The 41435-nt window shown below is 59.2% G+C and carries 36 protein-coding genes, 1 tRNA gene and 2 pseudogenes; 22 read left to right on the top strand and 17 right to left on the bottom strand.

The features are described from left to right. Window positions 1-39: 39 nt before the first annotated feature. The 3 genes from prmC to hemA are packed head-to-tail and all read right to left on the bottom strand — an operon-like array spanning window position 40 to window position 3250. Window positions 40-909, bottom strand: a complete 870-nt coding sequence (gene prmC, locus RIFP1SYM_RS04720; protein WP_005959986.1) for a peptide chain release factor N(5)-glutamine methyltransferase — start codon at window positions 907-909, stop codon at window positions 40-42. Then, window positions 906-1985 carry a peptide chain release factor 1 gene (prfA, locus tag RIFP1SYM_RS04715; RefSeq protein WP_005959985.1) on the bottom strand — a complete coding sequence of 360 codons (1080 nt, stop codon included), beginning with the start codon at window positions 1983-1985 and terminating at the stop codon, window positions 906-908. The genes prmC and prfA overlap by 4 nt, the downstream gene beginning before the upstream one ends. Beyond that, complete coding sequence (hemA, locus tag RIFP1SYM_RS04710; protein WP_006475120.1) at window positions 1982-3250, bottom strand: glutamyl-tRNA reductase; 1269 nt, start codon at window positions 3248-3250, stop codon at window positions 1982-1984. The genes prfA and hemA overlap by 4 nt, the downstream gene beginning before the upstream one ends. Window positions 3251-3508: 258 nt before the next feature. Between hemA and RIFP1SYM_RS04705 the strand changes: the two are divergent. The 4 genes and pseudogenes from RIFP1SYM_RS04705 (at window position 3509) to rsuA (ending at window position 12288) form a co-directional block, all read left to right on the top strand. Beyond that, window positions 3509-4844: pseudogene (locus tag RIFP1SYM_RS04705) on the top strand (UDP-glucose dehydrogenase family protein). A 243-nt stretch (window positions 4845-5087) separates the two neighbouring features. Continuing rightward, window positions 5088-6026 carry an outer membrane lipoprotein-sorting protein gene (locus RIFP1SYM_RS04700; protein WP_005959981.1) on the top strand — a complete coding sequence of 313 codons (939 nt, stop codon included), beginning with the start codon at window positions 5088-5090 and terminating at the stop codon, window positions 6024-6026. A 2344-nt stretch (window positions 6027-8370) separates the two neighbouring features. Continuing rightward, entirely contained in the window at window positions 8371-11127 is a 2757-nt protein-coding gene (locus RIFP1SYM_RS04690; RefSeq protein ID WP_005959979.1) for an efflux RND transporter permease subunit, read from the top strand. A 459-nt stretch (window positions 11128-11586) separates the two neighbouring features. Beyond that, window positions 11587-12288 carry a 16S rRNA pseudouridine(516) synthase RsuA gene (gene rsuA / locus RIFP1SYM_RS04685; protein ID WP_005959978.1) on the top strand — a complete coding sequence of 234 codons (702 nt, stop codon included), beginning with the start codon at window positions 11587-11589 and terminating at the stop codon, window positions 12286-12288. Window positions 12289-12386: 98 nt separating this feature from the next. Here the strand turns inward: rsuA and rapA are convergent, their stop codons facing one another. After that, the gene (rapA, locus tag RIFP1SYM_RS04680; protein ID WP_006475115.1) at window positions 12387-15269 is read right to left on the bottom strand and encodes an RNA polymerase-associated protein RapA; all 2883 of its coding nucleotides are present in this window, start codon (window positions 15267-15269) and stop codon (window positions 12387-12389) included. 171 nt (window positions 15270-15440) lie between these two features. Here rapA and RIFP1SYM_RS04675 point away from each other — a divergent pair, with 171 nt between their 5' ends. The 4 genes from RIFP1SYM_RS04675 (at window position 15441) to RIFP1SYM_RS04660 (ending at window position 18366) form a co-directional block, all read left to right on the top strand. Continuing rightward, window positions 15441-15965, top strand: a complete 525-nt coding sequence (locus RIFP1SYM_RS04675; protein ID WP_006475114.1) for a YqhA family protein — start codon at window positions 15441-15443, stop codon at window positions 15963-15965. Between the two features lie 166 nt (window positions 15966-16131). After that, the gene (locus tag RIFP1SYM_RS04670; protein WP_006475113.1) at window positions 16132-16452 is read left to right on the top strand and encodes a c-type cytochrome; all 321 of its coding nucleotides are present in this window, start codon (window positions 16132-16134) and stop codon (window positions 16450-16452) included. Window positions 16453-16766: 314 nt separating this feature from the next. After that, window positions 16767-17240 carry a copper chaperone PCu(A)C gene (locus tag RIFP1SYM_RS04665; protein ID WP_039959729.1) on the top strand — a complete coding sequence of 158 codons (474 nt, stop codon included), beginning with the start codon at window positions 16767-16769 and terminating at the stop codon, window positions 17238-17240. A 91-nt stretch (window positions 17241-17331) separates the two neighbouring features. Next, the gene (locus RIFP1SYM_RS04660) at window positions 17332-18366 is read left to right on the top strand and encodes a GDP-D-glucose phosphorylase 1 family protein (protein ID WP_039959727.1); all 1035 of its coding nucleotides are present in this window, start codon (window positions 17332-17334) and stop codon (window positions 18364-18366) included. Window positions 18367-18380: 14 nt separating this feature from the next. Here the strand turns inward: RIFP1SYM_RS04660 and RIFP1SYM_RS04655 are convergent, their stop codons facing one another. Next, a complete protein-coding gene (locus RIFP1SYM_RS04655) occupies window positions 18381-18620 on the bottom strand; it encodes a hypothetical protein (protein ID WP_039959725.1) in 240 nt (79 codons plus the stop codon). A gap of 226 nt (window positions 18621-18846) precedes the next feature. Here RIFP1SYM_RS04655 and RIFP1SYM_RS04650 point away from each other — a divergent pair, with 226 nt between their 5' ends. From RIFP1SYM_RS04650 to RIFP1SYM_RS16285, 3 genes are all read left to right on the top strand, one after another. Then, entirely contained in the window at window positions 18847-19455 is a 609-nt protein-coding gene (locus RIFP1SYM_RS04650) for a c-type cytochrome (protein ID WP_006475109.1), read from the top strand. A gap of 157 nt (window positions 19456-19612) precedes the next feature. Continuing rightward, on the top strand, window positions 19613-20416 hold the full coding sequence (locus RIFP1SYM_RS04645; RefSeq protein WP_050798707.1) for an endonuclease/exonuclease/phosphatase family protein: 804 nt from the start codon (window positions 19613-19615) through the stop codon (window positions 20414-20416). Window positions 20417-20505: 89 nt separating this feature from the next. Further along, a complete protein-coding gene (locus RIFP1SYM_RS16285; protein WP_005959970.1) occupies window positions 20506-22062 on the top strand; it encodes a GGDEF domain-containing protein in 1557 nt (518 codons plus the stop codon). Here RIFP1SYM_RS16285 and RIFP1SYM_RS04635 read toward each other — a convergent pair. Continuing rightward, complete coding sequence (locus RIFP1SYM_RS04635; protein WP_005959969.1) at window positions 22059-22619, bottom strand: hypothetical protein; 561 nt, start codon at window positions 22617-22619, stop codon at window positions 22059-22061. The genes RIFP1SYM_RS16285 and RIFP1SYM_RS04635 overlap by 4 nt on opposite strands. A 5-nt stretch (window positions 22620-22624) precedes the next feature. Beyond that, complete coding sequence (locus tag RIFP1SYM_RS04630; RefSeq protein WP_005959968.1) at window positions 22625-23110, bottom strand: CreA family protein; 486 nt, start codon at window positions 23108-23110, stop codon at window positions 22625-22627. A gap of 76 nt (window positions 23111-23186) precedes the next feature. Here RIFP1SYM_RS04630 and RIFP1SYM_RS04625 point away from each other — a divergent pair, with 76 nt between their 5' ends. Then, window positions 23187-24053 carry a DUF4405 domain-containing protein gene (locus RIFP1SYM_RS04625; protein ID WP_005959967.1) on the top strand — a complete coding sequence of 289 codons (867 nt, stop codon included), beginning with the start codon at window positions 23187-23189 and terminating at the stop codon, window positions 24051-24053. Between the two features lie 524 nt (window positions 24054-24577). Here the strand turns inward: RIFP1SYM_RS04625 and RIFP1SYM_RS04620 are convergent. Together RIFP1SYM_RS04620 and gloA2 are read right to left on the bottom strand one after the other, a co-directional pair. Next, window positions 24578-24967 (bottom strand): TusE/DsrC/DsvC family sulfur relay protein, encoded by a 390-nt coding sequence (locus tag RIFP1SYM_RS04620; RefSeq protein WP_006475103.1) that lies wholly within the window; start codon window positions 24965-24967, stop codon window positions 24578-24580. Between the two features lie 127 nt (window positions 24968-25094). After that, window positions 25095-25514: an SMU1112c/YaeR family gloxylase I-like metalloprotein gene (gene gloA2, locus RIFP1SYM_RS04615; RefSeq protein WP_039959724.1), complete on the bottom strand. Its 420-nt coding sequence runs from the start codon at window positions 25512-25514 to the stop codon at window positions 25095-25097. A 260-nt stretch (window positions 25515-25774) separates the two neighbouring features. On the opposite strand from gloA2, the gene RIFP1SYM_RS04610 reads away from it, so the two are divergent. Beyond that, window positions 25775-26425: a histidine phosphatase family protein gene (locus tag RIFP1SYM_RS04610; protein WP_240991670.1), complete on the top strand. Its 651-nt coding sequence runs from the start codon at window positions 25775-25777 to the stop codon at window positions 26423-26425. Between the two features lie 22 nt (window positions 26426-26447). Continuing rightward, a complete protein-coding gene (locus RIFP1SYM_RS04605) occupies window positions 26448-28559 on the top strand; it encodes a putative bifunctional diguanylate cyclase/phosphodiesterase (protein WP_005959964.1) in 2112 nt (703 codons plus the stop codon). Between the two features lie 40 nt (window positions 28560-28599). Here RIFP1SYM_RS04605 and RIFP1SYM_RS04600 read toward each other — a convergent pair. Further along, window positions 28600-28676, bottom strand: a tRNA-Arg gene (locus RIFP1SYM_RS04600). 164 nt (window positions 28677-28840) lie between these two features. On the opposite strand from RIFP1SYM_RS04600, the gene RIFP1SYM_RS18735 reads away from it, so the two are divergent. Further along, on the top strand, window positions 28841-29323 hold the full coding sequence (locus RIFP1SYM_RS18735) for a c-type cytochrome (protein ID WP_305790612.1): 483 nt from the start codon (window positions 28841-28843) through the stop codon (window positions 29321-29323). Window positions 29324-29387: 64 nt separating this feature from the next. On the opposite strand, the gene rep is transcribed toward RIFP1SYM_RS18735, so the two are convergent. Continuing rightward, complete coding sequence (gene rep, locus RIFP1SYM_RS04590) at window positions 29388-31394, bottom strand: DNA helicase Rep (protein WP_005959962.1); 2007 nt, start codon at window positions 31392-31394, stop codon at window positions 29388-29390. Continuing rightward, a complete protein-coding gene (locus RIFP1SYM_RS04585; RefSeq protein WP_005959961.1) occupies window positions 31387-32274 on the bottom strand; it encodes an NAD(P)-dependent oxidoreductase in 888 nt (295 codons plus the stop codon). Before RIFP1SYM_RS04585 ends, rep begins: the two co-directional genes overlap by 8 nt. A gap of 157 nt (window positions 32275-32431) precedes the next feature. Between RIFP1SYM_RS04585 and RIFP1SYM_RS04580 the strand changes: the two genes are divergently transcribed. From RIFP1SYM_RS04580 to RIFP1SYM_RS04565, 4 genes are read left to right on the top strand one after another with little or no spacing between them, the layout of a single operon-like run. Continuing rightward, window positions 32432-33151 (top strand): LOG family protein, encoded by a 720-nt coding sequence (locus RIFP1SYM_RS04580; protein WP_370443649.1) that lies wholly within the window; start codon window positions 32432-32434, stop codon window positions 33149-33151. Between the two features lie 23 nt (window positions 33152-33174). Beyond that, window positions 33175-33507, top strand: a complete 333-nt coding sequence (locus RIFP1SYM_RS04575; RefSeq protein ID WP_005959959.1) for a DUF2782 domain-containing protein — start codon at window positions 33175-33177, stop codon at window positions 33505-33507. A gap of 35 nt (window positions 33508-33542) precedes the next feature. Further along, on the top strand, window positions 33543-34058 hold the full coding sequence (locus RIFP1SYM_RS04570; protein ID WP_006475097.1) for a TRAP transporter small permease subunit: 516 nt from the start codon (window positions 33543-33545) through the stop codon (window positions 34056-34058). After that, on the top strand, window positions 34058-35440 hold the full coding sequence (locus RIFP1SYM_RS04565) for a TRAP transporter large permease (RefSeq protein ID WP_240991674.1): 1383 nt from the start codon (window positions 34058-34060) through the stop codon (window positions 35438-35440). The genes RIFP1SYM_RS04570 and RIFP1SYM_RS04565 overlap by 1 nt, the downstream gene beginning before the upstream one ends. Before the next feature lie 20 nt (window positions 35441-35460). Here RIFP1SYM_RS04565 and RIFP1SYM_RS04560 read toward each other — a convergent pair whose 3' ends face one another. From RIFP1SYM_RS04560 to RIFP1SYM_RS04540, 5 genes are all read right to left on the bottom strand, one after another. Then, window positions 35461-35799 carry a PilZ domain-containing protein gene (locus RIFP1SYM_RS04560; RefSeq protein WP_005959956.1) on the bottom strand — a complete coding sequence of 113 codons (339 nt, stop codon included), beginning with the start codon at window positions 35797-35799 and terminating at the stop codon, window positions 35461-35463. Between the two features lie 141 nt (window positions 35800-35940). Further along, complete coding sequence (locus RIFP1SYM_RS04555; protein ID WP_005959955.1) at window positions 35941-36549, bottom strand: XTP/dITP diphosphatase; 609 nt, start codon at window positions 36547-36549, stop codon at window positions 35941-35943. Window positions 36550-36571: 22 nt separating this feature from the next. Further along, window positions 36572-37291 carry a ribonuclease PH gene (rph, locus tag RIFP1SYM_RS04550; protein ID WP_006475096.1) on the bottom strand — a complete coding sequence of 240 codons (720 nt, stop codon included), beginning with the start codon at window positions 37289-37291 and terminating at the stop codon, window positions 36572-36574. Window positions 37292-37301: 10 nt separating this feature from the next. Further along, a complete protein-coding gene (locus RIFP1SYM_RS04545; RefSeq protein ID WP_005959953.1) occupies window positions 37302-38201 on the bottom strand; it encodes a PP2C family protein-serine/threonine phosphatase in 900 nt (299 codons plus the stop codon). Beyond that, on the bottom strand, window positions 38198-39151 hold the full coding sequence (locus tag RIFP1SYM_RS04540) for a serine/threonine protein kinase (RefSeq protein WP_006475095.1): 954 nt from the start codon (window positions 39149-39151) through the stop codon (window positions 38198-38200). Before RIFP1SYM_RS04540 ends, RIFP1SYM_RS04545 begins: the two co-directional genes overlap by 4 nt. A gap of 251 nt (window positions 39152-39402) precedes the next feature. Between RIFP1SYM_RS04540 and RIFP1SYM_RS04535 the strand changes: the two genes are divergently transcribed. From RIFP1SYM_RS04535 to RIFP1SYM_RS04525, 3 genes and pseudogenes are all read left to right on the top strand, one after another. Continuing rightward, window positions 39403-40272 (top strand): YicC/YloC family endoribonuclease, encoded by an 870-nt coding sequence (locus RIFP1SYM_RS04535; protein WP_006475094.1) that lies wholly within the window; start codon window positions 39403-39405, stop codon window positions 40270-40272. A gap of 40 nt (window positions 40273-40312) precedes the next feature. Next, window positions 40313-41131, top strand: coding sequence for a M48 family metallopeptidase (locus RIFP1SYM_RS04530; protein ID WP_006475093.1), 819 nt, complete (start codon window positions 40313-40315; stop codon window positions 41129-41131). A gap of 26 nt (window positions 41132-41157) precedes the next feature. Continuing rightward, window positions 41158-41435: pseudogene (locus RIFP1SYM_RS04525) on the top strand (guanylate kinase); the annotation flags it as partial.

Raw genomic sequence — 41435 nt, 5'->3', positions numbered from 1 at the left:
GTGAATATGCAAGCGTTACTGGTCGCATCTTGAGAATCCTCATTGACTCACCGCTTGGGCAGGCGCAGGCAGACATCCCTCAGTGACACGATCCAACCCGGCCAGATCCTGGTGGGTCTGGATCTCGACAAAGCCGGCCTGCTGCAGCAGTGAGCGGGCTGCAGCTCCCTGCTCGAAGCCGTGCTCGAAGATCAACCAGCCCCCCGCTTCGAGGTGGGCTGGGGCGTCGGCACAGAGCTGACGTATCGCCTGTAGGCCGTCTGGCCCTGAGGCCAGCGCGGCGCGGGGTTCGCGGGGCAGATCTCCCTGGCAGAGATGGGGGTCGTCATCGGCGATATAGGGTGGGTTGCTGAGCAGCAGTCGGTAGTGCGCACCGCGTGGCAGTGCGGAGTACCAGCTGCCGAGGTGGAACTCCAGATTGCCGATGCCGAGGCGCTGGGCATTGCTGCGCGCGGTCTGCAGCGTCTGCGGTTTGAGATCGGTGGCGTCGATGTGACAGTCGGGGCGCTCGCGGCCGATCGCCAGGGCGATGGCGCCGCTGCCGGTGCCGAGATCGGCGATGCGGCTGGCCTGGCTGTCGTCGAGATGGGTCAGTGCGATCTCCACCAGTAGCTCGGTCTCCGGGCGGGGGATCAGGGTATCTGGATTGACCTCGAGCTGCAGCGACCAGAATTCACGTAGGCCAAGGATGTAGGCTAGCGGCTCGCCGCTGAGGCGGCGTTCCAGCAGCTGTGAAAATTGCCGCATCTGGTTGGCTGTGAGCTCCTGCTCGGGCCAGGCGTAAAGGTGGCTGCGCGGCTTGTCGAGCAGATGGCAGAGCAGCAGCGCGGCCTCAAGTTCGGCCTCGGCGTGGGGTAGGGCGCGAAGCCGGGCGCCTGCCTGCTGCTGCGCCTCGCGCAGACTGGTCACGCCTCGCCCATCGCCGCCAGCTGTTCTGCCTGATACTCGCGCAGCAGCGGATCGATCACCTGCTCCAGGCCGCCGGCCATGATCTCATCGAGCTTGTAGAGGGTCAGATTGACGCGGTGATCGGTGAGGCGGTTCTGCGGGAAGTTGTAGGTGCGGATGCGCTCCGAGCGGTCGCCGCTGCCGACCTGCAGTTTGCGGTTCTGCGCCTGGGCGCTGCTCTGCGCCTCCTGGGCCTGGGAGAGCAGGCGCGCCGATAGCAACGACATGGCACGGGCCTTGTTCTTATGCTGTGAGCGTTCGTCTTGGCACTCGATCACGATGCCGGTGGGCAGGTGGGTAATGCGCACCGCGGAGTCGGTCTTGTTGACGTGCTGGCCGCCGGCGCCGGAGGCTCGATAGGTATCGATGCGCAGGTCGTTACTGTTGATCTCGACCTCATCGATGGCGTCGGCTTCGGGCAGGATTGCGACGGTGCAGGCGGAGGTGTGGATGCGCCCTTGGGATTCGGTCTCTGGCACTCGCTGTACCCGATGTGCACCCGACTCAAATTTCAGTCGTGAGTAGACCGCGTTGCCACTGATGCGGCAGATGATCTCCTTGTAGCCGCCGTGCTCGCCTGGGCTCTCGCTGATGGTCTCGGTCTGCCAGCCCAGGGTTTCACTGTAGCGCAGGTACATGCGGTAGAGGTCGCCGGCGAACAGCGCCGCTTCAGCGCCACCGGTGCCGGCGCGGATCTCGAGAAAGATGTTGCGTTGGTCGTTGGGGTCGGCGGGGATCAGCAGCAGCTGCAGCTCCGGTTCGAGGAGGTCCCGGGTGTGCTCTGCTTCTGCCAGTTCTTCGGCAGCCAACTCGGCCATCTCCGGGTCGGCGAGCATCTCCTGTGCCGACTCGATATCCGCCTCTGCCTGGCTGAAGCGCCGGTAGCTCTCCACCACCGGCTCGAGTTGGGCGTACTCCCGGCTGAGGTCGCGAAATTGGTTCTGGTCGTTTTGGACTTCGGGGTCGGCCAGCAGGGCGGTGATCTCCTCGAAACGGTCGGCGATCTGCTCCAGCTTGCCCCGCAGGGAGGGTTTCATGGACGATTCGTAGGCTTTTTTAGTTGAAACAGAGTGTTGGCGGCCTCTAGCAGTTCGATTTGGCCGTCGAAGCCGGCCTGGCGCAGCTGGGCGCTGGGGGTGTGCAGCAGCTTGTTGGTGAGCGTGTGGGCGAGGAACTGCAGTGCCTCCTCTGGCGATTTGCCCTTCTTCAATTGTTGCAGGGCCTTCTTCAAGGTCTCATTGCGCAGCTGTTCGGCCTGGATGCGGTACCCCTGGATTAGCTCCACTGCGTCGAGGGAGCGCAGCCAGCCCATGAACGCCTCGACATGCTGGTCGATGATCTCCTCGGCCTGCAGTGCCGCCTCTTGGCGTGAGCGTTTGTTCTCTTCGATTACCTCGTCTAGGTCGTCCACCGTGTAGAGGTAGATGTCGCTCAGATCGGCGACCTCGGGTTCGATGTCCCGCGGCACGGCGATGTCGACCATAAATATGGGGCGGTGTTTGCGCTCCTTGAGGGTCCGCTCGACGGTGCCTTTGCCGAGGATCGGCAGCGGGCTGGCAGTGGAGGAGATGACGATGTCGGCCTCCGCCAGGTGGTTGCCGATCTCAGTCAGGGCGATGGCGTAGCCGTCGAACTGGGCGGCCAGGCTGTGGGCGCGCTCGACAGTGCGGTTGGCGACGATGATGCGGCCGATGCCGTTCTGATGCAGATGCCGGGCGGCCAGTTCGACGGTCTCGCCGGCGCCGATCAGCATCGCGGTTTGCTCCTCCAGCTCGCTGAAGATCTGGCGCGCCAGGCTGACTGCGGCAAACGCAACTGACACTGGGCTGTTGCCAATGGCGGTATCGGTGCGGATCTGCTTGGAGACCGAGAACACGTGTTGGAATAGCTTGCTCAGCATCTTGCCGGTGGCGTTGGCGCTGGCGGCGGTCTGGAAGGCCGATTTGACCTGTCCGAGGATCTGCGGTTCGCCCAGCACCAGGGAGTCGAGGCCGCAGGAGACACGCATCAGGTGGCGCACTGCATCGGCATCCATGTGGCTGTAGAGGTAGGGGCTGACCTTGCCGTTGTCGAGGCCGTGGAAGTCGCTGATCCAGTCGGCCACCGAGCCCTTTTCGGTGTCGTTGATGCTGCAGTAGACTTCGGTGCGATTGCAGGTGGAGAGGATCACCGACTCCTCCACCGAGGCGGCCTCGAGCAGGCTGCGCAGAGCGCCGGCTATGATATCGGGACCAAAGGTGATCCGTTCGCGGACCTCTACCGGCGCGGTTTTGTGGTTAAGGCCCAGGGCGAGTATTGGCATCGGGAGTTGATTCGGGTATTGGGTTTTGGCGAACGGAATGCGGGATTGTGTAATATCATTGTCTTCAGTTCAAGGGCTGGGTTGCGCCAGGGTGCCGTTTTCAAAGGGGATTCTCGTAACTCCAGTATTGGTTAGGGAAATTGATTTGAACTCTGGTAGCATCCGGCCTTTCTTGTAGAACGGCAGCAATCTCCGGCCAAATTTGAAGTCAGTCCGGCTTGGGCCTGTAATCTTAAGGTTTAATGGAGTCTTGAATAAATGAAAGTTACGATCTTCGGAAGTGGATACGTCGGTTTGGTCACGGGCGCCTGTCTGGCTGAGGTCGGTAATGATGTTATGTGTGTGGATGTCGATCCGGCCAAGATCGATATGCTCAACAGTGGCGGCATCCCGATCTATGAGCCGGGCCTTGAAGAGATGGTTAAGCGCAACCGCGAGGCGGGGCGTCTTGCCTTTACGCTCGATCCAAAAAAGGGCGTCGAGCACGGGCTGTTCCAGTTCATCGCGGTGGGCACTCCGCCGGATGAGGATGGCTCCGCCGATCTGCAGTATGTGACGGCCGTGGCGCGCAGCATCGCGGAGCACATGACCGAGTATCGTGTCATCATCGACAAGTCTACCGTGCCGGTTGGTACCGGCGACAAGGTGTGTGAGGCGATACGCGAGGTTCAGGCGACACGTGGCGTCGAGATCGAATATGACGTGGTCTCCAATCCGGAGTTCCTCAAAGAGGGTGCGGCGATCGATGATTTCATGCGTCCCGATCGCATCGTTGTGGGTACCGATAATCCCCGTACCGGTGAGCTGCTGCGCGCCCTCTATGCGCCGTTCAATCGCAATCACGAGCGCGTGATGGTGATGGATGTGCGCTCCGCCGAGTTGACCAAGTATGCGGCCAACGCGATTCTTGCCACCAAGATCAGCTTCATGAACGAACTCTCCAATATCGCCGACCTGCTGGGCGCGGATATTGAGAAGGTGCGTATCGGTATCGGTTCTGATCCGCGCATCGGCTATCAGTTCATCTACCCGGGGTGCGGTTACGGCGGCTCCTGTTTTCCCAAGGATGTACAGGCGCTGGAGAAGACGGCGTTGAGCGTTGGCTACAATCCACGTCTGTTGACTGCCGTCGAAGCGGTCAATAGCGATCAGAAGCGGATCATCTTCAATAAGTTGAATCGCTATTTTGATGGGGACCTGAAAGGCAAGACATTGCTCTCTGGGGCCTGGCCTTCAAGCCCAATACGGATGACATGCGTGCGGCCTCCAGCCGGGTGATGATGGAGTCGCTGTGGGAGGCGGGTGCCTCGGTGCGGGTCTACGATCCAGTGGCGATGGAGGAGGCGGGCCGTATCTATGGCGAACGCGATGAGCTGACCTTTTGTGAGAGCGCCCAAGATGCCCTGCAGGGTGCGGAGGCCCTGATCATCATGACTGAATGGACCCAGTTCCGCAGTCCCGACTTTGACAGTATCAAAGAGACTCTGGGGAGCCCGGCGGTGTTCGATGGACGCAATATGTTTGAGCCGGAGACTGTGACGCGAGCAGGCTAAGTTATTTTGCTATCGGCGCGGATGCCCACCCGGCGAGCTGAGGCACCAAACGGACCCCGCCGCAGAGCGGGGTTTTTTTTGCCCTGAAGAGTTTGGAATCACGATATGCGAGGGCGACTGCAGAGGCAAAAGCTGGCCTATGTAGCGGTTTTCCCTTATTGCGGTGCAAGGGGATGTTTGATATTAATACCGGCCATTAGAATAATGCGTTCCATATAAGAATAACCTAAAAAAGTTATCTGATGGACGCGCAGTAGTAGCACCGCTTAGGAGGATCTTCAAAGATGCACTTGCGTAAGTTTGTTGCCGCGGCCGCGGCGATTCCCTTTTTTATCTCCACTCATGTCGCTGCCGGGGTGTCCAAGGATCTGGCCATTCCCTCGGGAACCCCCAGTGCCGCCGAAATCGCCGATCAGGTCTATTTCGTCAACCACTTCTATGCGATGAAAAACTACGGCATCACCAAGAAAGGCAAGACGATGACCGTGCTGATCAACAAGTCTGCCGGCAAGAAGCCCACCACCATCGCCCTGGAACGTTACCTCAATAACGACTACCGCGACAGCGCGATCAACGCCATGGACTTGGCGATCTTCCGCTCCGGCAAGCTGAGAGGCACCGGCATGCTGATCACCGACTATGTGGATGACAACAAGAGTCAGTCCTACTCCATCTGGTTGCCTGCGCTACGCAAGATTCGTCGTTTTGCCGAGCCGGCCCATGATGATGCCTGGGGCGGTACCGACTTTACTTTCGGTGATGTCACCTTGCGCAAGCCGAAGGACGAGACCCATGAACTGCTGGGCAAAGAAGAATTCAACGACTGCCTGGGTTCTATTCCGGATGTCAAGGTCAAGTATCTGCCCAATCCCCCCGCTGCGTCCTGCAAACACAAGGGCAAACAGGTCTACAAGCTGAAGAGTACCACCAAGCGTCAGAACTGGTGGTATGACTACCGTGTCAGCTATGTTGATACCAAGACCTTTGCCGACTATCGCACCGAGTTTTTCAAAGATGGCGAGAAGATCAAGGTAATCGATCGTGATTGGGTCAGCCTCGGTCAGGATGACGCGCGCGCGCAGTCCTGGGCCTACTGGTACGGAAAGACTTTCGCTAGCGGCCATGAGACCTGGGCGGTGATTCCGGATGAAGTGGTGGAGTTCAACCACGACTGGAAGCCGAGCAAGTGGTCGGAAAAGACCCTGCGCAAGATCAAGCGGTAATAATCAACCAAGTTAGAGGGGCGATTGCCCCTCTTTTTTGGGCTGCCGCAACGGCAGCCTGCAGTTTAACCAGATTCCAACCGGACAAAAGGGGAAGCCGCTAGGCGGGGTCCATGGGGCCGGGGGAGGAGTATGTAAATGTTTAAGCGATCAGTGATTTATCAATCCATGCTGCTTGCGTTGGTGCTGCCTGGGGTGGCAGTGGCGGAGATCGAAGTTAGCGGCTATCTGAAGAATGAGACCGCGGTCTTTACCAAAAGCGGGCAACGTACCGGTCAGGCCTCCAGCATGCTCGATACAACAGAGCATAGCGCCGGCGACCTGATGAAATTCGAGAACTCCGCGCGGATCTTCTTCAATGGTGATCTCGGTGAAGAGAGCAGCTGGCACGGCGAACTCAACCTGATCTACGACACTGAAGGGGTCGACGGTTATAAGAGCCACGAGAGCTATACCCAGAACGACTGGTTCCGTGAACTCTACGTGGACACCGGCGTTGGTGGTTGGGATCTACGCCTTGGTAAGCAGCAGGTGGTGTGGGGTACCGCGGATGGTATGAAGCTGCTCGATATCATTAATCCTACCGATTACCGCGAACTCAACCAGAATGCGATGGAAGACTCACGCATCCCGATCTGGATGATCAATGCGGAGNGTAACGTGGGTGAGAACGGCAACATCCAGCTGATCGTCTCCCAGGTTGAGGAGAACAAGATCCCCGGACTGAATGCGGATGGAGATGCCGAGCATCCGTTCCTGATGAAGGGCGTCGATTCGATCACTGGCAAGGTCAATGGCTTCCTCAACGTTACCCCGCGTCTAGCAGCGACGGCGCAGAGCTTCAACAATGCAGCCCAGGCTGGCATGTTGACCGGCGGTGTGCCGATGGCGAGCGGCCTGGTGGGTTTCGCCGGCCTGAGTGTGGACGGTTTTGCCAGCAACCCGGACCCGATCGGCAGTGGCACGTCAGGCAGTGTGATGCTCAACCAGATCGCCCAGTTTGGTCTGACCGATCCGACCGTGGCGGTTGATCCCAACGGCAACTTCTGGGTCACCAATCTGACCAGTGTCACCGGGCAGTTGCCAACTGATGTGACCTGGGATGTCAGTCAGGCTTCATCAGCGTTCGAGTATATGGCCAACGCTACTTTCTCCACCTTTAACTCCTTTTCCGGGGCGGGTGCGACCGGTAACAGCGCCGGTGCAGTCTATGAGCGTGACTATCCGAACGATCTGGATGCCAACTTTGGCGCACGTTATCGCGGCAGCACCGATGGTGGCTTTAACTACTCCTTCAACTACTTCTATCACTACGACTCCAACCCCTATGTGGAGATGAGTTGGCGTGATGCGGTCACCAAGGAGACTCTGTCGGTGCAGCGCGCCCAGGCGATGCTGATTGACCCTGCTACTGGTGCTCAAGCGCCCAATCCAGCTACCGATCTGACGCCTGATCAGATCCCCAACTCTTTTGCGGCTGATGGTTCAAACTCGGTCTCCATCCTGTTGCACAATGCAGCTGGCGAATACTATGGTGCGATCGACCCAACCACCTTTGCCACCAACACCAACACCAATCCGGTGGAGATGGTGATGACGGAGAAGCTGAACCGCATCCACAGTCTCGGCACCTCGTTCGACTATGCAATGGACACCGAGGCGATGGGCGCCATCGTGCTGCGCGGCGAGTTTCTCTACAACAAGGATGAGATGCAGCCGGTGGTGGATCGGCGCCTGCTGGGGATTGGTGACCTGACCAACTCCCTGCGCATGGAAGAGGCGGACATGTTTAAGTATGTGCTGGGTGCGGATATCACCGTGCTGACCAACATGCTGGTCAGTGCCCAGTTTATCCAGTTCTGGAACATGGACTTTATCGAGGAGACGCGCACCTGTACCACCCAGGCGGGCAACAGCTACGATTGCTCCCGCTACACCGGTGACATGGCTACCATGAACCTGGATAACGGCCTGAACAAGGGACATGAGTTCAAAGAGTTCTACTCGCTCTTCTTCTCCAAGCCGTTTGGTGACTCGCAGGAGCACCGCTGGAACAACATCACCATCTATGAAGAGGGCGGTGGCTGGTGGAACCGGCTCGATATGGAGTACACCTTCACCGACGAGTTGATCGGTTCTGCTGAGTGGAACCACTACTGGGGTGACAAAGACACCACCTTTGGCCAGTTCGACAAGTCATCCAACTTCCAGCTGGGAGTGAAGTACCTGTTCGACTGATCCGGGTTGAGCATCGAAATCCGCTGATGAGGATGGAGGGGCATTCCGTTGGAATGCCCTCCATCCTCGCTCTCTTTTCTACTCTCGGCATGGAGTCCCAAGTGTCATGAGCGAAACCCCCGCAAGCCAATCAGCTAACAACCACTGGGCGGAACGTTACGCCGATTTTGTCATCCGCTTCCGCTGGCCGCTGATGCTGCTGTTGCTGGTTGTTACCGTGATTACTGCTCTGCAGATCAAGAATTTGGATATGCGCAATGATCCAGATACCCTGCTGCCGCCGAGCAATCGTTATGTGGCGACCAACCTCTATGCCGAGCATAACTTTGGCATGGGCAATCTGATGGTCTTCACCCTGCGCGTCAAGGAGGGTGACGTCTACCAGGGGTGGTTCATCAACAAGGTGCAGGAGATCCACACCCGGCTGGTGGAGTTGCCCACGGCGCGCGCCTCGAACTTCATCGACATCGCTGCGAAGAAGATCAAGTTTATGGGGGCGGACGAGAACGGTCTGGTGTTCAAGCGCCTGATCCCCACCGAGGGTATCAGTGAAGACTCCGCTGTGGCCGCCGAACAGCTGGCATTCCTCAAGGAGGGCATCGAGGGCAATCCGGTGATGGGTCCGATGCTGATAGGCTTTGAGGATGCCGCCGGCAACAAGTGTGAGTTCAGCGACAGGGATACAAAGAACTGCACTGCTAAGTCGCTCTATATCATCGGTGACTATACCGATGACGTGAAGGAGATCTACCTCCCCTGGGTGCGCTCGGTGCGTGCCATGATGGACGAATATGGCGAGGATGATCGCTTCGAGTTGCTGGTTGCCGGCGAGCCCTACTTCCTCGCCTGGATGCTTGCCGATCTAGTCAATAAGTGGTGGCTGTTTGTCATCTCCCTGGCGATCGTGGTAGCTGCGCTCTGGTTCGAATTCCGCAACTGGCGCGGTGCGCTGTTCCCGATGATCGGCGTCGGTTCCACCATCATCCTGACCCTGGGAGTGATGGGTTTCTCCTCCTTCAAACTGACCACCATGATGGTGCTGACGCCGATGTTGCTGCTTGCCATCGGCATAGGGCACTCGGTGCAGGTGACCCGGCGTTTCATGCAGGAGCAGGCGAAGGGGGGGAGCTGCGAGGATGCGGCGCGGCTCGCCATCTCACACACTATTGTCCCGGCGACCCTCTCCATCATCACCGACATGGTGGGCTTTGCCACCCTGGCCACGGTGGATATCTCCTTCTACAAGGCCTACGCCTACTTTGGCATGTTTGGCATGCTGACGCTGTTGTTTACCACCACCAGCCTGATCCCCCTGCTGATGATCACCTTTCCCGGCAGCAATGCGCAGATGGACGAAGGAGGTGAGCGCGCCTGGGAGCATAAGGTGGGTGGCGCCATCACTAACCTGCTGGCGGGGCCGGGCAAATGGTTGCCGATCGGCTTTGTGGCGGTGGTTATCGGCTGGTCCACCTATGAGACCGATATCTTGAACGGTACCTCAGAGGATCTGATGCCGGGGGTGGAGAAGGGTATCAACTACTCCCGTGCCGCCTTCAAAGAGCAGTCGATCACGATCCAGCAACTAGAACGCCTGAACCAGATAATGCCCGGTGTTATCTCGGTCTCGATCCCGATCCGGGGCAAGGCGCCGGTCTCTGAGCTCTGTACCGAGACGCCTTTCCCGGAAGAGCTCTACGATATCGAGGAGCCCGCCGAGAAGCTGGCTCAGTGCAAGAAGTACGAGGCCGAGCTGGGTTGCTGGGATCCTGATCCCTGTGGCGCCCAGGGCATCTTCAACGATGCCGAGGTGCTGGCTGACATCGAGGCGATGGAGGAGTGGATGCGGGCCCATCCGTTCATCGGCTTTACCGGCTCCTACGCTCAGTACATCCGCTTGATCAACATGCTACTGACCGCCGAGCCGGGCGAGAAACCGCAGCTGAAGGATCTCTATATCCCGAGCGATGCCAAGTTGCGCTCCATAGATCCGGATGATGACCGCAGCGGTGACGAGATCGTACAGCTCTACAACGGACTGCTGGAGACCATGACCGATGAGGGCGACATGGACTCCTTCGTCATGTCGAACTGGAACGAGGGCGTGGTGATGGGCTTCATCAACACCATGGATCCGAAGGAGACCCATCAGGTCACCATGGATATCCAGCAGTACATCGAGGACCACAAGAATGATTCGGGCTTTGGCAAGGTCAACTTCGGTCTGCGCGCCGGTCCGGTGGATGATCTCTCCAGTGATACCAACGAACTCTCGGTGGATGGCCCGGATTATATCCGTCCGGCGGTTGGCGGTTTTCTCGGTGCCACCGAGGCGACTCGCGAAGTGGCTGTTGACAATTGGCTCGCGGGACCGCTGCTGACCGCCGCTGCGGTGTTCGTCATCGCAGCCCTGATCTTCCGTTCCGTGGTGGTCTCGGTGATCCTGATGGTGATGCTCTTCATCACCCTCTATGCCCAGTATGGGCTGGGTGGTTACATGACCCGGGTGGAGAACTGGTCGGGCAACCTGGCGTTCCATCTGCAGGTGGCACTGAGTATCGCCATGGGGCTGGGTATCGACTACGGCATCTATATGATCTCGCGATTGCGCGAGGAGATGCAGGCCACCGCAGGCAATTGGGAGCAGTCGTTGGAGAACACGCTCAACACGACCGGATCGGCGGTGATCATCTCGGTGATCGTGCTGTTGGGCTGTTTTATCCCGTTGCTCAATACCGACCTGGCCAATACCTGGGGGCTGGGTGTCTATATCAGTGAGGCTCTGCTGATTGATGTGGTGACCGCCCTGACCCTGCTGCCGCTGCTAGTGAAGTGGCTGCGGCCGAAGTTTGTATTTGGGGTTTGACCTCGCTTGAACCGCCTGAGCGGTGAATAGTACAGCAAGGCCGGCATCTCGCCGGCCTTGCTGTTTTTCGGCAATAGTGGGATGAGTAGAGCAGAATCAATCTGGGGCGACGCCGGCTACACGGGGCGAACAAGCGTGAGGCGCTCAAAGAGAAGACCTCACCTGGAACATCGCTATGCGATGCAACTAAATAAGGAAACTTTAACAAGGCAGCGAGATGCGCTGATTGGCGGAAGAGATTGAAACGCTCAAGGCTAAGGTCCGATCGTGTGTCGAACTCGCCTTCCACATCCTCAAACTAAGGCGGCCCATGTGGTTTTGGCCCATGAGGCGAGCAACGGTTTGGTCTTTACTTCGTATCGGCGAGTGACACCCCCGGTTGGCCAATGGAAAGCCAATGCGTGGGCCGGCTCTGATTGAGATTAAAGTGCATAAGTACCGCCTGCACTAGAAAAACTGATGAGGCTCGACCGCTATCTGAGCAGCGTCACCACGTTGACCCGTTCCCAGGCGCAGAAGGCGATCTGTGGCGGGCGGGTGTCGGTGGATGGAGAGCCGCAGAAACAGCCGTCGTTGAATGTCATGGAGGCCGCGGCAGTGTCGCTGGATGGCGGATTGGTGGCGCGGCACGAACCGCGCTATTTCATGCGGCACAAACCTGAAGGATATGTCTGTTCAACCGAGCCGGAGCTTCATCCTGGCGTGCTCGATCTGTTGGATGAGGCGACTGCTATGGGTCTCCACTTCGTCGGTCGGCTCGATATCGATACCACCGGTCTGTTGCTGATCACGGATGATGGTGCCTGGTCCCATCGTATCCTTGCGCCGGCACGGAAGTGCTCCAAGCGCTACCTTGTCACCCTGGCCGAGTCGCTGTCAGAGCGGGATGCTGAGCGCCTTCGTTNGGGTATTCTATTGTGTAGCGAGGCTCGTCCCACCAAGCCGGTGCAGCTGCAACTGGTGTCATCGAACTCCTGCCGTCTCACTATCACCGAAGACCGCTATCATCAGGTGAAGCGGATGTTCGCTGCGCTGGGGAATCGGGTAGTGGTGCTGCACCGCGAACGGATTGGTGCGCTCCAGCTCGACCCTGATCTGTCTCCCGGAAATTATCGGGCGCTGACGGAGGATGAGATCAGCGGGATCTTCGCTGAGCCCTGAATCGACAGCGGTGGCCATCATGGCTATGGGCATATTACTGCCCATAGCTCCGCGGGAAGGGCACACTTGCTGCAAACTGCGGAGCGTAGGGCTTGCTGTCACAGGGTGACGATCAACCGCAGTGCATCCATCCTCAGCCGCGCCCCCTGGATCTGCTGATGCAGCGTCAGCCCCTGTTGCTGCAGCAGTTCAATCTCCACCCGGCGGATCGATGGATTGTGCTTGCGCAGCGCGATCATACGCTGAATCTCCCCGGTGAAGCGCTCCATCATATTGTCGAGCGCCTGTTTGACCTTCGGTCGAAGCTCTTTTTCTGCGCTCTTCTCAGCGGCGCTGATCAACTCCAGAATCTCCTTGCGAAATCGGCGTAGCACCGGTGCGGTGGACTGGGGCGGCAGCGGCTCACCCTGTTGGGCGATCTGATCTATCGTGAGTTGCTGGTCGAGGCGTTCGCCCTGCGGGTTGACCAGCACCCGGATCAGTTGCGGCGGCAGGAAGCGCCCCACCTGCAGTTCGGCCGGGGCGATGCACTCGATCTGGAACAGCGCCTCGATCAGCAGCTGGCCGGGTTTCATCTCTGGATGGCGCAGCGCGATGGCGCTGCTGTTGCCGCTCTCCTGGCTGATCACCTGCTGCATCGCCTCGCGCAGCATGGGGTGTTCCCAGGTGAGGAACTGCCGGTCTTCGTGGGCCAGTGCATCGGCGCGGTCGAATGTCAGTGTCAGACCGTCGTCTGGTAGGCCAGGCAGGCGGTTGTTGCTGATCTGCTCAGCAGGACGAAGTACAAAGCCGTTGCCGAGGGGTTCGACCTCTGCGCCAAAGCAACCGAACAGCCGCTCGCAATATTCGTAGAGCCTGGAGGAGCTATCGAGACTGCGTATCTGCCGCACGATCTGGTCAGCGAGGGGCTGACGGCAGCCTGCCAGCTCAAGCAGGTGGTCGCGGCCCTGCTGCAGGCGTTGCGCGGTCTGCTGGCGCAGCTCAGCGGTGGCCGCCAGCAGTGGCTCAAGTTCCGCTTCGGCTTCGTCCTCCTCCAGTACCTGCTGCAGTGCCGGTGCGAGCTGGCTGAAGATGGTGTGGGCCCCGGGCACAGTGTGGTGGAAGGCGTCGAGTCCCTCGTGGTACCAGCGCACCAGCCGCTCCTGGGGGCCGGGGCTGAGATAGGGCACGTGCACACGCACGGTCTGTTGCTGGCCGATGCGGTCGAGCCGGCCGATGCGCTGCTCCAGCAGGTCGGGGTTGAGTGGCAGGTCGAACAGCACCAGGTGGTGGGCGAACTGGAAGTTGCGCCCCTCGCTGCCGATCTCTGAGCAGAGCAGGATGCGGCTGCCTTGGTCTGGGTCGGCAAACCAGGCGGCGGCGCGATCGCGTTCGATGATGCTCATGCCCTCGTGGAACAGGGCGGCGCCTATCCCCTCCAGGCTGCGCAGAGCCTCCTGCAGCTCGATGGCGGTCTGCGCGTGGGCGCAGATCAGCAGCAGTTTGGGCTCTGGGTTCTCGCGTAGGAAGCGACACAGCCAGCTCACTCGTGGGTCGGTGCGCCACCACTCTTTCAGGCCGGCGGCGGCGTGGATGCGCTCGGGGGTGAGCCAGGCGTCTGGTGGGGCGCTCTGCTGCGGGTCGATCTGTTCCGCGTCGTAGCACTCCGGGTTGGGCAGCGGGTAGCCGTGGAATTCGCGCTCTGGAAAGCCGCTGATGCCTGCGCGATTGTTGCGGAACATCACCCGGCCGGTGCCATGGCGGTCGAGCAGCAGCTCGATCAGGGCGCTGCGGGCCGACTCACGTTGCGCTTCGTCAGAATCTGCGTCGCTGATCATGGCCAGCAGTTTGGCGCACTCCTCTTCGCCAAACTGGTCGAGGATCTGTGCCTGCGCATCTTCTGAGAGGGGGGTGCGCTGCATCAGCCGGTCGATCGCCTCGGCGGCGGGGCGGTAGGCTTGTTCTTCGGCGAGAAATGCCTCTAGAGAGTGGAAGCGGTCGGGGTCGAGTAGTCGCAGTCGGGCGAAATGGCCAGCGCGGCCGAGCTGTTCCGGGGTGGCGGTGAGTAGCAGGATGCCGGGGGTGTTGAGGGCCAGCGCCTCCACCAGCAAGTATTCGGGGCTAGGGTCATCCTCGCTCCAGGCGAGGTGGTGGGCCTCGTCGATGATCAACAGATCCCACTCGCCTTCTAGGGCTTGGGAGAAGCGCTGCGGATTCTGACTGAACAGGTCGAGGCTGCAGAGCACCAGCTGCTCGGCATGAAAAGGGTTGCTTGCCTGGCCCGATTCGATGATTGCGGTACAGCGCTCTTCGTCGAAGATGCTGAAGTGCAGGTTGAAACGCCGCAGCAGTTCCACCAGCCACTGGTGCAGCAGCGGTGAGGGCACCAGGATCAGGGCACGGTTGGTGCGTCCGCTGATCAGTTGCTGGTGCAGGATCAGGCAGGCCTCGATGGTCTTGCCGAGCCCAACTTCGTCGGCCAGTAGCACCCGCGGTGCATGACGGCCAGCCACCTCGTGGGCGATGTAGAGCTGGTGCGGGATCAGGTCGATACGTGCGCCTTGCAGACCGTAGTTGGCCGATTCTGCCAGCTGTGCCTGGTGGTGCAGGCTGTGGTAGCGCAGCTCAAACCAGTGGTTGGCGTCGAGCTGGCCGGTGAGCAGCCGGTCGCGGGGTTTGTTGAAGCGCAGGTAGTGACTGAGTTCGCTCTCCGGCAGCTGGCGTGTGTTGCCATCCTGCTGTCGTACGGAATAGATGAGCAGGCCCTGTTGTTCGCTGACCGAGGTGATGTGCAGGGCTTCACCCTGCTGGTCCTCCACCTGGTCGCCACTGTCGAAGCGGATCCGAGTGAGCGGGGCGTTGGCGCTCGCATAGACGCGGGTGGCGTCGCTGGCCTCGAACCGCAGGGTGACGGTACGGCCTTCGAGTTTGACGACGCTGCCCAGGCCGAGCTCCGATTCGGTGTCACTGATCCAGCGTTGGCCGGGGATGAACTCATGCATTCGAGGTCTCCGCAAAAAACCCACCATTGTATTGAATTTAGCGGCTAAATTCAGGTTTACGGAGAGTCATGGGGGCGGCTTTGGCTACATTGCTCTTTTACCTGCCTGTGGGAGTCTTTAGAATCCGCCTAATTTCTTTCAACTGCCGCCCTGGTGGCCGGAGTCGATTGCGTGGAGAAGATTTTCGAGAGTTTTTTGTGGAACAGCCGTCTGGTGGTGCTGCTGGCGGTGGTGGCCAGTCTGGCAGCGGCTGTGGGTATGTTCTATATGGCGACGGTGGATGCGGTCTACATGATCGGTCATCTGTTGCATTATGCCTCGCCGGAGCTGACTGAAGCGGCACGGGTGGCGTTGCGCTCCAGCTCGGTGACCCATGTGGTGGAGATTGTCGACGGCTATCTGTTGGCAACCGTGCTGCTGATCTTCGCGCTCGGTCTGTATGAGCTGTTTATCAGCAAGATCGATCAGGCCGAGAATAATATGCAGGCCTCGCAGGTGTTGCTGATCAGCAGTCTGGATGATCTGAAAAGCCGCCTTGCCAAGGTGGTGATGATGATCCTGGTGGTGCGCTATTTTGAGTTTGCCCTGAGCATGAGTTTTAACACGCCAATGGATCTGCTGCAGTTTGCTGGGGGGATCGCGCTGCTTGGGTTGGCCCTCTACCTCTCACACATGGCGGATAAAGGGGGGCATTGAGCCCGCCAGAAATCCCATGCTGTGGTTGATGAATTGATAAATCTCTTTTAAGTGGACATCTTATCTGGTGGTAATATACTGCCCCGTCGAGCCGATGGGACGAGGCGAACTCATCCCTGTAAACAGGCAGATCTCTCTCAAACTGAAACACGAGGTTCTTTTACCGATGATGAAAATGAAAGCTCTGGCGCTGTCTCTGAGTGTCGCTGCCCTTTCCCTGGGCGTGGTTGGCAATGCGGCCGCTGATGGTGCAGCCCTGTTCAAGGCTAAGACCTGTTTCTCCTGCCACGGTCAGGATGCCAAGACCCCGATCATGCCGGTCTATCCCAAGCTGGCTGGTCAGAACGCCGACTACGCCTTCAACCAGATGATGGATATCAAGTCTGGCAAGCGTAATAACGGTCAGACTGCTGCGATGAAGGGCATCATGGCCACGGTCAGCGAGGCTGAGGCGCGCGAGATCGCCAACTGGCTCTCCAGCCTGTAAGGCAGCAGTGATGCTGTTGGCTGGCACGCCTTATTGGAGGCCGGCCGGCAAGCTGCGATAGAGGGGCGAAGATGAAGATCTTTGCCCTTTTTTTTGTCTGATGGATCGGCCATTTGCCTGAATTGCAGGGCAAATGCCATAAAAAATAGCGGAAAGGGTGCGTTTGGGGGCGTGACAGGTTCCTCTGATGGGGTGCTTGATGTTTATCATGTGCCCAGGTAACAGGCCGGGGGATTATGCCTCGGCGAATCGGGTTCAAATACATATGATTGCCGCTCCCTTCCCGGCAGTGGCCGTTATTCTCAGGAGTCATCGTGAATATTTTCAGAACAGTCGTGAGCCTTGTTTTTCTGATGGTCTGTGCCGCTGCATGGGCCGGTTCCGTAGCGGATCAGGTCGAGGTCGAGGACCCCTATGTACGGGGGGTGCCACCAGGCCAGCCCAACTCTGCCAGCTTTTTGCGTCTCACAAACCATGGCAGTGTAGACAGCGCTTTGGTTGGGGCGAGGAGTCCGGTGGCCAAGGTGGTTGAGCTGCATACTCACACCATGGAGGGCGGCATGATGCGGATGCGGCCGGTGGAGAAGATTGATCTGCCGGCGGGCAAGCAGGTTGCGCTGCAGCCGGGTGGTCTGCATGTGATGTTGATCGGTCTGAAGCAGAAGCTGGTTCCTGGTGAGCGGATTCCGCTGACCTTGCTGTTCGCCGACGGTTCAGAGAAAGCTCTGGAGGCGCCGGTGCGCAAGCTGCAGATGCGTATGATGCAGAATAAAAAGATGTCGCACTGATCCGACGCTGGCGCTGATCGAGTGAGCGTGCACCTGATTGGGGAAATCGGGTTACACTCCCCGGTCAGCGTTTCAAGCCGTCGGAGCAAGCATGCCAGAATCCCCTTTTTCCTCTTTCGATCACTTCTCCGGAGCGTTTGTCGAAGGGCTGCGCGGCGTGCTGCAGCAGCCTGGTCTGGGCGCCTATATTCTGGTCCACGCCAATGCAGTCTTCGATGAGGCGATCTTAACTACCCTGGAGGCGCCGCTACGGCAGCGCTTTGAGATCCTGGCTGCGGAGTGCCGGGAGGCGCTGGGTAATGGCCGGGAGATCAATGGAGCGGCGGACGACCTGTTGGTCTTCCTCAAGCTGATGGCGATCGGTTTCGATGGGGTGCAGCTCAACCGCTTCCGTCGTGAAGGCCCTTGGGCGCTGCAGTTCAACCATCTGCGTTCGTTCCGTCCGGCACGGATGGCGACTGCGCAGGTCAGTGGCATCCACAAGTCGTTCAATCCCGCGGGGTTTCACTTCAATAAACCTTTCCTGCGGCGCGAGGTGTTTTGGGCTGGGTCTCTGCATGGCCTGGAAGTGGAGCTGCTCTACAATAAGTTTCCGTTTGTGCCGATGCACGGTCTGCTGGTGCCTGAGCGGCTTGATCGTGAACCGCAATTTCTCTCCCACCCTTATCATATCTACATCTGGCGACTGACCGAGGTGCTGGCCGAGACGCTATCCGGCGTCGGCTTTGGTTACAATAGCTATGGTGCCTATGCCTCGGTCAACCACCTGCATTTCCAGATGTTTCTGCAGCAGGCGGCGATGCCCATAGCCGATCCCCGCTGGGTACATAATGGTGGGCCAGAACCCTATCCGCTGGAGTGTCAGTTGTTCAGCTGCCCCGAGCAGGCCTGGGAGTGGCTGAATCAGCAGCATCTGGAGGAGACTAGCTACAATCTGCTCTACCAGCCTGGATGCATGTATGCGGTGGCGCGTAGAAAACAGGGCAGCTACCAGCATTCCCCCTGGACTGCAGGATTTGGCTGGTCCGAGGTCGTCGGTGTTATCACGACCTTTAATCAGGTCGACTTTGAAACGCTCGAGATGGAGACGGTGCTCAGCGAGATGAAGCGGTTGCGCCTGGGGTGAGCGTGGGCATGGGGTCAGCTACCGTCCAGCCAGTTGATCAGGTAGTAGAGCCGGACACCCTCGGACGAGCGGGATGGGCCGATCACGTGCGCGGGGTGGCGGTGTTGCTCAGGTGCTGCGGCTTCCAATGCCGCCTTCGCGCTCTCCTTTATTTCAACACAGTTTTCCGGGAAACGACTGCGCCGGCGGCTGGGAGTGAATACGATAGCATAGCAGGTTTTGCTGATTCGGCTGTCAAATGGTGGTTGCTGCATGCTCTTTCCAGGATTTTTCGTTCAAATTACTGCCTGATCAGGTAATTAACAAGCGCGCAGGAAGCGCGGCTGAGTCATTTTGACCTGTATTAGAGGGTTCTGGTATAGTTCCGCAGCTTTTTTGGGGTTATCAGGTAGAACCGGATGAGGGTGCGGCGTGCTGTCGCAGACGGTTGGCGCCTGTTAGACAGTGAACAATCCAGGCAAGAACATAGCAGGATCGAACATGAACAAATGGCTAGTAACTGCTTCCATCGCACTCGCTGTTGCAGCAGGTGGAGCTCAGGCGGCCGGTGACGCAGCCGCAGGTCAGACTAAATCGGCAACCTGTGCGGCCTGCCATGGTCCCGATGGCAACAGCCTTAATCCGCAGTGGCCGAAGCTGGCGGGGCAGCATGCGAAGTACATTGAGCGGCAGATTGCCGACTTCAAATCCGGGGCCCGCAAAGATCCTGTGATGACCGCCCAGGCGGCTCTTATCCAAGAGCAGGATATTCCTAACTTGGCGGCCTATTTCTCCTCACAGAAACGCAACGCGGGTACTGCGGCGGCGGACAAGGTCGCGTTGGGTGAGAAGATCTACCGCGCCGGCAACGCAGCCACCGGCGTTTCGGCCTGCATGGCCTGTCACGGTCCGTCGGGTTCAGGCAATCCGCAAGCCAACTTTCCTTCCCTGGCCGGCCAGCATGCGCCCTATGTGGAGAAGGCCCTCAAGGATTTCCGTTCGGGTGGACGCACCAACGATACCGGCAAAATGATGCAGGGGGTGGCCAATCGCATGAGTGATGAAGAGATTGCAGCAGTTGCTCAGTATGTGCAGGGCCTGTCCCGCTAGTTAGTGACTCAGGTCTCGCATCAGAAAGGCGGCTTTGGGCCGCCTTTTTTGATGGTGGAAATCTGTGGGAGAGAGCTCAAGGGATGCTGAATAGTTGCCGTAATATCGCTGCAGGTACACAATGCCAATATTCTGGCAGGGAAACAGGGTTGCGCTAATGCGATATCAGGCAGATCAGTTTGGCAAGGAGCAGGGCGGTAAAGATCGTCTCCGGCTCCTCAGCTACAATATTCAGGCTGGGGTAGATACCAGCAGCTACCGCGAGTATGTGACCAAGAGTTGGAAACACATCCTGCCCCATCAGGAACGGCAGAATAATCTGGATTGCATCGCCGGGATCATCAAGGATTTCGACCTGGTCGGCCTGCAGGAGGTCGATTCGGGCAGCCTTCGTAGCGGCTTTATCGATCAGACTGAATACCTTGCCAGTCAGGCCGACTTTCCCTACTGGCACAAACAGGTCAATCGGCGCATCGGTAAACTAGCTCAGCACAGTAATGGAGTGCTCAGTCGCCTGATGCCTTCGGCGATTGCCGAGCACCAGCTGCCGGGGCTGCCGGGACGGGGCGCATTGCTGATCGAGTTTCAGACCAGTGAGCAGCCCCTGGCCATTTGCATTCTCCATCTGGCGCTGGGCAAGCGCGCGCGGATGCGTCAGCTTGCCTATGTGAGCGAGGTCATCTCCCACTATTCTCATCTGGTGTTGATGGGGGACTTCAACTGCGGTTGTGGCTCCCGCGAATTCACCTATCTGATGGAATCCACCGGTCTGCAGGGATCCTCCTGCAACCTGCACACCTTTCCGAGCTGGCGTCCCAAGCGCAAGCTCGACCATATCCTGGCGTCCCCCAGCCTGCGTGTCGCCAGGACCGAGGTGCTTCACTACACCCACTCCGATCATCTGCCGATCATGCTGGAGATCGAACTGCCTGATAATGTGGATCTGGCACGAGCCGCCTGACAGCACCATTTTTTGCTTTTCCGGCAGGGGCTGGATAACCTTCAGCAGAATGCTACAAAGCTTGGGAACTCTTTTCACAGAAGAATAAGATGGACGTTGATAAGGATTTGAAAAAGGCCTACGAGGAGCTGCTCAAGAAAACCGAGCAGGAGTCAGATAGACGCCTCGAGGCAGAGTCGCTGTTGACTCGAACTATCGTTCGGCTGTGCCTGGCCTGCTCCGGCCTCGATCCAAATCTGGATCCATACCTTAAATCGATCCGGGAGTCGCTGCGTAATGGCGTCAACCCCGACTTGCTCAAGGAACTGAATGAGCTTTCAGATACCTTGATACGTCTTGGTTCGCCGGATGAGGCACCGCCTGCTGTTGTCTGGCATAAACTCACCTCCCGTTTGCGCCTCTCCGAAGCGGATGCCAGCGAGGCGGAAAAGATCTTCGGTCAGTTGCAGGCTGATCCCCAGGCGGCCGGGGAGCAGGAGTTGGACCGTCTTGCCCTGCTGCTGAGCCACGCGATTGGCGGCGATGGGAAGCAGAATAGCTTTTTTGACCGGCTGATCAAGAGCAAGCGTAGCAGTGAGTCGTCTCCTGGCGAGTTGCCAAACCACCTGTTGCGGGAACTGCTTGCTGCCGGCAGCTGGCCTGGGCACTGGAGTACAGAGATCTCTCGCTTTCAGGCGCGGCTCAATGATGATTCGGCAGAGGATGAGTGGATCAGTGTACTCAGGGAGCTGCTTGATCTCACTTCCACATCCTATAGCGACGCCCAGGTTGAGATCCATGAGGCAGAGGAATTTCTGGCGAACCTGACCCGGCGGCTGCACGACCTGGAGACCCACTTCCGCGAGGCTCATGCGATCCGTGAAGAGGTGATCAGCAGCGGGAGGAATCTGAATGTTGAGGTGAACGCCCAGGTCAGTGGCCTGCAGGCATCGATCGCCAAGGCAACTGATTTGGGATATCTGAAGCGTGAGCTGGAGTCCCACCTGTCGGGTATTCAGCAGACCATCGACACCTTCCTCGAGGAGGAGGAGCAGCGCTTCTCCTCCTCTGAAGAGCGCGAACGTATGTTGCGGGAGCGGATGCGGGAGCTTGAGCAGGAGTCGGAGGATCTCCATTTTCGCATGGTCGAGGCGCACCATCTCGCCCTGCTCGATACGGTTACCGAACTGCCGAATCGGCTCGCCTACGAGGAACGGCTGGCACAGGAGGCGGCACGCTTCAATCGATTCGATGCGCCGTTGGCCCTGATGGTCTGGGATGTGGATGACTTCAAGTTGATCAATGATCGTTTTGGCCACCAGGCGGGTGACAAAACACTGCACATTATCGCGCAGAATTTAAAAAAACGGCTGCGCGAAACCGATTTCATCGCCCGCTATGGCGGCGAGGAATTTGTCAGCCTGCTGTGTGGCAGCGATGAGGAGCAGGCGCTAGGGGTGGCCGAGGAGATGCGTCTGGCGGTGGAGAAGAGTGGTTTCCACTCCGGTAGCCGCTCGGTGACAGTCACCATCTCCTGTGGCATCAGTGGCTTTATCAAAGGCGACTCGCCGGAGGCTGTTTTTGCGAGGGCAGATAAGGCGCTGTATGAGGCAAAACGCGCCGGTAAAAATCGCTGTGTAGTTGCTGATTCTGGTTTTGGCACTTAATCCTGAATAAAGAAGTGGTGCCAGGGTGCGCCGCTCGCCTCAGCCAGTGTGTTGAGTAGACTGGCTGAGGGCTGTGCCTCCTGCGGGAAGATGTTCTCCACATAGAGAAACAGCTGGCCTGAGCCCGCCGTTTGGCGCCATTGGTAGTGAGCAGGATTTTGGCTGTGAGCGCAGTGGGGGCAGGTCGCCTGGTAGTCTTGAGGTTGCTTCTGCCACTCTTCCATTATTCTCTCCCATCCCTGGATGCGCCGCCGGCATTTGCCACAGCGAGGAGGGTTGGTGTTGCGGCCCTGCAGGAAGATTGGTTGGTCCATTGGCAGGATCTGCAGATGACAGAAAGAGCGGTCGTCATCGGTGGGCTCCAGCTCGATATGGGGTGAGCAGCCCATGAAGCTGACCAGTTGCAAGAATCGTTCGCCCAGCAGGAAGCGCCGCTGATCCAGTTGTTCGCCACAGAAGTCGATCTGTCGTAGGCACCCTGTTATGCCGTCGAGAGTTGGCAGGGTGAAAAACGGGTCTTGCGGGGTCAGAACCAACCGCCCGGTGTGCATCGCCATCTGAGTTACTTTTTTACCGGTGTTGGGCGATAGAGCGGCACGGCAGTGATGCTGTTTTTCGGCGAACCATCCACCAGCTTATCGCTGTAGGTGAGGTAGATCAGGGTGTTGCGGCTGGCGTCGTAGAAGCGCACTACCTGCATCGTCTTGAAGAGGATCGAGGTGCGTTTCTTGAACACCTCCTCTCCATCACGCTGGCCGTTGTAGATATCCTCAGCAAGCTGCACCGGCCCGGTCTGGCGGCAGGCGATGGAGGCATCAGAGGTATCCTCTGCCAGGCCCACAGCGCCGCTCATGCCGCCGGTTTTGGCGCGGCTCAGATAACAGGTCACTCCGGCCACTCCTGGGTCATCGAAGGCCTCGATCACTATCTTGTCGTTGGGTCCGAGCATACGGAACTTGGTGCTGACCTTGGCGATGGTCTCTGCCTGTGTGCTAGCCGCCAACACCATCAAGCCGGCTAATGTCGCGTATTTTATCAATTTCATCATCTGCTGGGTTTGTTACCTTTGAGAGGGCCTTATACGATGAGGGCATAGCTTCAGTTGTTCAAGGGGGGGAGGCTTCATGCTGAAGAATAAGCAGTCCAGTCGGGCATTCATTGCCTTTGTTGTAACTTGGGCATTTGCCATTCTGACGGTGACCGGGATTGTGCTCTATGTGGTGCCCCAGGGGCGTATCGCCTATTGGATCCACTGGTCATTTCTGGGGCTGGGCAAGGAGCAGTGGGGAGATCTGCATATGATCTTTGGTGGTCTCTTTATCGCCACAGGGATCTACCACCTCTATTTCAACTGGAAGCCCTTCAAAAAGTACCTGGCTGACCGGGTGAAAGGGCATCTGCAGATCAAGCGGGAACTGGTTGGTTCGCTGCTACTCTCGTTGGTGATCATTATGATGTCGATCTATGCGCTGCCGCCGGTCAATTGGGTATTCGGTCTCAATGATTGGCTGAAGGCGGCCTGGGTCAAGTCACCTGAGATGGAGCCGCCCTTCGGTCATGCGGAAGAGGTCTCCCTGGGCGGTATCTCGAAGCGTATGCGGATCGATCTGCCGGTAGCGATGCAGGCATTACAGAAAGCCGGTATCCGCTTTGAGGGGGCGCGGCAGTCGCTGGAGAAGATCGCTCTGGCCAATGACACTACGCCGATGGCAGTTTATGAAGTGATCCGGCCACATATGGAGAGGCCAGAAAAATTGCAGCTAGGGGAATTGTCGCTTGAAGAACTTGAAGCGCATTTTGCTGGCACTGGTCTGGGACGAAAATCGCTGGCTGAGGTTTGTCAGGAGGTTGGTGTCGAGACCACTGTTGCCATTCAACGTCTTGCCGAGCAGGGTATAGATACCAGTCTGCAGATGAGCCTGCGGGAACTTGCCGGGCGTCATGGCAATTCCCCGGTTGGTTTGGTCAAGATTATCCTCAAGAGTGAATGAGATGATGGGGCGGCAAGCTTTCCGACTCGCCTTAACGATAGGTCTGGCCAATCGAGATTGATCATTGTTCAGGGTGGCAGACGGTTTCGTTCCCGTCAGGGGATGGCGCTGGATCTCGTCACTCCAATTGACGTGGCTGGGCCATGTGAGACCCAATCGTAGTGGCATATCCAGGGAGACCTGTGCAGGTAAGCAGCGAAGTGATACCGCCAAGTGCCGAGGCGGCAGCGTGTAATTTGCCGCGGGTGGGGGGCTATTTTTACGCAAAAGCAGACGCCCCGATGAAAGTGGATCGAGTCACCAAGATGCGAGGCAGCAGCCCCTTTTTCGGTATGTCTGTCGATAAGGAGCCTCTGATCAAGTCATGAGCTCGTATCCTGTGCCCAGAATATCCAGCTTCTGCGTTGCAAATCTTCGCAATAGCCAGCTATTACGTGCGATTTGCGTCTTGAATCTGAAAATTCTGAATCACAATCTACTTCGTCCAGACTTAATCAGAGGCCCCCTAATCTGCGCTGCTGCTATCAGAAGCAGCCCCTTCCCACCGGCATCGGCAGTCCTGCATAGCGACAGACCGATCTAGCGCCCTCTGGAAAGAGCCCGTTGATATATTTTTTGCTCCAGCGGCAGTCGTTTTTGTCTTTGCAGAGATTGCGCGCGAGCACCGGCATCTCCGGTGCAATCTCGAACTCTGCATAAAAACGGTGCAGGAAATCGATGAGGATCCAGTGATCCTCTTCCAAGGTGACACCATCACGTTGCGCGAGGGTCTCTGCAATGAGTGGTGACCAGTCGTTGTGGTCGAGCAGATAACCGTCTTTGTCGGTTGCGATGACATGGCCATCGATAGTCAGCACTGAGGGGTTGCGGAGCCCGGATAAGGCTTGCTGCCGCTCCATTTCCTCCAAACGCATTTCACACCTCCAACAAGGTGTCAGATCAAACTGTGTGCGATTTGTCTTTGTTATACCAACAAAAATAGCAGGGATTTTGGCTGGTGCTCGGGTCTGCTGATCCTGGATAGATGAGGCTCGTCGACAATCAAAGCGCGCTGGCGTCCTGATCGGAGCCTGACGGCGACTCATAGAGCTCGATAGGCAGCCCGTCCGGATCGCTAAAGAAACAGAATCGCCGGCCGGTATACTCATCGACCCGCAGTGGCTCGACCTGAACTCCCCGGGCCTGCAGGCTCGCGATGGCGTTGCCGATCTGTTCCACTGCAAAGGCGAGATGCCTGAGCCCCCGCGCCTCCGGATAACTTGGTCGCAGAGGCGCGTCGGGAAAGGAGAATAGCTCGATCTGCACGCCGTCCGGTGCGCGCAGATCGAGCTTGTAGGAATCACGCGCCGCCCGGTAGTGCTCGTCGATCACCGACAGCCCCAGCGTCTCGGTATAGAAGGTTTTGGATCGTGCATAGTCCGAGCAGATGATGGCGATATGGTGAATGCCTTTTATCTTCATAATGCTTCCTGCCAGTCTGGATCTGCAGCAGTCTACTCGGTAGGGCAGTTCGCTGTCAGTGCCTGGCACAGCCTCCTGATCCTATGAACTATTTTTGTTGGACGCTGCCGGTGGAAAGATCAAGCTCTCTTACCGGAGTGAGCGGCGTTGCATGTGTGAATCTGCGGGGTGCTTCTTCCTCCGCCTTGCTGGTGCTCGTCAGAGATGAAAAAACAACCTATAAGTTGCAATATCGGCACACTGTGGGGTGTGGAGGAAATATGGACTTGCCATTGATCGAGACGCTCAGGCGTAAAACGATAACACTGCTGACGACATTCCTGCTGTTGGTGTTGTTGGGATGGAACTGGTCGTTGGGTGCAGTGGAAGCGGAGAGTCTACTCACGCCTGCCGAGTTGATTGCAGCGCTGCGCGAGGGCGGCATGGTCCTCTACATGCGGCATGCAGCGACTGACCACAGCCAGTTCGACCAGAGCCACAATCGGGCAATGTTGCAGGATTGCCGCATGCAGCGGAATCTCTCCGCCGAGGGGCGTCAGCAGGCGGAACGGATTGGTCAGGCGATTCGCACACTGGGGATCCGCATCGATGAGGTGTTTAGCAGCCCCTACTGTCGGTGCAGGGATACTGCTCAGCTGGCATTTGGCGATCACCATGTGATGCAGGCGCTGCACTTTGCGATCGGGATGCGGCAGAGCGAAAGGGCACAGATGAGCGAGATCCTGCGCCGGCAGCTGGGCCAAGCTCCGCGCTCGGGGAGCAACCGGGTGCTGGTCTCCCACACCGCCAATCTGAAGGAGGCGACCGGGCTATGGCCTATGTTAGAGGGGGTGGTGATGGTGTTCCGCCCCCAACAAGGGCAGTCTTATCAGTTTCTTGGGCAGATCAATCCCGATGACTGGCCTGAATAAAATGCCAGACCGGACCTGATCCATGCGTCTCCTCTCCCGCCTTCCACTGCGCAGCAAGTTTCTGGTGGCGCCCTTGATTGGGTTGCTGCTGATGCTCGGGCTGGCGCTGATCTTCCTGAATGCCATCTTCGAGCAGGAGGTACTGTTTGAGCACCTGAACGGTGAGGATCTGCCGATCCTGAATAGGGTGAGCCAGCTCTCGAGCCGGGTCAGCAACAATTATGTGAGGTTGCTGAAGGTGATGGGCGCAGCCGGTCAGGAGCTTGATGAAGAGGGAGTCTATGAACGGGGTACACCCCTGTTGGATGAGCTGAATGAGATCGAAGAGGAACTGAATTCATTGCCCTCTGACTACCCGCTGGACGATCTGGAGCAGGCGAAGTACCGGGTCCTATTGGATGCCTTTGGCGTCTATCGCAACGACGTGATCACGGCGGTGGAGATGGGTACGGTTAATCTGGAGATGGCCGGCTTTCACATCAGGGGGGTGGCTCGCCACTATCTGGCGATCAATCAGTTGTTTCAGGAGCTACAGCGGATCTTTCAGGAGGATATTAAGCGGGAGATCGGCAAGCAGTGGGAGCACTCCAAGCAGCAACTGATCAACTACTCCATGTTGCTGATCATCACTGTGGCCGGCATGATCGTTTCCGGACTACTGTTGGCGCGGCTCATGTCGGCTGATGTGCAACGCATGATCAAGGCGATGGTGGAGTTGGCCAAGGGCAACACCGGGGTGCAGGTTCCCGCCTCGGTGATGGCTTCCCGTGAGCTGAAGGCGATGGGACAGGCACTGATTGTATTCCGCGATTCACTGATCAAGCTGGCGGACTCCCAGGAGCGTTACCAGCAGCTTGCCCAGCACGATACACTGACCGGTCTGCCCAACCGCCTGCTATTCCATGATCGACTCAACCATGCGCTAAATCGCGCCAACCGTAGCAAGATCGGTCTGGCGCTGCTGTTTCTCGATCTGGACCGATTCAAGCAGATCAATGACGCCTTCGGCCACCCGATGGGGGATCGCCTGCTGGCGCTGGTAGCGAAGGATCTGCTCGAGGCGTTGCGCGAAGAGGATACCATTGCGCGCCTGGGTGGGGATGAGTTCGTGGTAATCCTTGAGGGGGTGCATGGGCGTGACCATGTGATCAACGTGGCCGAAAAGCTACTCGCTGTGATCGGCAGGGAGCGCAGTCTCGACTCGCTGCAGATGCATATCGGCGTCAGCATTGGTATCAGCCTCTACCCGGAGGATGGCGAGGATGTCACCACCTTAGTGCGCAATGCAGATGCTGCGATGTACCAGGCCAAGGCCAAAGGACGCAATGGCTATGCCTTCTACACGCCAATGCTGACCGAGGTGTTGGAGGCATCATTCGAACTGGAACGGGCCATGCGTCAAGCGGTGGAGCAGGAGCAGTTCCTGCTCCTCTATCAGCCACAGGTGGATGTCGAGAGTGGGGATATTGTCGGTGTAGAGGTGTTGCTGCGTTGGCAGCATCCGGAGTTGGGTTTGATGCTTCCAGAGCAATTTATCTCTCTGGCGGAGGAGAGCGGGTTGATCCTGCCGCTCGGTCGATGGCTGGTGCGGCAGGCATTGCAACAGGCGTCTCAATGGCAGCTAGACGGCCTGAGGCCGGTGCGTCTCTCCATCAACATCAGCAACCATCAGCTAGCTGATGTGCAGTTTGCCAGTGAGTTAGGTGAACTGCTGGGGCAGTTCGGACTCGATCCCGGTTTAATTGAACTGGAGGTGACCGAGAACAGCTGTGCCGAGAACCTTGAGATACTGATTGAACACCTGGAGAGCATCAAGGCGCTGGGGGTGCAGATCGCCATCGACGACTTTGGTACCGGCTACTCCTCTCTCAGCTATCTGAAACAGTTTCCGGTCGACACCCTGAAGGTCGACCGTACCTTCATTCATGATCTGATTGGCAGCATGGAAAATCAGGCGATCGTGCGGGCGATGATTGTGCTAGGCAGGAGCCTGGGTCTGCAGGTAATCTCCGAGGGTGTGGAGCAGTCGGCTGAGCTGGCGTGGCTGCGGGCCGAGGGCTGCGACACTTATCAGGGGTTTCTGCACAGCCAGCCGATGTCGGCCGAGGCCTTTGCGCAGCTGATCATGCCCTGAACAGAAAAAAGCCACCCCGGATGGGATGGCTTTTTTGATATGGCGCGCCCGAAGGGATTCGAACCCCTGGCCTCTGCCTCCGGAGGGCAGCGCTCTATCCAGCTGAGCTACGGGCGCATGACGATCCTGTCTGCGAAAGACGGCGTAGTTTACCGCCCAGCAAAGGGCGCGTCTATCCGAGGATTCGATCTTTGCCCATCTACCTGTATAATCTCGTGATTTTCTAATGGATGGTCGGCCCAGCGGGCTGTTCGCGATATTTAACGAGGGGGTTTCCAGTGATGAGTAGGGCTGCTTTGAAGATGGGTAGGTTGGTGATGGCGGGTGCTCTGGGCGTGACGCTGTGCGCGAGTGCCTGGGCCGAAGAGCGTGCCGATGTGCGTGTTCGCATCAGCCCGGTAGGCAAGGTGGCTGTTGAGGGGCAGGCGGCTCCTGCTGCTCCTGCGCCAGCTGCAGCAGCGGCGCCGAAGCCCGCTGCTAATGCCGCGCCGGCAGCGGCAGCACCAGCCGCTGCTGGATCTGCCGGCGCCGCACTCTATGCGGCGAAGGGATGTGCCGGCTGTCATGGGGCGGATGCCAAAAAGACCGTAATGCCGGTCTACCCCACGCTGGCGGGACAGAGCGTTGCCTATCTGGTCGCGCAGATGAAAGACATCAAGACGGGTGCCCGCCACAACGGCCAAGCGGCGGTCATGAAGGGCGTGATTGCCGGTGTCTCAGATGCGGAGATGCAGACCATTGCCGAGTGGTTGAGCGGGCTGTAGGTCTTCTCTGCACCGCCGCTTGAACAACAGGCCGCCGCTGGGCGGCCTGTTGCGTTGTGGGTGATCAGGAGAGCATCGCCCTCAGGTTCGCTAAGTGAGCGCTGCCGCGCTCCTGTTTCTGTTCCGGTGAGAGGCTGCTCTTGCCCCCCTCCCAGCTGAGATCCTCCTCCGGCAGCTCCTGCAGAAAACGGCTCGGTTCGCAACGGACCAGCTCGCCGTAGCGTTTGCGTTTGGCGGCGTAGGTCATGGTCAGGCTGCGCTGGGCGCGGGTGATGCCGACGTAGGCGAGGCGGCGCTCCTCCTCGATATTCTCCTCCTCGATGCTGCTGCGATGGGGCAGCAGCTCCTCCTCCATGCCGACCAGGAAGACATGGGGGAACTCCAGCCCCTTGGCGGCGTGCAGGGTCATCAGGTGCACCTGGTCGTTGTCACCGGCCTCCTCGTTCTGCCGCTCCAGCACATCCATCAGGGTCAGATGGCTGACCATCTCGGCCAGGCTCTTCTCCTGTTCATCCTTGGCCAGCGCGCCGAGCCAGTCGCACAGATCGTTGACGTTCTCCATGCGCCGCTCAGCGATGGCGTCGCTGCTGGCATTCTCGCGCAACCAGCTGTCGTAGTCGATGTCGCGCACCAGGGCTTGGGCGATCTGCTTGGGTGGCTCCGACTCGGCGCGTCGGGCGAAGCTGCTGATCCACTCGGCAAAGCCGCGCAGCCGAGTCAGGGCGCGTTCGCCCAGCTGTTCACCCAACCCCAGCTCGTCACAGGCGCTGAACAGGCCGATCTCGCGCCGCTGGGCGTAGGCGCCGAGCTTCTCCAGGGTGGCGGGGCCGATCTCGCGGCGTGGGGTATTGATCACGCGCAGGAAGGCGGCGTCATCGTCGGGATTCGCCAGCAGCCGCAGGTAGGCCATTACGTCCTTGATCTCGGTGCGTGAGAAGAAGGAGGTGCCGCCGCTGAGGAAATAGGGGATCTTGTGGATGCGCAGGGCCTTTTCGAACAGCCGCGCCTGATGGTTGCCGCGGTAGAGGATGGCGTAGTCGCCGTGGCTGGTCTTCTTCTGGAAGCGGTGGTGGAGGATCTCGCTCACCACCCGCTCCGCCTCATGCTCCTCGTTGCGGCACTCGATCACCCGCAGCTCCTCGCCAGGGCCGAGTTCACTCCACAGACGCTTGTCGAAGACGTGGGGGTTGTTGCTGATCAGCTGGTTGGCGGCCCTTAGAATGCGCCCGCTGGAGCGGTAGTTCTGCTCCAGCTTGATCAGCCGCAGGCCGGGAAAGTCCTGCTGTAGCCGCACCAAATTTTCCGGGCGGGCGCCGCGCCAGGCGTAGATCGACTGGTCGTCGTCGCCCACCACGGTAAAGCTGGCGCGCAGCCCGACCAGCTGCTTGACCAGCTCGTACTGCGCTAGGTTGGTGTCCTGGTATTCGTCCACCAGCAGGTGGCGGATGCGGTTTTGCCAAGCTTCGAGTGCCTCGGGGTGATCGCGGAACAGCTGCACCGGCAGCAGGATCAGGTCGTCGAAGTCGACCGCGTTGTAGGCCTTCAGATGGCGCTGGTACTCGGCGTAGATGATGGCGTTGCGGGTGTCCAGGTCGTCTTCCGCCTGGGCCAGCGCCTGTTCGGGCTCGATCAGGTCGTTCTTCCACTCGGAGATGCGCCACAGCGTGCTGGAGACGATGCTGTCGTCACCGCTGCCGTGGCGCTTCATCAGCTCTTTCAGCAGGGTGGCGCCATCCTGGTCGTCGAAGATCGAGAAGCCCGATTTATAGCCGAGCCGCTTCAGCTCGCGACGCAGAATGTTCAGCCCGAGGGTGTGAAAGGTGGAGATGCTCAGACCCCTGCCGCGCTTGCCGCTGAGCTGCTTGGCGACTCGCGCTTTCATCTCCCGCGCCGCCTTGTTGGTGAAGGTGACGGCGGTGATGTGGCGGGCATCGATGCCGCACTTCTCTACCAGATAGGTGATCTTGGTGGTGATGACCCGGGTCTTGCCGCTGCCGGCACCGGCCAGCACCAGTAGCGGGCCGTCGATGTAGCGCACCGCCTCGGCCTGTCGTGGGTTGAGATCAGCCATCGCTGAAGAGGTCGCGTTTGTGGTGGAACAGGGTGGAGATGTCCTCTTCGCCGTGGCCCTCGTTGAGCAGCGAACGATAGTCGGCCAGGGTCATCTCCACTATCGGCAGCTCAACTCCCAACTGCGCCGCCATCTGACGGATGATCTCCAGATCTTTGTTGTGCAGGGCCAGCTTGAAGCCGGGGGTGAAGCTGTTGTTCACCATGGTTTTGCCGCGATGGTCGAGGAACCAGTTGCCGGCGGCGCCGCCGCCGACCACCTCGATCACCTTGTGCATATCGAGTCCCTGTTGCTGGCCGAAGGCGAGAGCCTCGGTGACCGCCTGATTGATGCCGGCGACCATGATCTGGTTGACTGCCTTGGTGGCCTGACCGCTGCCCACTGGACCCATGTGAGTGACGCTGTTGGTGATGGCGGTGAGGGTCGGGCGCAGCCGGTCGAGGGTGGCGGCGTCGCCGCCCACCATCATCGCCAGGGTGCCGTTTATTGCCCCCTCGGAGCCGCCGGAGACCGGTGCGTCGAGGAACAGTGCGCCGCGGTCGGTAACCCGTCTGGCTGCCTCGCGGGCGGTCTCGCTGTTTACGGTGGAGGTGTCGAGCACCACCTTGCCCAGTGCCAGGCCGGATAGTAGCTGATCGACCACCTGTAGCAGGTCGTTGTCGGCGGAGACGCTGGTGATGATCAGTTCGCAGCCGGCAGCGAGGCTGGTCGGGTCATCAAACAGTGTGCAGTTGTGTTCGTCGGCAAATGCTTCGGCGCGGCTGCGGGTGCGGTTCCAGGCGCCGGCCAGGGCGCCGCTGCGCTGTAGGTTGGCGGCCATGCCCTGGCCCATGGTGCCGAGGCCGATGACGCCGGTTTTGATCAGGTTGGAGTCAGTCACGATGCTTCTGCTCGGGTGTGCGGAGCGGGCAGATTACGCAGCCGCCTGTGCCAATGCAACCAAACTGGTCGCGTTTCGGGCTTCGTGTGTGTGGGCAGGCTTGCTATGATGCGAGGCCCACCAAATCGGGCCTTCGAGGCAGATAGAGGATATGAGTATTCAGCAAAAAGATCGGCGTTCGCGCCCTCGTCCTGGCAAGGAGCCGCAGCTCACCCGTGAGTCCTGGCGGGTGTTCCAGATTATGGCGGAGTTTGTCGAGGGATTTGAGCAGCTGGCGCAGATTCGCCCCTCGATCAGCTTTTTCGGTTCGGCACGCACTCCCAGGGATCACCCCCACTATGGGCTGGCAGAGGAGATCGCCCGGCTCTGCTCCGATAGTGGTTTCTCCGTGGTCAGCGGTGGTGGTCCCGGCATCATGGAGGCGGCCAACAAGGGGGCTTATGAGGGCAAGTCGCCGAGTATCGGGCTGAATATCCAGCTGCCCAAGGAGCAGTCGGGCAATCCTTATCAGGATATCTCATTGCAGTTCCGCCACTTTTTCTCGCGCAAGGTGATGTTTGTTAAATACGCCTCCGCCTATGTGGTGCTGCCGGGGGGGTTTGGCACCCTTGATGAGCTGGCGGAGATTCTCACCCTGGTGCAGACTGGTAAAACACGCGAGATTCCGATCATCCTGGTGGATGGTCAGTTTTGGAGCGGACTGTTGGACTGGTTTCGCCACAGCCTGTGCGAGGCGGGAACCATCGATCCGGAGGATCTGGATCTGCTGCAGGTCTGTAATGAGCCACAGGAGGTGGTGGATGCAATCTTCTCCCACTACGAACATCGTGGTTTTGAACCTTCTGCGGCGGAGCAGGAGATGTTGCTGGAGCTCTGATAAGGGATTTCAAGGAGAGTGGAATGAGTAGAAAAAGCTATTTTCTGTTGTCATTGAGCGGTCTGTTGTTGACGCCGGCATTTGCCGAAGAGCCGGCGGCTGTGCCTGTGCCGCCACAGATCCCCTCGGCGGTGCTCGATGGCGAGGCGCTGGAGCCAGAGATCACTATCCTCAAGCGTGAGGATAGAACGATCCACGAGTATCGAATCAACGGCCAACTCTACATGGTGAAGGTGGTGCCCCAGGCGGGCGCACCCTACTACATGGTCGACCGGGATGGTGATGGGGAGTTCGACTCCCGTCACCGTGAGCCGGGGGATGTCGCTGTGCCCCAGTGGGTGATTTTTCGCTGGTAGGTGTGGTGTTGCGATGATCTGTGGGGTGGCGGGCGATGTTTGAGCGGCTGGCGCGGTTGGCCGATGCCTTTGATGCGCTCAATGAGTGGCTTGGCCAGGCAGTCTCCTGGCTAAGCTTGCTGATGGTGTTGGTGACCTTTCTGGTGGTGGTGCTGCGCTATGCCTTCGATCTAGGCTGGATCGCGATGCAGGAGTCGATCACCTATATGCATGCGGCGCTGTTTTTGGTCGGTGCTGCCTATACCCTGAAGCACAAAGGGCATGTGCGGGTGGATGTTTTCTTCGGTCGCTTCTCGGCGCGAGCCAAGGCCTGGGTCGATCTGCTCGGCAGCCTGCTGTTGCTGCTGCCGGTCTGTCTCTTTATCTTCTCTGTCAGCTGGGACTATGTGGCGCAATCCTGGTCGCTGTATGAGGGCTCCCGGGAGGCGGGTGGTTTGGATGGGGTCTATCTGCTGAAGAGCCTGATCCTGGTAATGGCAGCACTGCTGGTGCTGCAGGGGTTGTCGATCATGATCCGCTGCGGCCAGGTGCTGAGGAAGCTGCGGGCATGATGCCGGAGCTGTTGCCGCTGCTGCTGTTTCTTGCTGTTTGCTTGGTGCTGTTGCTGGGCTATCCGGTGGCCTTCTCGCTGGGCGGAACGGCGCTGGCGTTTGCCTGGATTGGTGGCTTTACTGGCTATTTTGATGGCGCCTTCCTGGAGGCCCTGCCGAATCGCCTCTACGGCATCATGACCAACGAGACGCTGATCGCGGTGCCGCTGTTTGTCTTCATGGGGGTGATGCTGGAACGCTCCCGGGTGGCAGAGAATCTGCTCGATACCATGGCGGCCCTGTTCGGCCCGCGGCGTGGCGGTCTGGGCATCTCGGTGACGCTGGTGGGGATGCTGCTCGCCGCCAGTACCGGCATTGTTGGCGCCACGGTGGTCACCATGGGGTTGTTGTCACTGCCCACTATGCTGCGGCGCAACTACGACCCGGCCCTCTCCAGCGGCGTGATCTGCGCCGCCGGCACTCTCGGCCAGATTATCCCCCCCTCGATCGTGCTGGTGCTACTCGGCGATGTGCTCTCTGCCGCCTATCAGCAGGCGCAGCTCGACATGGGCATCTTCTCGCCAGATACCGTCTCGGTGGGGGATCTGTTTGTCGGCGCGCTGATCCCGGGGCTGCTGCTGGTGGTGCTCTATCTGCTCTATATCGGTGGTGTTGCCGTGTTCAGACCCGCTGCGGTGCCGGCTCTTCCAGAAGAGGAACGGGAGCAGGAACTGGGGCGGCTCTGGCGGCGGGTGGTGAAGGTGCTGTTGCCACCGTTACTGCTGATCTTTGCGGTGCTGGGTTCGATCCTGGGAGGGTTGGCCACGCCCACTGAGGCGGCCTCAGTGGGGGCGGTCGGGGCGATGCTGCTGGCGCTGAGTCAGGGGCAGCTGAATCGTGAGACCTTGCGTGCGGTGATGCTCGGCACCACCCGAGTGACCAGCATGGTATTCCTGATCTTTATCGGCGCCTCGCTCTTCTCACTGGTTTTCAGAGGCTTCGGGGGCGATGAGGTGGTGACCGATTTCCTCACCGATTTGCCGGGCGGCGTGGTGGGGGCGGTGGCGTTGGTGATGCTGGTGATGTTCCTGCTCGGTTTCATCCTCGATTTTATCGAGATCACCTTCGTGGTGGTGCCGATCGTCGGGCCGATCCTGCTGGCGATGGGGCTCGATCCGGTCTGGCTCGGGGTGATGATCGCGATCAACCTGCAGACCTCTTTTCTCACCCCGCCGTTCGGTTTTGCGCTCTTCTATCTGCGCGGGGTGGCGCCGCCGGAAGTAAGTACCGGCGCGATCTATCGAGGCGTGGTGCCGTTTATCCTGATTCAGTTGTTGGTGCTCGGCCTGCTCGCTTTGTGGCCGGAGATGGCGACCTGGCTGCCGGGGGTGTTCTACGGCTAGCCAGGTGTTCTGGATGGGGTTCAGGCGAGGGCAATGCGGCCCGCGACCGGAGCGAAGGATTGCCCCATCTCGAGGGTTGCGGCGCGAACCAGCTGGGGTTGGGCGGCGCTGAACCGGATCCCCATGCCGGTGGTGTTGGCGTGCATCACTTGGGCGGCGATGCTCCACTGCTGCCCGTGGAAGCTGAAGCTGACTTCGATCTGCTCACCGATGGAGAGCTGTCTGGAGTCGAGCTCCAGCATCATTCCTTCAGTCGAGATGTTTCTGGCAACTCCATCTTTTTGAGAGCCCTCTCTGCTGGTGATCGTTGCGACGAAAGTGGTGGGGTGGCGCTGATTGGTCCGGTTGGATCGCTGCATTCCTTGTGTGCTCCTAGCTGGTCACTCGCCTGTGGATGTTACATGAAAATTACCTGGCAGATCATACGGCTAATTCCTGAGCGAAATATAGACGAAGTTTGTCGAGCCGTTGGCATTTTTTCGAATCTGATCCAATAGCGACTATTTGCTCAGTTCCTTGAGCATTTTTTGCAACGCTTGACCGCGATGGCTGAGGCTGTTTTTGACCTCGGCGGAGAGTTCCGCTGCGCTGCAGTTGTGCGTTGGCACAAAGAACACTGGATCGTAGCCAAAGCCGTTTTCGCCGCGGGGTTCGCTGAGAATGTACCCCTCCCATGTCCCTTGGCAGATAGTGGGGGTGGGATCGTTGGCGTGGCGCATGTAGACCATCAGGCATCGGAAGCGGGCGCTGCGCTGGGCCTCGGGTACCCCCTGCAGATCCTGCAGCAGCTTCTGCAGATTCTCCTGATCGCTGGCGCCGGCGCCAGCAAAACGAGCCGAGTAGATGCCGGGGGCTCCGTTGAGGGCATCCACCTCGATGCCACTGTCGTCGGCGATGGCGGGCAGCCCGCTCAGCTGCGCCGCGTGGCGTGCCTTGAGAATCGCGTTCTCGACAAAGCTCAGGCCGGTCTCTTCCGCCTCCGGGATGTCGAAGGCCTTTTGCGGCACCACCTGCAGATGTTGGCTGGTGAGTAGTTGGTTGATCTCACGGACTTTGCCGGCATTGTTGCTGGCGAGCACGATACGTGAATCGCTCGGTCTGTCGTTCATGGATTGTTCTCGAGATGGGGTGTCAGTCCTGGGAGAGGGCCTGTTGCTGTAACTGGATGAGTTGTTGGATGCCCTGGCTGGCCAGATCCAGCATGGCGTCGAGTTCCTGGCGTGAATAGGCGGCAGCTTCGGCAGTGCCCTGGACCTCAATGAAGCCACCCTGATCGTTCATTACCACGTTCATGTCGGTCTCGGCGCTGGAGTCTTCAGCATAGTCGAGGTCGAGGATTGGTGTGCCCTTATGGACGCCGACCGAGACTGAGGCCACTGGGCCGATCATCGGGTCGGTTTTGAGCAGATCCTGCTGCAAGATATGTTGCACTGCGTCGTGCAGGGCGATCCAGGCGCCGGTGATGGAGGCGGTGCGGGTGCCGCCATCAGCCTGGATCACATCGCAGTCGAGGGCGATGCTGCGCTCACCTAGCGCCTGCAGGTCGATGGCTGCGCGCAGCGAGCGCCCGATCAGGCGCTGGATCTCCATGGTGCGACCCCCTTGCTTGCCGCGGGATGCCTCACGCCCCATGCGGCTGTCGGTGGAGCGTGGCAGCATGCCGTATTCGGCAGTGACCCAGCCGCGCCCCTGGCCGCGCATCCAGCCGGGCACGCGCTCTTCCACGGAGGCGGTACAGATGACCTTGGTATCGCCAAACTCTACCAACACCGAGCCTTCGGCGTGTTTGGTGTAGTGGCGGGTGAAACGGATCGGGCGGAGTTGGTCGGGTTGACGGCCGGAGGGTCTCAAATGGGGTTCCTCATAGTTTGGATTTGTGCGTCGCCTCGATGACGGCGCCACGCAGGCTGTTGATCGCCTCCTCCAGCGCCTTATCGCTCGGCAGTTCGGGGGTGTCGGGCATGGGTGTGTTGTCACCAAGTGCCATGCTGAAGTCGGCGGGTTTGAGGTTTACCGGTGCGGTCCCCCAGCGCAGGCCGATAGCCGTAACGTTGTCGCTCTCCGGTTGGCTGTTGGCAGCGGCCCGGTTGCTGAGCATCTCGATCAGCTGGCTCAACGGCTGGCTGATATCGCTGAGCTGCTGCGCCATGACACGTTCCTGCAGGGCACCCCAGAAACCGTCACTGCAGAGCATTAGCACATCATCCCGTTGCAACTTAAAGGGGCCGCTGAATTCGGCGACCGGGCGGTTGGAGATGCCACCGAGACAGCGGGTGACATAGTTACGATAGCGGTGTGTCGCGGCCTGGGCGGCGGAGATTACACCCTGTTGACGCAACTGCTCGACGTAGGAGTGGTCGGCAGTGCGGTGGGCGATTACGCCCTCGCGCAGCAGGTAGATGCGGCTGTCGCCGGCGTGGGCCCAGTAGGCATTGCCATCCTGGATCAGGCAGAGCGTGGCGGTGGTGCGGGGTTCGATGGGCGGCTGCTGATCTCGGCCGAACTCGAGGATTGAGCGGTGCGCCATGTCCATCAGGCCGCTGAGGAAGACTCGAGGAGAAGAGATTGGTTTGCGGCTGGTCAAAAATGATTTGCGGCAGGTGTTCATCAGGACCTGCGCTGCCATTTCTCCTCGCGGATGTCCGCCCATGCCGTCGGCCAGCGCCAGCAGTACTGAGTCGGGGGATTCCATGATCAGGCAGCGGTCCTGGTTCAGCGATCGGTTGCCGATCAGAGTGCACTGGCCGGAATGATATTTCATGAAGAGACCCTCTTGCCCGCAGGCGCATGTGGCTGAGAGCTCCCCACCATCAGGCTCCTGTCGTTGTCATTGCCGCTTTGCTTGTGGTTGAGGGCAGAAAGCAGCTGACCGGCGTTTTGCGGGCGGTTTTCGTGATTGATCTCCATCGCCCAGTCGATGGCCTCCAGCATGTGGGCCGGATAGCGCTTGCGAAAGGCTCGGCTGGCGGGCTTGAGTTTATCTTTGGCATGGCGCTCGATGGCAGAGGGTGGGGCCTTGCCGTCGAGGCAGGCGCGCATGCTGGCGCCGATTGCATAGACGTCGCTCCAGGGGCCGACCTCGCCCGACTGGTAGTACTGCTCCACCGGGGAGAAACCGGTGGTGACGATGCGGCCGTTGCGCCCCCCTTCGCCCTGGATCTGATGTACTGCACCGAAGTCGAGCAGCAGCGGGCTGCCACCGGTGCGCAGATGGATGTTGCTTGGCTTGATGTCGAGATGCAGTAGGTTGCGGGAGTGGATCAGGTTGAGCGCGTCGAGAATCGGCGGGAATACCGTCATCATAAAACGGGTGCTAAGGCCACCGCTGCGTTTTTTGATGTAGCTGGCAAGGTTCTTGCCGCGCTCATGATCCATCACCAGATAGCCGGTATTGTTGGCAAGGAAAAAACCACGCACCTGTACGATATTGGGGTGGCGCAGCGACGCCAGCACCTTGACCTCTTGATGAAACAGCCGGCGGCTGCGGTGGAAGTTCTCGGTGTGCTTTTTCGGATTGATTACATCAACCCGCTTGCCCTCGCCACGGCAGGCCAGCTTCTTTGGTAGAAACTCCTTGATGATCACTTCGTCCTGGGTGTCCTCATCCTCGGCTAGATAGATCAGGCTGAAGCCGCCACTTGCGACCACTTTCATGATCACAAAGCTGTCTATGACAGTACCGGGTTCAAGGCTGTCGCGTGTCTGCTCCATCACTGCTGATTCTCAATCGAGGGAAGCCCGATTATACGGCCACGGCGGCAAAAATGGAGGCTGCAACTGTGCGCTTATCACATTATGATACAAAGAAAGATCGCAGGGAATTAAATTCCTCGTGAAATGGTATGCGAATCCGGACGGTTTTGCTCTACCGGCACTGGCAGTGTTCGCCCTGGTTTTGTGTGACCAAGGGGTAGAGGTGGCGCTTAACTCGATGACCCAACCTGATATGAGGAGTGAATCTGATGGTCAGCAGCATGACTGCCTTTGCCCGGCAAGAGTATCGCGGTGAGCTGGGGGTGATGAGTTGGGAGATCCGCTCGGTCAACCACCGCTATCTTGAGATGCATCTGCGCCTGCCGGAAGAGCTGCGCGTCCTTGAGAGCGGAGTGCGCGAGCGGATCGCCGCCAAACTGGGGCGTGGCAAGCTCGACTGCAGCCTGAAGTTTGTGCCGGGCCAGACTGCAGCGGCGGATCTGCAGGTCAACTCTCGGCTGGTCTCCCAGCTGCTGGCGGCTGGTGATGAGATCGCCTCGGTGATGGGGGGGGCCGCGACGATCCAGGTGATGGATCTGTTACGTTGGCCTGGGGTGCTGGAGGAACAGGAGCGTGACTTTGCACCGATCGCTCAGCAGGCGATGGAGTTGTTGGAGCAGACCCTTGATTCACTGCAGCAGGCCCGCCAGCGTGAAGGCGCGCGTCTGGCGGAGATCGTGATGCAGCGTCGCCATGCGATGCAGGATCAGGTGGCTCAGGTGCGCGAACTGATGCCGAAGGTGCTGCAGAGCGTGCGACAGAAGATTCGTCAGCGTCTCGAAGAAGTGATGGCGGAACTGGACGAGGCCCGCCTGGAGCAGGAGATGGCGCTGCTCGCCCAGCGCCTCGATGTGGATGAGGAGATGGACCGACTCGATACCCATCTGCAGGAGCTGGAGCGGATCATCAGTGAGGTGTCTGAGCCGGTGGGGCGGCGTCTCGATTTTCTGATGCAGGAGCTGAACCGCGAGGCCAATACCCTCACTTCCAAATCCAACGATGTTGAGGTGACCCGCATCGCGGTGGAGATGAAGGTCCTGATCGAACAGATGCGTGAGCAGATCCAGAATATCGAGTAAGTATTGGTCTCAGTCGAAAGCAGGCACAGGAGGAGTCGCCATGATCTTCAGGCTTAGGGCCATTTTCAGCGCGCTGCTGGTGAGTGTGCTGTTGCTAGCCTGCGCCACCTCACCAACCGGACGCAACCAGCTGCTGATCATCTCCGAGGAGCAGGCGATTGCATCCTCCCGACTGGCCTACCAGGAGATGCTCGAGCCCTATGCGAAGGAGGGCAAGCTCGACAACGATCCGCAGCTGAAGGCGCGGGTGGAGTGGATCGCTGAACGCTTGATCGCCCAGGCGATCCGCATGCGTCCTGAGACCAGTTCCTGGGAGTGGAGCATCAAGATCATTGACGACCCAGAGACGGTCAATGCCTGGGCCATGGCCGGAGGCAAGATGGCGCTCTATACGGGGCTGGTGGAGCAGGTCAAGCCGACCGATGACGAATTGGCTCAGGTGCTGGGTCACGAAATCAGCCACGCACTGGCAAAACACTCGGCAGAGAAGATGTCGATGGCGATGATGACTCGCCTCGGCGTGATCGCGGTTGGCGCCGCTTCCGACCGACCGGCGTTGACCATGGCTGGGGCGGCACTGGCGGCCAAGCTGGCGCTGGAGCTGCCCAACAGTCGCACCGCCGAGAGCGAGGCGGATCGCATCGGCATCGAGCTGGCGGCAAAGGCGGGCTATGATCCCCGTGCCGCCGTCTCCCTCTGGCAAAAGATGGCGAAGGTGGGCGGCGACAACCCGCCGGAGTTTCTCAGTACCCACCCTGCACCGCAGAGTCGGCAGCAGACCCTGAGCGATCTGGCGCAGGAGATGATGCCCTACTATCGGGACAAGTCGCCGCGCCCGATCTATCCCTTAAAGCCCTGACCCCACCGATCATCACGGAATCCACTATGTCGACAGGTACCCTCTATATCCTCTCCGCTCCCTCTGGTGCGGGCAAAACCAGCCTGTTGAAGGCATTGCGCGAGCGTGATCCCGCACTTGCCGTATCGGTCTCCCATACCACTCGGTCGATGCGCCCGGGCGAAACTGACGGGGTCGATTACCATTTTGTCGACCATCAGAGTTTCCTGCACATGGTGGAGACCGGCGCCTTCATCGAGCATGCGGAGGTCTTCGGCAACTTCTACGGTACTGCCGAGGCGTCGGTGCGCAGGCAGCTCGAGCA

Origin of the sequence: endosymbiont of Riftia pachyptila (vent Ph05) (assembly GCF_000224455.1) — a bacterium.
Classification (GTDB): Bacteria; Pseudomonadota; Gammaproteobacteria; order Chromatiales; family Chromatiaceae; genus Endoriftia; species Endoriftia persephonae.
This window is presented reverse-complemented; position numbering and strand designations above follow the sequence as displayed.

Bases quoted from the DNA above. Each gene is read 5' to 3' on its own strand.
- RIFP1SYM_RS04570 (WP_006475097.1), top strand. From the start codon at position 33,543: ATGTTTGAGCGGCTGGCGCGGTTGGCCGATGCCTTTGATGCGCTCAAT.
- RIFP1SYM_RS04555 (WP_005959955.1), bottom strand. From the start codon at position 36,549: ATGAACGACAGACCGAGCGATTCACGTATCGTGCTCGCCAGCAACAAT.
- RIFP1SYM_RS04575 (WP_005959959.1), top strand. From the start codon at position 33,175: ATGAGTAGAAAAAGCTATTTTCTGTTGTCATTGAGCGGTCTGTTGTTG.
- RIFP1SYM_RS04610 (WP_240991670.1), top strand. From the start codon at position 25,775: ATGGACTTGCCATTGATCGAGACGCTCAGGCGTAAAACGATAACACTG.
- RIFP1SYM_RS04645 (WP_050798707.1), top strand. From the start codon at position 19,613: ATGCGATATCAGGCAGATCAGTTTGGCAAGGAGCAGGGCGGTAAAGAT.
- RIFP1SYM_RS16285 (WP_005959970.1), top strand. From the start codon at position 20,506: ATGGACGTTGATAAGGATTTGAAAAAGGCCTACGAGGAGCTGCTCAAG.
- rep (WP_005959962.1), bottom strand. From the start codon at position 31,394: ATGGCTGATCTCAACCCACGACAGGCCGAGGCGGTGCGCTACATCGAC.
- RIFP1SYM_RS04540 (WP_006475095.1), bottom strand. From the start codon at position 39,151: ATGGAGCAGACACGCGACAGCCTTGAACCCGGTACTGTCATAGACAGC.
- prfA (WP_005959985.1), bottom strand. From the start codon at position 1,985: ATGAAACCCTCCCTGCGGGGCAAGCTGGAGCAGATCGCCGACCGTTTC.
- RIFP1SYM_RS04700 (WP_005959981.1), top strand. From the start codon at position 5,088: ATGCACTTGCGTAAGTTTGTTGCCGCGGCCGCGGCGATTCCCTTTTTT.
- RIFP1SYM_RS04620 (WP_006475103.1), bottom strand. From the start codon at position 24,967: ATGCGTTTGGAGGAAATGGAGCGGCAGCAAGCCTTATCCGGGCTCCGC.
- RIFP1SYM_RS04605 (WP_005959964.1), top strand. From the start codon at position 26,448: ATGCGTCTCCTCTCCCGCCTTCCACTGCGCAGCAAGTTTCTGGTGGCG.
- RIFP1SYM_RS04560 (WP_005959956.1), bottom strand. From the start codon at position 35,799: ATGCAGCGATCCAACCGGACCAATCAGCGCCACCCCACCACTTTCGTC.
- RIFP1SYM_RS04625 (WP_005959967.1), top strand. From the start codon at position 23,187: ATGCTGAAGAATAAGCAGTCCAGTCGGGCATTCATTGCCTTTGTTGTA.
- RIFP1SYM_RS18735 (WP_305790612.1), top strand. From the start codon at position 28,841: ATGAGTAGGGCTGCTTTGAAGATGGGTAGGTTGGTGATGGCGGGTGCT.
- RIFP1SYM_RS04535 (WP_006475094.1), top strand. From the start codon at position 39,403: ATGGTCAGCAGCATGACTGCCTTTGCCCGGCAAGAGTATCGCGGTGAG.
- RIFP1SYM_RS04690 (WP_005959979.1), top strand. From the start codon at position 8,371: ATGAGCGAAACCCCCGCAAGCCAATCAGCTAACAACCACTGGGCGGAA.
- RIFP1SYM_RS04565 (WP_240991674.1), top strand. From the start codon at position 34,058: ATGCCGGAGCTGTTGCCGCTGCTGCTGTTTCTTGCTGTTTGCTTGGTG.
- RIFP1SYM_RS04545 (WP_005959953.1), bottom strand. From the start codon at position 38,201: ATGAAATATCATTCCGGCCAGTGCACTCTGATCGGCAACCGATCGCTG.
- RIFP1SYM_RS04650 (WP_006475109.1), top strand. From the start codon at position 18,847: ATGAACAAATGGCTAGTAACTGCTTCCATCGCACTCGCTGTTGCAGCA.
- RIFP1SYM_RS04660 (WP_039959727.1), top strand. From the start codon at position 17,332: ATGCCAGAATCCCCTTTTTCCTCTTTCGATCACTTCTCCGGAGCGTTT.
- RIFP1SYM_RS04630 (WP_005959968.1), bottom strand. From the start codon at position 23,110: ATGATGAAATTGATAAAATACGCGACATTAGCCGGCTTGATGGTGTTG.
- RIFP1SYM_RS04655 (WP_039959725.1), bottom strand. From the start codon at position 18,620: ATGCAGCAACCACCATTTGACAGCCGAATCAGCAAAACCTGCTATGCT.
- gloA2 (WP_039959724.1), bottom strand. From the start codon at position 25,514: ATGAAGATAAAAGGCATTCACCATATCGCCATCATCTGCTCGGACTAT.
- hemA (WP_006475120.1), bottom strand. From the start codon at position 3,250: ATGCCAATACTCGCCCTGGGCCTTAACCACAAAACCGCGCCGGTAGAG.
- RIFP1SYM_RS04530 (WP_006475093.1), top strand. From the start codon at position 40,313: ATGATCTTCAGGCTTAGGGCCATTTTCAGCGCGCTGCTGGTGAGTGTG.
- RIFP1SYM_RS04670 (WP_006475113.1), top strand. From the start codon at position 16,132: ATGATGAAAATGAAAGCTCTGGCGCTGTCTCTGAGTGTCGCTGCCCTT.
- RIFP1SYM_RS04635 (WP_005959969.1), bottom strand. From the start codon at position 22,619: ATGGCGATGCACACCGGGCGGTTGGTTCTGACCCCGCAAGACCCGTTT.
- rapA (WP_006475115.1), bottom strand. From the start codon at position 15,269: ATGCATGAGTTCATCCCCGGCCAACGCTGGATCAGTGACACCGAATCG.